The sequence below is a fragment of the Paenibacillus taihuensis genome (assembly GCF_003386535.1).
Classification (GTDB): domain Bacteria; phylum Bacillota; class Bacilli; order Paenibacillales; family Paenibacillaceae; genus Paenibacillus_Z; species Paenibacillus_Z taihuensis.
On record NZ_QTTN01000046.1, the window covers coordinates 1 to 48,885 of the forward strand.

Below are 48,885 nucleotides of genomic sequence, written 5' to 3' on the forward strand. Positions count from 1 at the left end.
CAAGAGCTCCTTGTATAGGCTGTTTCCGCCCATTGAGATCAGGAGCTGCATAACCGTTTCAAAGGGTAACTTTTTCTTTCGCGTAAAGTCTTTTTCGGGGTTTTTGACATACAGTGCTGGTGCGGCTGACATTTCTTGAATAAGGGATGTCAGCTTTTGTTTTAGTGAATTCGCGTACGTATTCATGGGCGAAACCTCCTCGTTTTTTCAAGGGGCTTCGCCACACATTTTCAACTGCTTGTCAAGTTCTTTTACTCTTTTTCACGCAAAAAAGGAGCAGGCTATCTTTCGATAACCTGCTCCTTTGCATAGATATTTGGTTCAACACCTTAACTTAATGACATTGCCCACATAGGGCGGCTTTAACTTAAACTTCAACTCAAACTACTTATGCAAACGGTATGGCACCGTCGCGATGACAACGTCCTTCTGCGTGAACAGATACGCTCTTAGCAGCAAGCTCGTTTGGTTATGCAAGATGTTATGCCACCAATGCTTCGCGATAAACTGCGGAATCAAGACGGTAATATGATCGGTCTCTTGCGTCTTCCATTCCACCGTTTCGATGAAGCGAACCAGCGGACGGATAATGCTGCGATAGCTGGAGCGCAGGACGATCAGGCGAACGCCCGGATCCCATTCTTCCCATTTGCGCTCAAGGCGTTCGATCTCTTCCTCGTCAAAGCCGACATAGACGGCCACGACGTTGTCGGTCAGCGATTTCGCATAGCTGATCGACTGGAGAACGACCTTCGTAATGCCGGCAACCGGCACGACGATGGTGCTGCCTTTGATCTCAGGCTTCTGTTTCTCAATGTTCACCCGCAGCTCGTCGGCTGTGTTTTGATAGTGACGGTTGATTTTGAAGAAGCCCATAATAACGAGAGGCAAGAAGATGAAGACCATCCAGATCTGGCTGAATTTCGTGAAAATAAAGATCAGCGTGATGATGAGCGTTGTCAGCATCCCGATCGTGTTGACGCACAGGCCGAGTATCCATTTGGCTGGCTTCAGACGAATCCAGCGGACCATCATGCCTAGCTGGGACAGCGTGAACGGAATGAATACGCCGACCGCGTAGAGCGGGATCAGGTTCTCGGTGTCGCCATGGAACAGAACGACGAGCAGAGCCGAGAAGATGCCGAGAAAAATAATGCCGTTCGAGAAGCCGAGGCGGTCGCCGCGCACTTTGAACGCATTCGGCATGTATTTATCTTTGGCCAGCATGAAGGCTAGCAGCGGGAATGCGGAGTACGCCGTGTTCGCCGCCAGGAACAAGATTAGAGCGGTAATCGCTTGAATCGCGTAATAGATGACGCCGCGTCCGAAGGTCGCATTCGCGATTTGGGAGACGACGGTTTCCTTCTCGTTCGGCTGAATGCCGTACCAGTAGGCAAGCAAGCTGATGCCGATAAACATCGCGCCGAGAATGGCGCCCATCATGATGAGCGTCACTGCCGCGTTGCGTTCTTCCGGCTTCTTGAAGTTCGGGATTGCATTCGACACGGCCTCGACGCCGGTAAGGGCTGAACAGCCGGAGCTGAATGCTTTGAGCAGCATGAACAAGCTTATATTGGACACGGCGGTTCCGATCTCCGGAATGTCCGAGTGTACGCCATGAATCATAACTTTGATGACGCCTGCAACAATAAGAACGAAGACGGCGAATACGAATAGATAGACGGGATAAGCCAGTACGGAAGCCGATTCCCCGATTCCTCGTAAGTTCATGATCGTCAGGAACACAATCATCGTTAGTGCAATAAGCACCCTGTGATCATGCAACGATGGGAACGCCGATGTGATCGCGTCAGTACCCGCCGAGGAGCTAACGGCAACGGTCAGAATGTAGTCGACGAGCAGAGAGCCGCCCGCGAGCAGACCGGTCGATACGCCTAAGTTATCTTTGGCGACAATGTAGGCGCCGCCGCCCTTCGGGTAGGCGTAAATCGTTTGGCGGTACGATATGATAAGTACGAGCAGCAGCCCGAGAACCGCGATCGAGATCGGAATGGAGTACCAAACGGCAGCGAAGCCTGCTGCTATCAAGACGAGCAGGATTTGCTCGGTACCGTACGCAACCGACGACAATGCGTCTGACGACAATACGGCAAGCGCCTTCAGCTTGCTTAGCCTTTCTCCTTCCAATTCTGCGCTTTTCATCGGACGCCCGATTAAAAACCGTTTAAATCGGCTAATCATGGAGTAGATCTCATCCTCTTTTCTTCACCATATAAGGTAAAAGTTAACATTCATCTCAAGGATAATTTTAGAATATCCGAAACGAACAGATTTCATTATATCAAAAATATGGTTGCTTGAAAGATACAGTTTCGTGAAGCTGAAAATTTATGCAGGTAAGGGCCGCTGTGCACAGCACGGTGGTATACTTGGGATAAAGTTTGAACCCTGCAGATATTGGTTTACAGAGAAAAAAGGAGACGAAGAAGATGCTGCCGATGAAATGGGATGGACACACGCATACGAAATTTTGCTATCACGGGAATGATGCCGAAGAGGAGCTGTATGTCGATCGCGCCATCGAGCTCGGCTTTCAGCGCTATTCCATTACGGAGCACCCTCCGCTGCCGGCGAGCTGGGTCCCCGATGAGAAGCTGATGGGAGAGCTAGCGATGCCTAGCGAAGAGCTGCCTCTGTACATGGACTATGCAAAATCTATCAAGCAGAAATACGAGGGCCGTATCGATATCGGGATTGGCCTGGAGCTCGATTATTTGCATGGCAATCTCTCTTTCACAGAGGCGATTGTTGACCGCTATCAGAAGGAGCTCGAGGATGTCGTCTACTCCGTTCACTATTTGCAAGGCAAGGGCGGCATGCGTTGCATCGACTTCACTGCGGATGATTTTGCGGACAATTTGCTCTCGTATTACGGTTCGATGGAGAAGGTCGTCGACGAATATTATAACCACGTGGAGCTGGCAATCGAATTTGCTTCGAAGCTGCCGATGCGCAAGCGGATCGGACATATTAATTTGATCGAGAAGTTCTGGATGAAGCTGCCGCCTATCGATGAGGCGCAGATCAAGAACAGACTGACGGCGATTCTGCCGAAGCTTCAGCAAGGCGGTGTTGGCATTGATGTGAACACGGCCGGGCTGCGCGTGGCGACATGCGGCAAGCCGTATGTGCCGGAGTGGTTCATGGCGGCATGTACGGCACGAGGAATCCAGCTCGTCTACGGATCGGATTCGCATCGTCCTGATCATGTCGGCTTCGGCTATGACTATTTTGAAGCGAATAGCCAGTCCAAGTGAAGTGAGAGTGACGCCAATCTTATAACAGAGGGATTGAAGTGACATGGCACAAACCGCGGCGCAAGTGTTTGATCCGAGTATATGGCATATCAGCAATCTGGAATTGACGCTTCGGCTCGTGCTTGCGCTCGTGCTCGGCGGGCTTATTGGTCTAGAACGCGAGCTCGGCGGCCATTCGGCGGGATTTCGGACACATATTCTCGTTTGTGTAGGTTCAGCGGCCATTGTGCTGCTGTCCATGTATGGCTTCTCGGAGTTCGCTGCCGATCCGAATGTTCGGCTGGATCCTTCGCGCCTTGCGGCGCAAGTCGTTAGCGGGATCGGCTTTCTAGGAGCGGGAACGATTCTGCGAACGGGGATTACGGTGTCGGGCCTGACGACTGCGGCATCGTTGTGGGTTGTGGCGGCGATCGGGCTGACGGTCGGCGCGGGATTCTACTATGGATCAGCCGTGCTTACGATTCTCGTCGTCGTCAGTTTATTCGTGCTCAACAAATTTGAGAAGAAGTTCTCGCAGGCGAAGCGCAAGCGGGATGTTGTCATGAAGATGACGAAGGAATCAGCAAGCTTGAGCAAGGTCGTTACGCAGCTGCACCGTCTTGGCATTCAGATCAGCAAAATCGTGGTAGAGAATGAGGAAGCGGCCGCAAGCGATATCGCAGAGATGCTCATTGTAAGGCTGCAGTTGAAGCTGGGCTATAAGAAGCGGTTCGAGGAAGTCATCGTTTCGCTTGCTTCCATCGAAGGCGTCGTCGGCGTCGAGTCCGGCGGGGAATCGCTCTAGCGGTATAGACGGTCATGGGGGATGAGAGAATTGGGAATCGAAGCGGAAGCGGCAAAATCATTGCCAAAGTCACTGCATTATCGCGAGGATGGCACGTTCACGATCGTACAGTTTACGGATTTGCACTGGCAGAACGGGGAGCCAGACGATATGCTGACGAAGCTGCTGATGGAGCGCGTGCTGGAGCAGACGTCTCCGGATCTTGTTGTTTTTACCGGCGATGTCATCTACAGCGAAGACTGCGTCGATCCGAAGCAGTCGTTTCGTGATGCGGTTCGCTCTGCAGAGGTGCGCGGCATTCCATGGGCGGCTGTATACGGCAACCATGACACGGAGCATCTTGTGACGCGGGATGAACTGATGCAGGTGCAGCTGGAGCATAAACATTGTTTAAGCAGCGCTGGACCTGAGGAGATTCATGGTGTCGGCAATTATGTGCTGTTATTAAAAGCGCATGGCAGCGATAAGCCTCTGAATGCGCTCTATATGCTAGACAGCGGCAGCTATTCCACGCTACCGCAGCTTGAAGGCTACGAATGGATTCACCGCGACCAAATTGATTGGTATGTGTCGCAGTCTGCGCGGCTTCGCGAGGAAAACGGCGGGGAGCCGCTGCCAGCGCTCTCGTTCTTCCATATTCCGCTTCCGGAGTACGATGAAGTGTGGCAGAAAGAGCTGTGCTTCGGCAGCAGGCACGAAGGCGTTGCGAGTCCGCGGATCAACTCCGGTCTATTTACGGCGATGATGGAAATGGGCGATATCGTTGGCACCTTCTGCGGGCATGATCATGTGAATGATTATTGGGGCGAGCTGTTCGGCATTCGGCTCTGTTACGGCAGGGCGACCGGTTACCAGACGTATGGGCGCGAGGGCTTCCCGCGCGGTGCGCGTGTCATTCGGCTGCGTCAAGGCGAGCGGGACTTTGTGACCGAGCTTCGGCTGGACGACGGCAGCGTTGTGCATGAGCAGGAGGAGCATTACCCGAAAGGGATCCAATTGTAGCTTGTGGAGCATACAGGAGGGCATCGTATTCTCTGCTGAATGGGGCAGGGAGCACGGTGCTCTTTTTTAGTTAAACAGTAATGAAGTGAATTTTCGCTTGGCGTATGCTACCCTTAACATATCCGTCTATTGGGAGTTCGAAGTGTGATGAAAACATTATTGGTAACGGGCTATCGGGCGACCGAGCTGGGCATCTTCTCAGCGAAGCACCCTGGTGTCGCGATTATAAAGAAAGCGCTCATGAAGCAGATTTCCGCACTGGTCGAGGACGGGCTCGAATGGGTCATCGTCAGCGGCGGCTGGGGCGTCGAGCTGTGGGCAGCTGAAGTGACGATCGAGCTGAAGAAGAGCTACGAAAGCCTGCGGCTCGCGATTATTACGCCTTTTCTCGATCAGGAAGAGAATTGGAATGAGCAGAAGAAGACGACATACAGCGAGATCCTCTCCGGAGCGGACTACGTGAACGCCGTCTCCAAGCAAAAGTATGCGGGGCCGTGGCAGTTCAAGGCGAGGGACCGGTTTCTGCTGGACAACTCCGATGGGCTGCTGCTCATCTATGACGAGGAACAAGACGGCTCGCCGCGATACTTGCTGGAGCTCGCGCGTGCGCATGCCGAGGTGACGCCGGACTACCACATCATGACGATATCCGGCCATGATTTGCAGAATATCGCTGAAGAAGAGCAGTACCAGGATTACGAATAATGGAGGATGCTGCATGCCGCAATTGACAGTTCGGGGAGTTAACAGTGAAACGCTTGTGCAAGTAAGCCGTGAGCTTATTGAGGAGCTGGCGCAAATTTGCGAGTGCGGAACGGATAATTTTACGCTGGACGATCTGCCAGTCGTATCGGTATTCGGCGGCGAGGTCGTGCAGACGTATCCATTCGTGGAGGTCGCTTGGTTCGACCGCGGGCAGGACGTGCAGGACAAGCTCGCCGCAGCGCTGACGCGCCATCTGCAACAAGCGGGTGTTGCTGAAGTGGAAGTCGCGTTCAAGGTGTACAAGGAGACGGCTTACTATATTAATGGACGGCCTTGTGGGACTGCGGAGTAGAGGCTGCGTTTGCTGAGATCCATATACGGTCTCTCACGCTCGAAAATGGGCAGTTTTAGAGTTGAGAGTGCTAAAATGGGACTCTCAGAGAAGTGAATAGCCGGATTTTTTTGGTTCCAGCTAGAGCGAGGCGGAAGTGGTTGCAAAAACAACGTTCCCTTTTTCAATTGTTCATCCCTCTCCAATTCATGCAAACATATAGCCGAAACGTGCAATTACACGCCGAAACGTTCGTTGTACAATAGGGTTGTTCAAGTTCGCAGCATTCATTTTCGGGGAGGATTGGAACGGTATATGAGCACATTTCCTGTTTTGTCTCAGCAGAAGCTGCTGCAGCGCTTAGCCCATCCGCAGCGCAAAATTCGTATGGTACTCGATACGGATACGTACAACGAAATTGACGACCAATTCGCGGTTATCTATGCGATGAAATCGCCGGAAAATATGACGGTTGAAGCATTTTATGCTGCACCGTTCTTTAACGACCTGTCGACGGGACCGAAGGACGGCATGGAGAAAAGCTACAACGAGCTGAAGCGCATCTCGTCGCTTCTGCCGGAGATGGCGGACGTTCCGATTTACCGCGGCTCGGAGAGCTACCTGCCTGAAGCGGGTGCGCCTGTCGAGAGCGAAGCGGCAAGAGATCTCGTGCAGCGAGCATTGGCCGCGCCGGACGATGATCCGCTGTACGTTGTCGCGATTGGTGCGATTACGAATGTCGCATCCGCAATCCTCATGGAGCCGAGCATCATCGAGAAAATCGTCGTCGTTTGGCTGGGCGGCCATGCGCTGCACTGGCGGGATACAACCGAGTTCAACCTCGCGCAGGACTTGCACGCATCCCGCACCGTGTTGGACAGCGGCGTGCCGCTCGTCCTCATTCCTTGCGGCGGTGTCGCTTCGCACTTAGCGACAACGCTCTCCGAGATCAACGATTACGTACGCGAGAAAGGACCGATCGGCGAGTACTTGTACGAGACGTTCAAGAACTGCAGCCCGGATCACTTCGGCTACTCCCGCGTCATCTGGGATATCTCGACGATTGCATTCCTGAACAACGAAGAGTGGACGCCGAGCACGCTCGTGCACAGCCCGGTGTTGTCGTCCGACTTCCGCTGGAGCGTCGACCGCAACCGCCACTTCATCCGCTGCGTTGAATACATCCACCGCGACAGCGTGTTCAAAGACTTGTTCAGCAAGCTGGGCAACTAATTAGCTGCTCTAGTTAAAATCGCTTGCGTAATCTCAATGTTAATTTTGAATAGCTGGATATTTCCATTTATTCGCCGTAGACACAGCGAAATCGCCTCAAATAAATGGATATCTCCATTTATTCGTAGTTCGCGCCATGGTTGGCGCCCGGTTTTAGTACGATCCAATAGAATTCATCTCATTAGAAAAAGCTAACCGTCCCGCTGCCGGAGCAGAGGGGGGTTAGCTTTTTTCGAATCCCGCTGCCATGACAGTTGGAGGGTTAGCTTTTTCGTTCTTTCGCCTATTACAGTTCCAATATTAATACTTCGCCAGAAACTGCTCCAGCGTCTCATTGTCCTTCTTGATCTGCTGCGCCACGGCTACGCCGACATAACGGATATGCCACGGCTCATACGTGTAGCCGGTCAGGTTCTCTTTGCCCTTCTGGTAGCGGATGATGAAGCCATAATCCGCAGCATGCTCCGCCAGCCACTTGCCTTCCTTGGACTCGCCGAAGCTCTCGTCGAGATCGTAATGCACGCTTGCGCTGGAGACATCCATCGCAAGTCCGGTCTGATGCTCGCTCTGGCCAGGGTGAGCGCTGAACGTGTTCGCTTCTTCCTCGCCGTTCTCGCGGGCGTAGTTGTCGAAGATCGATTTCTGCGACACATACGACCGATACCCGGATACGGCCGCAAGTTCAATGCCGTCCTTCTTCGCGCCAGCGAACAATTTCTCCAGCGCTTCCGCAGCGATCGCGCGCAGCTGCTGCTTTGGGCTCGTACCGGAGAAGGAGAACGTAACCTTCGCAACAACGAGATCCTTCGGAATATACGTCGAATCGAGCTCGCGCTTCTTGTTGACAAGAACCAGATTGCTATTCTCGTTCGTTACGATGTCTTTGCCTTCGGCGTTCTTCATCACCGTCAACGCAGGCGAATTCTCGTGCAAATAGTTCTGGAAAGCAGCCTGACTGCTCGACATCGTTGCGGATGCGGCAGTTACTTCTTTGGTATCTGTCTGCGCGGCTGTATCGTTGCCCTTGCCCGCAGTGGAATTTGCCGTATTGGTGCTGTCCGATTTCTCGGGAGCAGCCGGATTGCTGCTGTTCTCGGAAACTTGCGCTTTATGATCCGATTGGCCGAGCAAATCGTCAAAAACTGAGGTTTGAGAGGATAAAATAACGGCTGCGGCGGCTACGCCAAGTACGACCGTACTGATTGCAATTGTTTTTTTCAAAGCCTTGCCTCCTACGAATTGCGCTTCTACAACAATTATAGACGCTGGACACCCTTTTACAACTGGTGACAGGTGCCAAAGTGCGTCAATCTGTTGTCCTGTTTCTTACCTAACGAATATCTGTCACAAATTGTTGCAAGCTGCTGTCGATTCCGGATTCCGAGATGGGTTTAGAGTGAAATTTTGCTAAAATATGTCTTTCCTTGCTGCTGTAAAATGGTGTAAAATCTCTGCTGTACATAAATAGCTATCATCATGGAGGAACGAGAGAGTGGAGACCAACAGAAGAATACCGACTTTCGCAAGAAAACTTATACTCGCAATGTTTGCCATTATTGTCGCTTTCACAACTTTTCACACGTATGAAGCGAACGCAGCGACCAAATGGGCGAATTACAACGATGCGCTTGCGCTCGAGAAGAAAGGAAAATATGCCGAAGCGATTGCCAAGTATAAGCTGGTGATCCCGGAGTTTGAGAAAGCGAAGGAATACAGCAATGTCGCAACCGTGTACCGCAATATCGGCAGCGACTACTCGAAGCTGAAGCAGTATGATGATGCGGTGGCAGCGTGGGATAAGGAAGCAGAATACGCCGCCAAAGTGAATCAGACGCAAATTAGCCTTGCCGCGAAGCGCAAAGCCGATATGATGCGCAGCTCCGCGAAGCTGTTCGTAGAGACGACTGCTTCGGAAGTGGGCACATCCTATACGCACGGCGCGAAGTTTGAGCCGAAGAATGGCGCTTACATCGGGGCATACGCGGAGCTTGATCCGGCGGTTCATAATCCGGCCAACAGTAAGCCATTCTATACAGAGCAGTTCCCTGTAATGACAGGGAAGAAGCACGCTGCGTACTTGCTTTATTTTAAATACGGTCAGCCGTTGTCTACGCTCAAAACTCATCTGGACCGTGCGCGCACTGCCGGTACGGCGATTGAGCTTGGTCTTCAGCCGATGAAAGGGCTCGGCGAAGTGCAGGATGACGAATATTTGCACCAGCTGGCACGAGATATTGAAGCTTCGGGCGTGAAAGTGTTCCTTCGTTTCGCGAACGAAATGAACGGTGACTGGGTGCCTTGGCACGAAGAGACGCCGAAGAACTATATCGAGAAATTCAAGCTGGTTGCCAAAGTGTTCCACCAAGAAGCGCCGACAAGTGTCGCGATGGTATGGTCGCCAGACCGTCAGCCAGAGTACAGCATTGAGAGCTACTACCCGGGCGATGAAGCGGTCGATTGGGTTGGCGTCAGCTTGTATTCGATCTTTAACCCGGAGCTGGATCCGCTCAAACAAGGCGAGGATCGCTCCAGCCACCTGGAGAAGTTCGATTTTATTTATAAGAAATACGCGGATCGCAAGCCTGTCTTCATCTCCGAGGGCGGCGTTGCATACATGTATCCGGAGAAGCAGCAGGACAAGACGAGCTGGGCTGTGTACAAAATCAATGAGTTCTACTCGACGCTGCCGATGCTCTATCCGAAGGTGAAAGCCGTATTCTGGTTCGACAGCAACCATGACCAAACGGAGCTTTCGACACGGATGAAATATTATATGCTCTCCGCGAATGAGAAGCTATTGGATGTCTACAAGAAGTCGGTGGCGAATCCGTTCTACTTGAGCAGCATCGGCGATGAATCTCCGGTTGCTTACAAGCCGGTGAACACGGCTTCGGCTGTTACCGCGACTACGCAGAAGATTTCCGCTTATATGAAGACCTGGTCGCCGACGCTTAGCAAGGTGACGTATGAGATCGGCGGCAAGCTTATTGCTGCGGTTACAACAGCGCCATGGACAGCGAACATCGACTTCGCGCCGTACAAGGGCAAGAAGATTGACGTTGTGCTGAAAGCTTACAGCGGGACCGCGCTCATTACGACGCAGAAGGTCGCTGTCAGCGTCAAATAAGTTCGTTTCTTTAACGTCGGAGTGCCAGTCGGTGCTCCGGCGTTTTATTTTGCAAGCGATTCGCGCTACAATAGATCCAGTCGACCGGAAGGCATGGGAGGATTAATTCGGGTGGAGAATATAACAGCATTACAGGAGCAGCTCCGGCTGGCGAACGAGGAAATTGAGGCGCTGCGTAAGGATAAGCTGCGCTTGACGCAGGAGCTGGCGAAGGCGCGCGGCATGCTGCGTGCAGGCGGTGCGGACAACATGTCCACGAAGCTGAAGGAAGCGCTGCGGGAGTAGCATTCATGCGGAAGATTATAGCTGAAATTTGCCTCCTCAAGCTACTGGAAAGAAAGCGGAAAAAGCGCTACAATACAAATTAGTACACACGTAACGAGGTGATCTTATGTCAGAGAAAGAGACGTCGCCGGAAGTGCAGGAGCCGAAGAAGGTTTCCCTTGCAGAAGCAGTGAAGCAGAAGCTGGCTCAGAAGAAGCAGGAGCAGGCGAATGGTGCTGGTAAACAGAAGCATGGCCCAGGCGGTAACCAACAAACAATGAAAAGCCAAAATCATAAAAAAGTGAACAACCAGCGCAAGAAGATGGGCGTATAGCACAAACAAGAAACTGAAGGTGATCATGCCTTCAGTTTTTTTGATAGTAAAGGAGTGCGTGAGACTTGGAGAGGCTGGGAAATGGTGCATCGGAGCGCCATGCGAAAATAATTCTCGACAGCTACAATAGATTGCTGGGCAAGCCGCTCGTGGACAGTGAGGGAGCTGGCGGGACTTCAGAGGCAGAGCTGCTGTTCGAAGCGCCGATCGTTGTGCTTTCTCATGGGACGCAGGCTGACCCTGTGCTGAACTTCGGCAATCGTGCGGCGCTTGGGCTGTGGGAGATGGATTGGGATGCTTTTACACAGATCGAGTCTCGTCATACGGCGGAGCCGATGATTCAAGCCGAGCGGCAGCGGTTCCTCGAAGCGGTTGAGAAGCAGGGCTACATAGATGATTATAACGGCATTCGTATCTCAAGCAGCGGACGTCGGTTTCGCATCGAGCAGGCGGTTGTATGGAACTTGCACGATGAGGACGGCAATTATTACGGGCAAGCCGCGACTTTCAAAAACTATACTTTCGTGCAGGAAGGGGAAAGCTAGCAGATGGAAGCATTACTCGGACATTGCTTGTCCATGCCAGGCGCAGTGAAGGAATACCCGTTTGGTCCAGACCCGATCGTCATGAAGACTGGGGGCAAAATGTTTGCGCTTATTCCAGGCGACGGATCGAGCATTTCGCTGAAATGCGATCCGATCATCGCGGAAAATTTGCGCCAGCAATATGAGGCGATAACGCCGGGGTACCACCTGAACAAGAAGCATTGGAACTCGATCGCGCTGGACGGGTCTGTCCCTGTCGCCGAGCTGCTTGATATGATCGACCATTCCTATGAGCTCGTGTTGAAGGGAATGACGAAGGCGGAGCGTGCGCGAATTGCAGAAGCTGCTTCTGCTGCTCAGGCTTGAGATTTGTATTTATAAAAGAAAAAAATTTAAAAGAATAAAATTTAAAAGAATAAATCGATGTATAAAGCCGCCGGGATCGGCGGCTTTGCTTATTTTTGCGGGCACCAGCCTGGAGGACCGGAACACATGGAATAGGTGAAGCCAGGCGCATCCTGCGCCAAATCGTTGAAGTAGCTGCTGATGACGTGGTTGCCTCCGAGCGAGCCGTTGTGAAACCTCCGTTTGACCTCTTCTTTGACATGCATGTAGTAGTAGGTTTTATCGGTTTTCGGCGATTGGTACACGAGCGGCGGCAAATGGGGCACGACGTCGAATTCGTTCTGGATCCGGAACGAGATCGGCACGGCAGCATTGTAGGCGCGAACGAACGCAGGGTCGCCTGATCTTGGCGCACCGTAGGTATACGTAATGATTGTGTCCGGCTTCCGGTTCACGGCAATATCAAGCGATGCCAGCGTCGCCAGCGCTCCGCCCAAGCTGTGGCCGGTGACGAACAGCGGCTTATCACTCGGCACCTGATCCAGCAGTCTGAAGATCTGATCACGTGCGGACATATAGACCTCCGTGAAGCCGCGATGGGTCATGACGCTCTTCTTGCTGAGCGGCTTGAATGCCGTCTGCTGCGCTATCATGTCCGTGACCCAGTCCGTTGTCGAGCTTGTGCCGCGAAACGCAAGGACGACAGCCTGCGGCGATTCGATGACGAAGCCGAACGGTTCTTCATTGCCGGCGAACGAGGCTGCGCTAAAAGAACCGACGACACGATAGGATTCCGGCACGAGGAAGTAGCCGTTATTGCTGTATTGCATATATGCTTGCCCGCAGACTGCAGCCAAAAAGATGGCTGTGCGAATATCGACCGTACTGCCGCTGCTCATGGTTGCACCCACTCTCCTTGCTCCCATTGTATGTGCGGATAGGCCAATGTGCGTTAGGCTGCTATCCCCGTCAACTGCCGATTCAAACCGAGATGGTACGGGTAACGATTAACATGAAGAAGTGAATTTGAACTCGAAAAAAAGCAGGGCTAGGAGATGGAAAATGCGAATTGCCGTCGTTGACGATAATCCGATGAACATAACGGTGGTCAGAGAAATATTGAAACGTGCGGGATACACCGATATTTTGTCGGCTGGATCGGCAGGAGAGATGTTCTTGCTCCTTGGATTGACCGTGAAGGGCGACGAGCCTGCCGGCGGGCCGGGGGATGACCGGCACGGTGTCGATTTGATTTTGCTCGATATGATGATGCCTGGTATCGATGGAATAACGGCGTGCGAGAAGCTGCAGCAGTCCGCGCGTCTGAAGGATATCCCGGTCATTATGGTGACGGCAATCGGCGACTCGAAGAAGCTCGCAGAGGCGCTTGATGCTGGGGCGATTGATTATGTGACGAAGCCGATCAACCGTATCGAGCTGCTTGCCCGCATCCGGGTGGCGCTCCGGCTGAAGGAGCAGAAGGATTGGCACAAGGATCGGGACCGCCGCGTGCGGGAGGAGCTGCAGCTGGCGCGGGAAGTGCAGCTTGCGGCGCTGCCGCAAAAGGTCGATGACGAAGGCGTCGCTATCGATGCGATCTTCCGCCCGTCGGAGGAGCTGTCCGGCGACTTGTATGCGTGGAATCGGATCGACGATCATCGCTACGGCATCGCCGTGATGGATGCGATGGGGCACGGCATATCGTCATCGCTTGCCTGCATGTTCATCGCTTCCGTGCTGAAGGAAGCGATGTCGAAGCAGGTGGATCCGAAGCGGGTCATCCGCGAGCTGAATCGCCGATCGCTGCAGCTGCAGTTTGCGGATCAGCTGATCCAGTACTATTTCACGGGGCTGTACATGGTCGTGGACCTTGTGGAAGGCGTCGTGGAGTACGTCAACGCGGGTCATCCGCCGGGAATGATTATTCGCAAAGGCGGCGCAGTGGAGATGTTCAAACAAGGCGGCGTGGCGATCGGCATGTTCGGCGACATTGTCGTCGAGAAGCACACGCTGCCGATCAGCTCGGGCGATCGGATCGTGCTGTTGACCGACGGCATCTACGACCTCGTCGGCAACGACAGCGAGGAGGATCGGCCGGCGAACCTGACCGCGCTGCTGCAGCCGCACGGCAGCACGACCTCGCTCGCGGAGCTCGAGGCGGCGCTGTTCCAGGCGGGGCAGCGGGAGGGGCTGCAGTCGGACGACCGGTGCTTGGTCGTCGTGGATATCAAGTAATGTGGAGCAAATGAAAGCTCCTGCCTCGGCTTCGGCAGGGGCTTTTTCGTTGTTTGGGCGTTGGTAGCACCCAGCAACCTCAACCTCAACCTCAACCTCAACCTCAACCCCAACCTTCAGAACTCGATCATAGTGGCAGGTAGCCTTTTACTGCACGTCTAGCTTGTCCATATTGGATTTATCCAATATACAGAGCGGATTTTGGGCGATTTGGCGGGCTATGTTGGAAAAATCCACTCATTTTATGCGAAAAGTGGCTATTTCCTCGGATATTGCTCTAAATGAGTGGAAAAATCCAATATAGCCACTCAAAATCGCTCAAACTAGTGAAATTGAGTGGGAAAATCCAATATAGCTCAGATGGCGAGGTAGCGTATGGGGAATTTAGTGGTAGATGGAGTGGGGCGAAGCAGGCAGGGGGGAATTTAGCGGTAAATGGATTTGGGCGAGGCAGGTATGGGGATTTAGCGGTAGATGGAGTGGGGGCGAGGCAGGCAAGCGGAGTTAATCTACTGATGGAACTAACTGGGAGGACATTGCACGACGGGGCTCCGTGCGGCCCTGTGTAAGCACAAAAAAACCGAGAGCCGTCCGGCCGGGCAACAGCCCCGTCCTTCCAACTCTCGGTTCCCAAACCACTACCGGCTCGAGCGCGACGGCAGCGGCGCGTCTTGCTCATCGCGGGCGCCGCCGCTGCTCGCGCTGCCAGCGCCGCGCGGCGCTGATCCGCGGCTGCTGCGGCTTGGCAGCGGCCGCGGCAGATCAAGATCATCGGCGCCCGCGGCATCGATGCGCGTGCCAGCGCCGACAATTTCGCCCCGGCGACGGCCGGTCAGCAGGTCGCCGGTCCAGCCCTTGTGCCAGAGCCACCAGTAGATCAGCATGGTGACGACGACGATGATCGAGCAGACCGCGATGAAGCCCCACGGTTCGCCGGCCCAAGGGATGCGCTTGAAATTCATGCCCCATACCGCGCCGATAACCGTTGCCGGCATGAACAGGGCGGTGAAGATCGTCAGCGTCTTCATAATATCGTTACCGCGGAAGTTGGAGATGGCGTCGTCCATCATTAACAACGTATCGATCTCCATCGCATAATGGCTGAGCAGCGCCTCGATACGCTCAAGCTTGAGCTCCATCCGCTTATATTCTTCCTGCTCAAGCAGCGTGTCCATGAAGGCTTCCTTCGCTGCGCCTTGAATTTCCTTAATCGGAATGAACAGATGGCTCCAGTGCAGCAGCTCATACCGCCGCTCGAAGATATTGTTCATAAGGCCCGTACGGTTCTGCAGGCGCATCTTCTGCTCCAGGTCGCCAAGCCGTGTCTCGAAACGGTCGAGTCCGGAATGGAATGTCTCCAGAATGGAGCCGAGAACGACGAAGAAGCCCTCCGGCGCACTCTGGCAGCGGTTCAGCTTGTCCTGCCACGGATCGAGCTGCAGCCGGATCGACAGGCGCATATCGGCAGCGAGCGTCACGAGCATGCTCTGCGTCACGCGAAAATGCAGCGGATGCACGTCGGTCTCATCCTCCGAAACCTGAAACATAAGCGTCCCCTGCAGCACCGACTCGCCGCCGGCCAGCTCGCTGACGATGATTTGGTTGTGGGTGTTGCCTTCAATGTCGCTTAGCCAGCCGCTAAGTTCAGGGTAAGCCTGCTTCATGGCTGCGGCGCTGGCCTGCTTCGCGGAAGCCGGCTCCTCGGCATGATCGGCGAGCCCGGCTTCGGCAATGCCGCCGCCTGCAGCCCGGCTGCTGCTGCGGCTGAGGCCGGAAGTTTCCGGCCGCTGCTCGTTAAGCACGAGCCATTCCCATTTGGAAGGAAACTGCAGCAAACGATGCGTCATGGTTTAGAAGCCTCCTGCGTGTCCGTTCATACGTATTGCTACCATCATAACGCGAACAATGCACCGAGTACAACTGTAGCGCCGACAATTTTATCCAAAAAGCTGCCATGAACAAAAGAAGCGCGCCTCCGCGGTTCACAGTTTTCGTGTCACCCCGGTCGCGCGCTTCTATACATCGTGTTCATCTTGTTCGGTTAACAGCTTCTTCAGCTTGGTCGTCGCTCTCCGCTGAATGCGGGAGATGCTCATCTGCGAGATGCCGAGCATGTCGGCGATTTGCCGCTGCGGAAGCCCATCCTGATACGCAAGCAGCAGCACGCGCTGCTCTGCGGGCTCTAGCTGCGCCATGGCGGCCTGCAGATCGAGCCGCTTATCGACGCTGTCGAAATCATCGAGCGGCGAGCCGAGCAGATCGCCGAGCGTCGAGGTGCTGTCTTCTTCGGATATCGGCGTATCGAGCGAGACGTAGTGGTACAGCTCGCGTCCGGCCAATATTTCGGTCGTTTCTTCGACAGTGAGCCCCATGCGCCCCGCAATCTCGTCGATTCTCGGAGAGCGTTCAAGCGATACGGTCAGATCGTCAATCGCTTGCTGAAGCGCAATGCCTTTCTCCTTAATGCGGCGGGGGACCTGGACATACCACGACTTGTCGCGGAGGAAGTTCTTCATATGGCCGATGATGCTCTTCATGGCATAGGGCTCGAATTGAACCCCAAGCGTGCTGTCGAATTGACTGAACAGACGAAGCAGCGCCATCTGGCCAATTTGAATCAAATCCTCGTACAGGTCAGGACGGTTACGTGATATTTTACCGGCAGCCATTCGAACCATTGGCTCATAATGAATGATCAGTAGCTCAGCGGTCTCATTGGTCGGGTCGTTCTGATAGGCCGTAATGAGTTCGATGCTGGTGGCGTTCCGATGATTAGCCGGCTGCGTGCTCATTAGTGATCACCGCTCCGGATGAGCCGTTTCGTCAGCACAACCTCGGTTCCCATCTCGCTGCTCACGACCACATCGTCCATGAGCGCCTGCATCAAGTAGAGACCGAGCCCGCCGGCTTGCAGCTCATCAATCGTTTTCCCGTCCACTGGCTGAGCCAGCTTCGCTGCCGCCGCCGCATCGAAGCTAGTTCCCTCGTCCTTCACGATGATGGAGAGGGCGTCGTATCTCTTCACAAATCGGACCTCAATATGAGGCGCCTCCGCCAAAGTTCCAGTAAGGGCAGCATGGCTGCGTATATCGCCGTACGCATGAAGCACCGCATTGTTGCATGCCTCGGACACCGCTACCTTCATATCTTCGATTTCCTCGTAGGAGAAACCGATTTTGACCGCAAGGCCATAGAGCGTCAACCGAACCAAGTCGATATATTCCGCTGCTGCCGGCACTTTGAGCGTGATTAAATCTTCATTCTCGTTCATAGTTGTGAGTTCCTTTCTGAAGGTTGGCTGGCTTAGGGAAAGCCTTAGGCCTGTTTCAGTAAAAATGGCGTAATGCCTGTCATATCAAACAGCTTGCGAATATGCGGAGGGACGGCAGTGACAGTGAATGGCGCTTCTTTGGCATGGCGGGCTTTCAGGACAGAGACAAGAATCCCGATGCCCGTGCTGTCTACATAGCGCAGCTCTTGCAGGTTCAGTACCAATTCGCGATCGGTCAGCTCGATGAGCGGAGACATCGCCGCACGCATCTGTACCGCTGATTCCAGGTCAAGCTCGCCGCCAACGTAGACGGTGCACTTGCCCTCCTGATTTTCCGTTCGCAGCACTAATTTATCGTTGTGTTTCATCGCGCAACGCTCCTAAATCGATAATTTCTACAAGCGTATTACCCGTGAAGAGCTCTTATGAATCAAAAATATCTTCCAAGTTATGTAATATCGGCAGGCGCCGCCGTCGTTCCGCCTGCGACAAGCCTTGGCGGCAGCACAATCTTCTTGCGTTCCTGCTCCGGATTCTCGGCGAGCGAGAGAAGCAGCTTCGTGGCCTGGATGCCGATCTCCTCCTCCTGCTGAAGGATGCAGCTCGGACGCTTCGCCCAGCGCGAGGAATGCTCCAGATCATCGAAGAAAATAACGGACAGCTGCTCCGGAATCGCGAACTCTAGCCGTTCCGCAGCCGCCATCACTTTCAGGCCAAGCGACGAATTGAGTGCGAAGACAGCCGTGACGTCGGTGCTTTCTCTCAGAAACCTCTCGATCTGAATCGGGTCCGTGTTCGTGAATACGAGTCTCGGATCACTCGGAATGCCGTGATCAGCCAGCGCTCTGCGATACCCGTCGAGCCTGTCCTCCATGCTCGATGTGCCTTTGGCCGGGGCGGTCAGGAATGCGATACGCGTGTGGCCGGATTGAATGAGATGGTTCGTTGCTTCATAGGCGCCGCCAAAATGATCCGAGCAGACGCAGTTTGTCTCCAGCCCCTTCAAGTAGCGGTCAATGACGACGATCGGATAACCGCGAAGCGACATTCGCAATATATCCTCGTTATAGCTTTCTCCTTCTACCGGGTAAACAATCACGCCATCGACGCCAAATTCGTCAGCTTCAGCCAGAAGCATGCACTCGGTCTCCACAGACTCATGCGTCATCGATACGATGACCCGATAGCCTCCCAGCGCAGCCGCTTCCTCGACGCCTTTTACGAGATTGACCATATAGGCGGTTTTGAGGCTCGGGATGAGAAGGGAGATCAGCTTCATCTTGCGGGGCTTCACAAGAGGGGCGCCAGTAGGATAAAGGGCCGGCTCCTTGCTCTGCGGACCATCGGCGACGAAGGATCCTTTCCCTTGAATGCGATAGACGGCACCTTCTTCAACGAGGGTGGACAGCGCGCCTTTCACCGTGATCCGGCTGACGCCAAAATGCTCCGCCAGCTCGTTCTCCGAGGGCAGACGCTCGCCTGGTTTCAATTTGCCTTGGGCAATTTGATCGGAGATGAAGGTGCGGATCTGCGTATATAAGGGCACTCGCTTCATGGGAACTGACATCGGCCTCACGCTCTTTCTTTTAACTTGTTATATTGAATATACAACTTTTGGCAGCGATTTCAAATGTTTTTCTTTACAGCTTGGAGGGGATGGGAGTATGATGCAGTTATCCAGGAACATGCTGCTGAACATAGTTGTATATTCGATATAAGCAGCTCCTTCACCCCTTCTAAGTTGTCTAAACATGTCTAATTTTCACCTGCCTCAGACGTGCATGTCGACCCCACGAGCACAACATTTTCCGACCCATTTCAGCACTTCACAACCACTCTCCGACAACCAGTTTCTTTCACAATCCATCTCTCGAACATCGTCGTTTTTTATTGCGAAATGTAAGCGCTCTATTTGCGAATCAGTCTCCATGATCATACTGCTTGTTTGCCGATTCAGATGAATCATACGCGAATTAGACAGGGGGAGTAATGATGGAAATGGATGCAAAGCTGCAGGGAAGACCGAAGACGTATTTTCTGCAGGAGGCGATTGAAAGAGGGTTCAGCGCCATCGCGAACCGGCTGGATAGAGAACAGAATTACCGGCCGTATTTTCTGCTTCGCCTTAAGCCGCAGCCGCAGCTGGAGCATCATATCTGGGACCTAGGCGATATGTGCAGCCGGTTCACGGATGCGTACTTGCTGGGCCGTCCGGTGACGGGATCAGCAGCGTTCAAGGAGGAAGAAGAAGCACTTCGCGCCATGCTGGACACATGCGATCCGTTCTTGAATCCGTTCATGGCAGGCAGAATGCTGCTCGCCTATGTCGATCTGTATCTGGATTCGCCAAGCACTGAGCGCAGGGAAGCGGTCGAGAAGCTTGCAGCCTCGATCCGCGACAATGTGCAGCACGAAGAAGACTACAGCTATTGGTTCAAAAATGCCGACGGCTGGAACACGATGGAGCATGCGGTGTTCGGCGATTTCAACGGCTATCCGACATTCCCGCTCGGCGGCATCATGCTGGCTCTTGCGCGTTTCACGGAGAGTGCCGAAGCACCGGATTGCGAGGATTTGCTCGACCGGATGTGCCGATTCGTGCTGAATGTAAGCGGCACGTTCGAAGCTGACGGCCGCTATCAAGGGCATACGCACTCGGGCGGCATTCTGACGGCAGCGGTAGCAATCATGCGCCGTGCGCTGCGGAAGAACGATACCGCAATCATAGATCAGATGAAGAACGTATTCGATTGGACGCTTCGGTTCTCCAGCAAATGGGGCTGGGTGCCGGACGGAGTCGGTCCGGACGATGCTTCCTGCGAATCGTGCACCATTACAGATGCGATTCACCTTGGCTTGCTTATTGCGCGCCATATTGATGAAAGCTACTACGCGATTCTGGAGCGGTTCGCACGCAACCAACTGCTCGAGAACCAATTCGTACATACCGATCCGATGCTGCCTCAAGGCGAATTCCCCGAGAAGCCAATCTTCGAGCGTGCCCTCTATGGCAGCTGGGCGTCCTGGTCGAAGCCGGGGTCGCTCGACAATTGCATCGAGAGCGTCGAAGGCTGCTGCTTGGGCGCAGGTATTCGCGCCTGCTATCTGCTCTGGGACGACATCGTGACGAAGCGTGATGGCGTCGTTAGCGTGAACATGGCGCTGAGCCGCAACAGCCAGTGGGTGGAGGTCGTCAGCTATCAGCCATACGAAGGCAAGCTGGAGCTGCATGTTCACGAGGCCGCCGAAGCGCTCCGCGTTCGGATGCCGGATTGGGTCGTCCGCGAAGACGCGGTGTTGACCGTTGACGGTGAAGCGAGACCGATTGTAACCGATGAGACCGCAAATGGTTACATCCGACTCGAAGGCTTGCAAGCAGGACAGCTCGTGCAGCTGCTGTACCCGCTCACGACCGTGGAAGCGATCGAGCGCGTATCCGGCCGAGATTACAAGGTTCGCTGGCGCGGCGATACCGTGCTGTCGGTGACGCCATCCGGTCAGATTTATCCGCTCTACCAGCGGAAATGGATGGAGCAGGATAGCGCGCCGATGACGCAGGGCATTCCTTATGCGGAGCAGCGCGGGGGGAATGTGCATTGGTAGAGCCGATTCTGGAGCTAGGCAATGATCATGTGCTCATTGAATATGACTGCTCACTTGGCACATTCGATGTGAAGGACGTGGCTGCGGGAGCTTTTGTCATGGGCGGTGTGCATTCGGGATTTACTGAAGCTGGCAGCGACGGTGGCGGAATTGCATGGGCGACAGGCTCGGACACGTACATCTCATCCGAGCTGGACGACGCCACTATGTCGCTCCGAATCAAGCACCTTGTAAAGCCAGGCATTACGCTGACGCAGCATTTCACGCTTGGCGAAGCGAGCGAAGACGGCTATCTGCTGCTTCAGCTAACAGTGGAGAACGAGAGCGTCGAGCCGCTGCGAATCGAGGAGCTGCGCAGCATGCAGCTCGGCGAACAAGGCTACCTGCAGATCGGCAGCGATCCGATGCGCTGTCTTGTCTACACGGATCCGTATTACAAAATTCCGGCTGCCGTCCGGGAAGTATTCGACGGCTTCGACAGCCGGATGTTTCATAAAGCGCATTCCCAAGGGATTCAGTACTTGGAACGCGATTACGAGACGCCGTGGCATTCCACCTTCGACGGCGTGATCAAGGACCCGCTCACCGGTTACGGCGCGGTGTTCGGCTACACGACCTGCCGCAGGTTCCTTCCGCAGATCGCGTTCACCTACAACAAGGAGATCGATCGCGACGTATTCCGCGATTTCACGCTACTAACGCGCTGCGAAGGGCGCGGCTGCGAACCCGGCGAGACGCTAGAAGCCGAGACGTGCTACCTCTATCTCGGCTACGACATTGAACGCGCGCAGGAGCAGTACGCGGATCTCATCGCAAGCAGCATGGGCGCGGTGAAGCTGGATCGCCCCGTCTCCGGCTGGTGCTCCTGGCATTACGCTTTCTTCCAGGTGACGGAGGACGACGTCGAGCGCAACCTGCGCTTCGCAGCGGAGCATCCGGAGGTGTTCACGCCGGAACCCGGCGGCTTCGAGTACATTCTGATCGACTATGGCTGGCAGCAGACAATAGGGTCGCCAGCAGTGAATAAAGAACAGTTCCCGCGAGGCATGAAGCGGATGGCGGATATGATCCGCGAGGCAGGCTTCCGGCCCGGCATATGGATCGCGCCGTTCTGGATCGAGGCGGACGCGGAGATAGTCACGACGCATCCGGAGTACCTGCTGCATCACGCAGATGGCAGCCTCGCGCTCGGCCCGCGAACATTCAAACATCCGTATGCATACCGGCTCGACCTGTCGCATCCGGGTGCACAGCAATACGTGCTAGACCAGCTCACGCAGCTGATTCATGAATGGGGCTATGCGCTCATTAAGATGGATTTTCTCGAAGTGGCCACGGTGAGCCTGACGGAGAACAGGTCGCAGTTCCGCTACCACTCCGATGATCGCACGAGCATCGAGATTCTTCGCGACATGTGCAAGAAGATGCAGGCGCTCGCGGATGCCGCGAATAACGACATTTGGCTGTCGCCATGCGGCAGTCCGGTGATGGCGCTGTGCGGTATTTTCAAGACCAACTTCGTCGCAGAGGATGCGATTATCCGGTTCATCCCGGATCGGATCCACATGCATGGCGGGGTCAAAGCTTTCGCGCAGACGCTCGCGCTGCGCCGTTATTATCAGGACCGAATCTGGACCAATAACTACGAATCGGTCATTCTCCGAGCCCGAGACCATACAAGGAAGCACGCATTAACGTCACCTCTGCAGGGCTGGCCGGCGGCGTCATGTTCAATGGCGACGAGCTTCCGGCGCTGACGCAGGATCGACTCGACCTTCTCGCCAAGATGCTGCCGCTCTACCCGAAGCAAGCGAGACCGCTCGATCTGTACGAGTCGAACTTCTCATCGAAGTGGCTGCTGCGAGTGGACACCAGCTTCGATACATGGTGGGTTGCCGCCCTGTTCAACTGGGAAGAGGAAGCGCGCAGCTTCAGCATTCGCTTCGATAGCGACGGTCTGAAGCCGGATCGCCGCTACCGTATCTATGATTTCTGGAACCAGCGGCCGCTTGGCATCGCCAGAGGCAGCATCACCATTCCGGGCGTTGCGTCGCATGATTGCAAAGTCATTGCCATTCGGGAGAACCGGCCGCATCCGTGGCTGTTATCTACAGATTATCATTTGACGCAAGGGGGAGTAGAACTCGGTCAATTGAGTTGGGACGAGGAGAGCTTGACGCTGTCAGGCGTGTTCATAGGCCGAAGAGCAGGGAATGCCGTATTGACGTTCACTGTGCCGGAGACTTATGCAATACGCGCAATCGATTGCCCCGGAGCAGCGCACCAAGTTACAGAAGAAGGCGTGCGGCTCGAGCTGACGGGGCTTGGCGGGGAAGACAGAAGCTTCAAACTGATGTTTGCATGAACCTATCACTCATATTCAGGGGGAATAACGTGTGAGAATCCGTCAAAATGTAGGCATTTTGCTAACTGCAGCTTTAACGGTAGGTTTGGTCGGATGCGGCGGCAACGGCAACAACGGCGGCAATACGTCTAACAATGCATCGAATTCAGCAAATTCATCTAGCTCTAACTCCAGCTCCAATTCATCAAACAGCTCAAACAGCTCCAATACAAGCTCTAATTCGAACTCGTCCAACACCTCTTCGAACACATCCAGCGGGGAAATCGGCACTGTCGATAACTTGAAAATCACCGCGTTCAACTGGGGCTGGGATAACGCAGACCCGGCGAAGGACGTCGTCCTGCCGGAGCTGACGAAGCGCCTCGGCATGAAGAACCTGACGTATGACGTCATCAAGACTGGCGGCTACGACGACGTTGTCCAGAAGCTGCAGCTGTGGGCTTCCACGGGCGGCTCCGACTGGCCGGATATCGTCACGACCGGCTCCGACTCCAGGACGAAGCTGATTCTGAACAACCTCGGCGAAACGGGCAAGCTTGAAGATTTGACGCCTTGGCTCGAGAAATATCCGAACGTGAAGAAGGCCGTCGAGAAGCTGCTTCCGTTCACGTCCGACCCGCATGACGGCAAGATCTACAGCATCGCGCAAAACTTCTCCAACATGCAGGCGTACGCCATCGACCAACCGACGATCTGGATTCGCAAGGATTGGCTCGACAAGCTGAACCTGCCGCTGCCGAAGACGGTGGACGATCTGTACAACGATCTGAAGGCGTTCAAGGAGCAGATCAAGGATGTTAACGGTCAGCCGGTCATTCCATATGCGGCATTCGGAGAAAACTTCCGCAATATGATCAAGCTGTTCTTCCCGCCGGACCAGAACGACGGCACGGGCGTATGGTACACCGACGCAGACGGCAAGCCGGCTCGCTCCGACGTCAGCCAGCCGGAGAACCTGATCCGCGCGCTTACGTTCTATAACAAGCTGTATAACGAAGGCTTGATCGAGAAAGAAGCGTTCACGCTGAAGCAAGGCCAGATCGACGAGAAAGGCAACCAAGGACGTTACGGTGCCGTGCACGGCGCGTACTGGGAGCAAGCGAATCCGTTCACGGACAGCATCAAGAAGACGGATCCGAAGGCAGAATTCGTAGGCGTTCAGCTGTACGATCCATCGATCGCCTCCGGACCAAGCCTGCCGAAGTTCAGACTGGAGGCATGGAGCCTCTGGGCGGTGAAAGCCGGCTTGCCGAAGGAAGAAGTGAATACGTTCTTCAAGACGCTGGACTACGTTCTCTCCGAGGAAGGCACGATCCTGACGAAGTACGGTCTCGAAGGTCAGCAGTGGGAGCGCAACGCGGGCGGCAAGATTGTCGATACGAAGGCGTTCTTCGATGAAACACAAGGCGACTGGAACAAACGCGCGCACTTCGGTATCGACGTGTACTCCTTCATTCCTAACTATGACGCGCTCATCAAGAACCAAGCTCCATCCGGCTATGAGCTGCGCCAAGATATGATCGAGACGTGGCAGAACCTCGGCTCCAAGTTCCCGACCGAGTACGTGACAGATCCGCAGCGTTACGTTGAGCCGGGCGATGCGGAGAACAAAGCGACAGTCGGTCAAAGCGAGCGCTATAAGCAAATGGTGGCGAAGGCCGTTACTGCGAAGAACCCGGACGACATCAAGAAGCTCGTCCTGGATTGGGGCAAGAACGTCAAAGCGCTAGGCTATGACAAAATCGTTGCAGAGCGCGAGGAATCAGCGAAGTCGATCCATCTGGAGAACTTGAAGTAACAGTAACCGTTATAGTTTCCGCAGCAATAGTGGTTGACGAGGGAGAGTGCCGGCGCAATAAGGCGCTCTCCTCAAATCATTCCTTGGCATGAAGGAGGGGCACCTACCGATGACGACGCTCGCAGAAGCCCAGACAAGCAGCGTAACGAATACGAAGCCGACGCTCGCGAGGCGCATCATGCGCAAAGTTTGGGAGCAGCGCTGGCTGTACATTTTCACCATCCCGGGCATTATCTTCTTCCTCTTGTTCTCGTACTACCCGATGGTCGGTATCGTTATCGCCTTCCAGGACTACAATCCGGTCAAAGGCTATTCCGGCAGCGAATTCGTCGGCCTCGAGAATTTCAAGACGATCTTCAACCTGCCTGACTTCACGAATGCGCTTCGCAATACGGTCATTATCAGCGGACTCAAGCTTCTGATCGGCTTCCCGGCTACCATTCTGTTCGCGCTTCTCATTAACGAGATTCATCAGACGGTATTCAAGCGGGTCGTGCAGACGATCAGCTACTTGCCGTACTTCATCTCTTGGGTTATCGCTGCAGGATTGTGGTACAAGATGCTGTCCCCGGATGGCGGACTGATCAACGAGATGCTGACGCGCATCGGCATCCTGAACGAGCCGTTCTACTTCATGGGCAGCACGCAGGCTTTCCTGCCGATCGTCATCTTCACCGAACTATGGAAAAATATCGGCTTCAACGCCATTATCTATTTGGCCGCGCTGTCGGGCATCGATCCGCATCTGTACGAGGTGTCCAGCATTGACGGGGCTAGCCGGATTCGCCAAATTTGGCATATTGCGCTGCCGGGCATCCGCGGCACGATGGTGCTGCTGTTCATTCTGAGTGCATCGGGCCTGATGAGCGCGGGCTTCGACCAGCTGTGGACGATGGGCAACCTGCAGGTGCAGGAGGTTGGGCAAATTCTCGATACGCTTATTCTCAGCTATCTGCGCAACTCGGGCGGTTTCATGGGTCTCTCGCTCGGCGCGACGATGGGCGTGTTCCAAGCGACGGTCGGACTGATTCTGTTCCTCGTCTGCAACTTTGTAGCCAAGTTAATCAAGCAAGAGTCACTCATATAGGAGAGGAGCATCGGCATGCAGAGATCTCGGGGAGAACGTTGGTTCAACGTCGTCAATATGCTGTTCATGCTCGTCTTTGCCTTCCTATGCATGTATCCGTTTATTTATATCCTGGCGATCTCTTTCAACGACGCGATGGATGCGCAGAAGGGCGGCATTTATATTTGGCCCCGCATGTTCAGCATGAAGAACTACAGTGTCATCTTCAGCGATCAAAATATTTTCCTCGCCTACGGGGTCACCATCGGACGGGTTGTCGTCGGCGTCATTACGCAGGTGCTGCTCGTGGCGATGTTTGCGTACGTGCTTACGAAGAAGAACTTCCCGCTGCGCAGGTTTCTGAACTGGTGGATCGTCATCCCGATGTTCCTGAGCGGCGGCCTCATCCCGTTCTATATCACGCTGCAGCAGCTGCATCTGCTCAACAGCTTCTGGACGTACATCATTCCGGGTTTGTACGGCGCATTCAACATCATGCTCGTGCGCACGTTCATGAGCGAGCTGCCGGAAGCGCTGGAGGAGTCGGCGAAGATGGACGGCGCGTCGGATGCGCGAATCTTCTTCAGCATTATTTTCCCGCTGTCGAAGCCGGTGCTGGCGACCATTGCGCTGTTCGTCGGCGTCAGCCATTGGAATGACTGGTTTACAGGGTTCACATTCATCTCGAACACGAAGCTGTGGACGGCGCAGAACCTGCTGCTCTTCCTCATTCAGTCCAACGAGGCATCCAATCTTGCAGTGCTCAGCAAAATGCATCAAGGCGCGGTGACCGTTACGGCGGAATCGATCAAGATGGCGATGCTGATCGTGACGACAGCGCCGATTCTTTGCATATATCCGTTCTTGCAGAAGTATTTTGTCAAAGGCATCATGCTAGGTTCATTGAAAGGATGATCGTGCGATGGTGGAACACGGCAAGCTTGGGAAGACAGGCAATTTAGGCAAGGCGGTTGATTATCGGGAATTGGCCGCACTTGCGATTAATCATTACGAGCAGATGCTCGATCCGGACTATCACTATTTGCCGTATTTCTTCGCGAAGATCGGCAGCGACGAGTCGTTCGCATGGCATAGCGAATGGGATTTCGGCGATGCTGTTGGACGGTTTCTGGATGCCTCGATCCTGTGCGGCGAGATCATCGGCAAGCGTATTGGCCGTGAGGCAGAGGAGCATATGAAGGAGGCGCTCCGCTGGATGCAGAGCGATTCCGACGGGCTGTTCTACCGGATGAGCAACGAGTGGGGAGTGCCAGCGGGAGCGAATATGTTCGACCAGCGGAGCGTCTTTCTTGGGCTGCTCAGCTGGCATAAGTTCGATCAGGATGTAGAGGCGCTGGTGCGAATGGAGCGCATGCTGAAAGGGATGCGGGCGATTGCGGTGGAGCGGGACGATTACATCTGCTATCCGTTTGAGACGTATGTGCCGGGGATGAAGGTGCCGGAGCAGATCTATACGGAACATGGTTTTATCGTCGAGCCGACCCATTACGGGGGCGGTGTGTTCATCCTGCCGTTGGCGATCTACTACGAACGCACAGGCGATCCTCTAGCCGAGGAAATGCTGGAGAAGCTCACGAATTTCGTCGTGTACCACTCGAAGGTTTTTGCTGAGGACGGCAGCTTCTGGTCGCAGGGGCGCTACCCGGATGACGGTCATTTCCATTCGAAAATGGGCGCAGTTGCGGGCATCCTCCGCTATGCGAATTTGAAGCAGGAGCGCACGCTGATCGACTGGTGCCAGAAGGTGTACAACTGGGCTTGCTCGATGGGCAGTACATACGGCTGGTTTCCGGAAGGTACCGGCTTGAACGGCGAAGAGCCTGTCGATGAGAAGTATCGCTGGCTGCCGGGCGTCATTCAGCACAGCGAGACATGCTGTACGACGGATATGATTCATGCCGCGATCTATCTCGCGAAGAACGGCAATGCGGCATGCTGGGACGATGCCGATCGGTTCGCCAATACGCTCGTCGCTTCGCAGGTGCGGGATATTTCATGGGCGAAGACGGTGACGGACAAGGAAGATACGAAGACGAGAACGTATCGCGATGTGCCTGAGCGGTACCGCGGCGGGTTTACGGGCCGCATGAATCCGAACGACTTCTCGAACGCTGGCAAAGTCGATACGATGGCTTGCTGCTGCGCGGCGGGCGGGCGCGGCTTGCACCTCGTATGGGATAATGCGACGACATGGGAAGGGGACCGTCTGTACGTCAACATTTGGCTGAACAAGACGAGCGAGGACGTGCGGATGGAGTATGGTGTACCGGAGGAAGGCGTGCTCTGCGTGACGCCGCTGCGTGCCGGGGATATTTGGATTAGGCTGCCTGGGTGGTTGACCGCCGATGAAGTGAAATGCCGTGCGCCACGCGGACTTGCGGCATCGGTGAAGGAGAATTATCTCGTCGTGCAGGGGCTTAGCGCTGGCGAAACCGTGGCGCTTACGTTCGCGCCGAAGCTCGTTTGGCGGAACGAGTCTGTTGCTGGCAAGCCATACGAGGGCGCATGGATCGGCAATCGCCTGTTCGATGTGAAGCCGCATGGCGTGATGCCGATGTATAAAGCGCTCGTGATCGAGCCGGAGGAGGAACTGTAAACGATGGGCCTGACGTTGGAGGAACAAGTCGCGCAATTTGAGCGCGATGGTTATTTGGTCGTGAAACAAGCGTTGAGCAAGGAGCAGGTCGCGCATCTGGTCGAGCGCGTCATCGCCATTTCCGAAGGGTTCACGACGCGGGAAATTCCGGACATTATCGACCGGGATGAGGCGTTCGTTCCGCTGCTCGTGCATCCGCCTGTCTGGGGCGTGATGCGCGCGCTGATGGGACCGAAGCTGCAGATGGAGAGCGTCAATGCGACGCGGATCAAGCCAGGCAAAGGGATGCCGGTCGGCTGGCATATGGATTCGCATGTGTATCCGGAGCCGCTGCCGCCATATTGGTACTTCCCGGTTTCGATCAACTGCGCGTATTATCTCGATGACATTACGCAGGAGAAAGGTCCCCTGGTCGTAGTGCCTGGCTCACATCGGAGCGGGAAAAATCCGCCTGAAGGCCTCGATCACATCGAAGGCCAAGTGGAGGTGCTTGTGGACGCGGGCGACGCGGTTATTTTCCATGGCGCGCTGTGGCATGCGGCACTGCCGAATGTGCATCCGACCGAGGAGCGGCGAGCGTTGTACTACAACCACCTGCAGTCGTTCTGCAAGCATCGCGTCGACAATTTCAAGGGCGAGCGGTCCCGCGAGCTTCGCGAGAGCGGTCCGTTCTACATCCAGCAGCTGCTCGGCAAATTCGACGGCTGGCATGACATCCCTGCAGATGCAGAAGAGCAACTAGCGAACCTGTAAGAGGTTCGAAGCGAGGAGCTGTCGCATGCATGGCACAATTGCAAATTAGAGACGTACGCGTCATTCTGACCGCGCCGGACGGCGTCAATCTGGTCATTGTGAAAATCGAAACGAATGAGCCTGGTCTCTACGGCCTTGGCTGTGCAACGTTCACGCAGCGCCACTTGGCTGTGGCGACTGCGGTGGAGCAGTACTTGAAGCCGTTCCTGATTGGCAAAGACCCGCGCCGGATCGAGGATATCTGGCAGACGGCGATGGTAAGCGGCTATTGGCGCAACGGGCCGATATTGAACAACGCCGTCTCCGGCGTCGATATGGCGCTGTGGGACATTAAGGGCAAAATGTCTAACCAGCCTGGGTATGAGCTGCTCGGCGGCAAAGTGCGCGAGGCGGCGGCGATCTACCGCCATGCGGATGGTCGCGATCCGCAAGAGGTCGAAGATAATGTGCGCGCCTTCATGGAGCAAGGCTGCCGCTATGTCCGCTGCCAGCTTGGCGGCTACGGCGGCCAGGGGCATAAGCTGCATCAGCCGGACCATGTGCTGCCCGGCGCTTATTTCGATCCGGACGCTTACGTCCGCAGCGTACCTCGTATGTTCGACCATCTGCGCGACAAGCTCGGCTTCGAGGTCGAATTGCTGCACGATATCCACGAGCGGATCGTGCCGATTGAAGCGGTTCGGCTGGCGAAACAGCTCGAGGAGCACCGGCTGTTCTTCCTCGAGGACGCGCTGCCGCCGGAGCAGCTGGACTGGTTCCGCCACATCCGCGGGCAATGCGCGACGCCGCTTGCGATGGGCGAGCTGTTCGTCCATTCCGCGGAATGGATGCCGCTGGTGACCGAGCGGCTGATCGATTTCATCCGCTGCCATATTAGTGCCATCGGCGGACTGACGCCTGCGGAGAAGCTCGGCACCGTCTGCGAAGCGTTCGGCATACGCACCGCATGGCATGGCCCGCCGGACCTATCGCCGGTCGGTCAGGCTGCGAACATTCACCTTGACCTGACGAGCCCGAACTTCGGCGTGCAGGAGTGGAGCTCGTACTCGGAGCGGATGCACGACGTATTCCCGGGCAGCCCGACGATTCGCTACGGCTATGCGTATGTGAACGACAAGCCGGGGTTAGGTGTGGACATCGATGAGCAGAAGGCAGCGCTGTATCCGTGCCATGATGTGCTGCCGGCGTGGACGCTGTCGCGGATTCCGGACGGCTCGCCGGCACGGCCATAAAAGAGCGGGTGAAAGTCGTCGTCCGAAGTCGTTTGTAGTAGACGCGGGCTGCCAGGTCGATCGAGAGTCGGGTAATCCAACTCTCGAAGCCGAGCGCGCCGGAATCCGCGCTGCCGGAGAGATCGAGAGTAGGGAAATCCGACTCTCAGCGGCAAAAAGCCGCCAATTCAGGCCTGAGAGTCGCGTAATCCGACTCTCGATCCACAAACCGACGAGCAAACCGTCCAAGTCGTCATGTGAGAGAGGGTTCCCCTCTCTCAGCTCGATTTCCGCCGATTCTCCATGCTGAGAGTGGCTTTTCCCGCTCTCAGGCCACAGAGCGACGTCAACCGTCTCTTTTGCCGATAACTATTCCGGTTATTTCCTCCGCAAACAGGGCATACCAAGTGTAAAGTTCTAGCGGTATGTGGAGGCGAGGAAATTGACTTACAGAATTGGCATTTTCAATACGGAGAACGAAGCGATTGAGGCCGTGCAGGCGCTCGAGAATGCTGGCTTTACGCAGCATGAGCTGAAGATAATTACGAAGGATCGGGACCACTCGAGACGCATCGAGAGGGAGACGAATGTGCACGCCGATGAGATGACTGATCTCATGCTGACTCGTGCTGCTGCCGACGACCATGATAATAACGATCTTGGCGTTGCTGCGCCTGTTCCGGTCAGCGGCCTCAATATGGGCGTATTCGGCGGGGTGGCGTTCCCAAGCATCGGCATATGGACGGCGGCAGCTGCCGCTTATGACAGCGACAGCACGATTGAAAGCGCCTTGGTCGACATCGGCCTTGACGCTGGCGATGCCTCGGCATGCCGCGATGCGCTTGCTCGCGGAGCGATTCTCATTGCCGCGGATATGGGCGATAATCAGCTCGCCGACGGACCGGATTTGTCGGTTGGCGGCACGGCGGAAGCGGTATTCCGGGACAACGGCGCTGCGCGGATTTTGTAGGATTTTGCAGCGATATAAGGAAATGGTCATGTCGAATGGCGGCGAACCGTCTGATTCGATGTGACCTTTTTTATGGACCGAGCTGAAAATTAGGTCATTTACAACTTGCAAATCACTCTGCTATGCTAGTGAAAACTGTCGCCTCAGACAGATCAAGCCAGAAGGGTGAGCGATCATGAAACCGGTTACTGTTTATGACATTGCCAGAGAAGCCAACGTCTCCGTTGCCACGGTATCCCGCGTTCTGAACAACACGGCACCTGTGAAAGCTTCGACGCGCGAGAAAATCATGGGACTCATCAATAAACATCAGTTTCAACCGAATGCGCTTGCGAGAAGCCTGATCAAGAAGGAGACCGGGATGATCGGCATTATTTTGCCTGACATTACGAATCCGTTCTTTCCTGAGGTGTTGGCTGGCCTTGAGCAGGAAGCGCGCAACAACGGCTACACGTTCTTCCTCTGCGACACCGGCTCGCACAATCAGGACTCGAAGGCGCAGTATAGCCGGGAATCGCAATATTTGCGCATTTTGGCGGAGAAGCAGGTCGACGGGATCATTATGATCGGCGGCCGCATTGACCTTGCAAAGTGCAGCAGAGAAATGGCCAAGGAAGTGCAGGAAGTGAACAACCGTCTGCCTGTTGTGCTTATTAACGGCAACCTGCCAGGGGGTAAATTTCATCGCGTCATGACGGACCAGACGATCGGCGCCATGCAAGTTACCGATCACCTCATCGAGCTCGGACATACCGATATTGCGTTTATTGGCGGCTACAACCAGATGTCGAACACCGTGCAGCGTTTGTCCGGATTTCGAAGCGCGATGGAGCAGGCAGGCATTGCCATGCGCGAAGATTGGATTATAACGGGCGGTTTCAAGGTGCATACCGGAAAAGCGCTCATGAGCGAGCTGTTCAGCAGGGATGGACGCAAGCCGACTGCGGTTGTTTGCGCCAATGATCTGGTTGCGATCGGCGCTATTAAATATGCGGTTACCGCAGGTCTCAGCATCCCCGGCGACATCTCGATCACGGGCTTTGACGATATTCCGCTTGCTGAAAGCATGATTCCGGAGCTGACAACACTTTCGCTCCGATGCCTTGAGCTTGGTCGAACAGCTGCGAGCATAATGCACCAGCTTATTACGCGCAATAATCAAGTTAGCGAGCTCACGACTTTGCAGCCGAAGCTTATGATTCGCGAGACCACTGCACCGCCTGCCAATCGTTGATTGGAAAATAAAGGGCAAAAAATTTTTAAAAATCATCCTTGACAGCGCTATCATTTTGCGGGTAAACTTCAAATCAAGATGACCCTTGCCCATGAGGGTTTCATTTTAACCCAATGATGAAATGGGTTTCATAACATGCATAACGGCAGCACAATAAGCTAATGCTCCTGTGTTGTTCATACGGAAATACACTTGTAAGAACGGTACCTGTGACGTTTACGAACATCGCTTAAACCCGCAAAAACAAAGTGTATTTTTATTTTCGAGGTGAATGAAACGGGTTTCATAAAAACAAGCTGCACACCTGGGGGAGGTCAACAATCATGAACATGGAAGTGAAAGCAGAACCGGCGTTGCAGCTTTCAGCATCAACGCTCCGCATCGGCGGAAACGCCGAAATCATCCTTTGCGCCTCGCTGTTCTACTTCCGCAATCCTCGCGCTCATTGGCGAGAACGGATGGAACAGCTCAAGGCATACGGCTACAACGCCATCGACGTCTACTTTCCGTGGAACTTTCACGAAAGCGGCGAAGGCATCTGGGATTTCTCGGGTGAGAAGGACGTCGAAGCGTTCCTCCAGCTTGCCGCCGAAGTCGGCTTATGGGTCGTAGCAAGACCTGGACCGTACATCTGCTCCGAATGGGATGGCGGAGCACTTCCGGGGTACTTGTTCGCCAAGCCTGGCATCGTGATTCGCAGTACGGAAGCCGCGTACTTGAAATCGGTGGAGAACTGGTTCGACCGCATCCTCCCGATTCTCGCCAAATACGAGCAGCAGCGCGGAGGCTCCATCATCTGCGTGCAGCTGGAGAACGAGCTTGACTTCTACGACTGCCCGGACCCGAACGCTTACATAACCGCGCTTCGCGATATGGCGGTCAGCCGGGGCATTACCGCCAAGCTCATTGCCTGCGCGGGGCAAGGCGGATTGTACGAAGCATCCGGACTTGTCGACGGTGTCGCACCAACCTGTAACTTCTATCCGAACGATATGGACCCTGAGTTTGAAGCAAAAGTATCCGCATACGAATCACGGCTCGCTGAGCTGGATCTTCCGCTTCTCGTTACAGAAACGAACCGCTCACACTTCCTTCTTCGCCGATTGCTCTCCTGTGGGGCGAAGCTGTTAGGACCTTACCTGCAAGTATCCGGCACGAATTTTGGTTTTACGAATGGCACGAACAACTGGGGCAAGCCGCTTGCATTCATGACAAGCGACTATGACTTCTACGGCATGATTTCTCCCGAAGGGCATGTACGGAGCGAAGCGTACGAAGGACGCTTAATGCGCAGAGTCATTAACGCTTACAGCAGCTCGCTTGCCGAGGCGGTAACAGCACCGGCATCTGAGCTCGCGACAGTAGTAAGAAGCGATCGCGCTGCAACTGGCACAATCGCCGCGCGGCAGCTGCGGTTGAAGCAAGGCGGACAGCTTCTGTTTTCGGTTAATGTGGGTAAACAGGAAGAAGCTGTACAGTTTGAGCTTAGCGGCGAGGGCTTAAGAGTGCCGCAAGCATCACGGCTGACAACCGTGCCTGGACGCTGCGAGATATTGCCGATTGCAGTTCCGCTGAGCGCATGGGGGCTCGAAGGTACGCTCAATTATGCAACAGCTGAACTATCGGATGTGCTCGTGGCTGATGATGGCAAGAAAACGATCATCGTCTTCCATAGCGAGCACGAAGGTGAAATTTCATTAACGCTGAAGCAGCCGATTGCCGCTGCCGAGGTAGAGGGCATGCAGAAGCACGAGCAGCAAGCGGAAGGAACTCATCTCTTCACCTTCGCGGCAGCTGCTGGACAGATCGCCACCTCGCGGCTTGAACTCGCTGATGGTCATGTGATCGAACTCGTCGGGCTGGCAAGAGCCGATGCGCTCCTCATGGATTCGCACATTCATGAAGGCGGTTACATTACGATCGGCAGCCAGATTGCTTACGATGACGCGCCTCGCGATGTCGCGGTCAACTGGTCGCTGAAGCAGGTGGATGCAGCCGCACCGCTGGCTGCCGGATCCGTGTACACGCCGCTAGCGGATGGAGCGGACTACCTGGAGAAGAACGGCATTAATCGCGGCTATGCTTGGTATGAAGCGGTTGACCAGACCCTGGCAGGCGAGCAGGTGCAAGGCGTTCTGGTTCAACAAGGAAGCGACGTTGTATCGATTTACTCGGATCAAGCTTATCTCGGCAGCTGCGTGCCAGGCGGCGGCAGCCGGCTGATTCGCACAAGCGAGGTTCAGACTGGCAGCAAGCTGACGGCGCGGGTTGAAATTTGGGGTCATACCAATTTCGACGATGCAAGGCTTCCGGCGCTAAGACTGGATTCGATGAAAGGAATTAAAGGACTGACATCCGTTACTAAAGTACAGCCGCTCTTGCACTGGCGCGTACTTCGGACGAAGCCGGGAACGCAGCCCGATCTCGAATTTGCTGCACCAGATTTCAACGACAGCGAATGGGCAATCGTCACCTTCGGCAACTGGTTATCGCCGGATCATCCATCTGCGGAATATTTCCGCAAGACATTCACCGCATCAGAGTCTGCGGATTCATGGACGCTCCACTTCGGAGGCATTCAAGCGTTCGCGCAAGTGTTCGTGAACGGCTCGGCAATCGGCTCGGTTCATCCGTTCGATCCGTACATCAATATCTCCGCATACGTGAGACCGGGCGAGGATGTCCAAGTGACGGTATTCCTGGAACGGGTACTCGGCCTCGGCGCAGGCGAAGTCATTCTATATGAAGGCAACGCAGCTCGGGAATGGCGTCTGGCAGCAAGCGAGGAAGCTGAATTGCTGGGGCACGCGGCGCAGGAGCGCACAGCAGCAGAATCGCATGAGCTTCCTGTTCGTCTGGAAGCAGGCGCGGTCGCTTGGCTTTACGGCAAGCTGGATCAGCCGGGCGAAGGCAACGGCTGGCGCGTCAAAGTGAATGGAAGCAACATGAAGCTTACGGTATTCCTGGGCGAGACCATCGTCGGCCGGTTATGGACGGCGAGCGGCGCAACAAGGCCTAGCTTCAGCGGCGGAGATCAAGAATCGTTCTACCTGCCGGGACCTTGGCTGAATAATGGCGACCAGAACGAATTAACCATTTTACTCGAAGCGGTGGAAGCAGGCGAACCTGCCCTGCTGGAGAGCTTCACCTTCTTGCCAGTAGGCATTTTGAAAGGGTAACCACAAAGCTTCGAAGCTTCGATTGAAAGGGGAGAACACGGATGAAAACAATTGCGCAGTCGGCTCCGCCGGCTCCGGCGGCGGTAGAGACGTCGAAACGTGCGCTTCGCGCGCGCACCAAACGATTTTGGAACAACCGTACATTGATTCTCATGTGCGTGCCCGCGATACTCTTTTTCCTCATCTTCGCGTATTTGCCGATGCCGGGCCTGTACCTTGCCTTCATTAAATACAACTATACCGATGGTATCTTCAAGAGTAAGTTCATCGGAATGGAGAATTTCCGGTTCCTCGTGATGACCGGTGACCTATGGAGGCTGACGTTTAATACGATCGCTTACAACATTGGCTTTATCATCTTCGGGAACTTCCTGCAAATCTTCGTTGCGATTCTGCTGAACGAGCTGCGCAAGAAGTGGTTCAAGAAGGTCTCGCAGACGCTCATGTTCCTGCCGTTCTTTATCTCGTTCGTCATTATCGGTCTCATCGCGTACAACATCCTGAGCTACGATTACGGCATCCTGAACAACATCTTGAAGTCGTTCGGGGCAGAACCGGTGAAGACGTACTCGAATTCGCACATTTGGCCGTTCATCATTCTTCTTACTTACTTGTGGCAGTCCACCGGCTATGGGTCGATCGTGTACTTCGCGGCGATCATGGGTCTGGATTCCGAAGTCGTGGAAGCTTCCGAGATTGACGGGGCTAATGCGCTGCAGCGGATCCGCTACATCGTACTCCCTTGGCTGAAGCCGACTTTCATCATACTGCTGCTGTTCTCGCTCGGGGGCGTGCTTCGAGGCAACTTCGGTCTCTTCTATAACCTCGTCGGTGCAAACAATACTTCGCTCTATGCGACGACCGACATTATTGAGACGTATGTCTTCCGCTCGCTCATGAACAACTTCAACTTCTCCATGGGCAGCGCGGTTAGCTTGTATCAATCCGTATTCGGCTTCATCGTTGTTATTACAGCGAACTGGCTGGTCAAGAAGGCATCGCCTGATAATTCATTGTTCTAGGAGGGACTCACATGGAAGTTGTCCAGAAACGCATTCGGACGGATGGGACGTCCTTGTTCGTAAGATGTTTTGGTTATCTATTTATCGGCTTGTTCGCACTTTGCTGCTTGCTTCCATTCCTGGTCGTTGTCGGTACCTCGTTTACGAAGGAAGCGTCTATTGCGAAGCATGGCTTTAATATCTGGCCGCGGGAGTTTTCAACCTTCGCGTACAAGATCGTGTTCGAGAATCCGGATCTTATCATCGGCTCCTATGTCGTATCGATCTGTCTTACCGTTGTCGGCACGCTCGTCGGACTATTCCTCGTTGCGATGACCGGCTACGCGCTGCAGCGGCCGGACTTCGAGCAGAGAAACGGCATATCGTTCTTCATCTACTTCACAACACTATTCTCCGGCGGTATTGTCCCGTTCTACTTGCTCATTAATCAGTATTTGGGTCTTCGGGATAATTACTTAGCCGTTCTTCTACCGGGACTTATGAGTCCGTTTCTCATCATTATGATGAAAAGCTTCACGAGATCGATTCCTCATGCGATTACGGAATCGGCGAAGATTGACGGCGCTGGCGACTTTACCATCTTCATGCGGCTCATTCTGCCGATGACGACGCCGGCACTTGCAACGATCGGTCTATTCATCGCCCTTGGTTATTGGAATGAATGGTATAATGCCATGCTCTTCCTGTCTGCGGACATGAAGTACCGCCCGTTGCAGCTGTTCTTGTACAATGTCATCACGAGCGCGGATTTCATCCGCAACTCGTCGGCCGCTTCGAACGTTCCGCTGCGCGATATGCCGCTGGAATCGATGAAGATGGCGACCGCGGTCGTTGCGACCGGTCCGGTGGTGCTGTTCTACCCGTTTGTACAGCGTTATTTTATCCAAGGCATCACGGTTGGCGCGGTAAAAGGATAATGCAAGTCACGTGCTCTGGGTACACGAGAGACCTGGTCTAGTCTCTCTTACCATAGCCGCTCGAACTGGGCGGAGAACAACAAAGCGGGTTTATCCAAAAATGGGGAGGCTACAAAGAATGGGAAACATGAGAAAGATGGCAATAACGGCATGTTCGCTTTTCCTTGCTTTCGGCTTGGCTGCTTGCGGCAGCGACAACAACAGTTCCTCGGATAATAAGACAAACAATTCATCCGGCGACACAGCTTCAAACAATGCATCCAGCAATACGTCCAGCAATACGTCTAGCAATGCAAATGCGTCGGCTGACAAAATCGACACCAGTGATTTTGAGACCATTACTTATGTCATGCTCGGCGACAAGCCGAAGAATGGCCAGCTGGAGAAAGTTATGGACAAAATCAACGCCATCATGAAACAAAAAATCAATGCCGAGCTGCAAATTAAATGGGTAGAGTGGGCAGACTGGCAAACGAAATATAACCTGCTGCTTGCATCCGGCGAGCCGATTGACCTGATCACAATCGGTACGGACTGGCTCGATACATGGGGCAATGCTCAGCGTGGCGCGTTCCTGCCTCTGAACGATCTGCTCGAGAAGTATGCACCAGAGACATATTCTGAAATTCCGCAAGAAGACTGGGAACAAAGTAAATTCGGCAAAGATATCGTTCTGATCCCGGAAGATCACTATACACAATGGGTTAACCACGGTTTGTACTACCGCGGCGACTGGGCGAAGGAGTTCGGCATTACGGAGCCGATCAAAGACTTCGCTACGTTCGGCAAGTACCTCCAAGGTATCAAAGACAACAAGAAAGACGTTATTCCTTGGGATGCAGCCGGCGCGGCTACTACGCTCTACACAGGCTTCGCTGCATCGGAAACCGATAATATCGAGCTTCCAATTTCCACAGGCTATGTAAACGCATTCTATGGCAAATCCTATGATGATCGCTATACAGTTGACAGCCCGATCTTCAACGATCAATTCATTGATTTCGCGAAGATGACGAAATCATGGGGCGACGCTGGCTACTGGCGTGAAGACGTTCTCAACTACAAGGGCGATACTCGCTCTGAGCTGAGAGCAGGTCAAACAGGTGTAGATGCTCACCATACACAAACATACAAGAACCTTCGCGTTCTGATGGATAAGGATCAACCGGGCTCCGAGTTGCAAATGTTCTCGTACTCCGATACACGCAACAACCTGATTTCGATGCCAATTACGCACGGCGGTACTTCGGTCGGCGCACACAGCAAACACCCAGAGCGCGCTCTGATGGCTTACGAGCTGATCCGCCAAGACAAAGAAATTTATCAACTGATGAACTACGGTATTGAAGGCGTTCAATACGAAATCAAAGACGGCGTTCGCGTTCGTCCGGCTGGCTACGACGAGGCTAAAGACGGCTTCTACACAGACTTCTGGGGCGGCCGTGTTGACAAGTTCGAAATCCCGACTGACCAAGACTGGAGCGGCATTGGCGACATCTACAAGAAATACGATGCGATCAAGAAGCCATTCCCTTACGGCAAGTTCGTATTCGACAAGTCCAATGTAGACCCAGAGATGACTGCAATTTCTCAAGTTCTCGGCGAGCAAATGCCAGCTATCCTTGCCGGTAAAGCAGGCGACCCTGAGAAAGCAGTAGCAGCACTTCGCGACAAGCTGAAAGCAGCTGGCTACGACAAAGTAAAAGACGAAATCCAGAAGCAATTGGATGCTTTCAAAGCATCTGAGCAAGGCTAATTCGAGGGTTTTGGCAAATGATCAACCGGGCAGTGCGCAGGCACTGCTCGGTTGATTTTTTTGTGCGAGTGTAGGTGGGTGAGGCGGAATGCCGGCGTTCGTGGCGGCGTGATTTTGTATCTGAGAGAACGTATGTGATCTCTCAGAGGTGGAAAGCTGCCGCGTCGGCGTGATTTTGTATTTGAGAGAACGTATGTGGTCTCTCGGCGCCAGATCGAGGCTGATTTCAGTCTGGGAGAACATATGCGATCTCTCAGCTCCGCGCTGCCTGCGATTCGCGCTCGTTTCCTCGCTGAGAGATCCGAAATGGATCTCTCAGCTTCAATTTTGCGGGATTTCCTCGCTGAGAGTCCGTATTAGGATCTCTCGGCTCCGCGCTGCCCGCAATTCGCGCTCGTTTCCTCGCTGAGAGATCCGAAATGGGTCTCTCAGCTTCAATTCGCGGGATTTCCTCGCTGAGAGAACCAATTTGGATCTCTCGGAGGCGGTTCTCCCTCTCCAAGCAGGGAAATGGGCATTATAATTGAAGAAGTGAGTGGGGAAACCTGAAAAGTTCGTCATAGCGCGCGGAAATGGCGGTGATTTGCGCTCGGTATCACGGATTTTTCTATGTGGGTGGTTTTGGAAGAAAAAACTTTCGTGCAACTCGCAAATAAATTAGTCCGCTAAGCGTTCAAATTTATTTCGTGCAACGTGCTATATATCACCCACACCCAGCGTCTTACTCTATGAAGGAGGCGAGAGCATGCCAAATGATCAAATGCCGGCCCGATTTCAATTGATATTTCGGGAGCATTATCCATCCGTTCTACGCAAAATAACGAGTCTTATCGGAGACCGTGCCGCGGCGGAGGACTTGGCGCAAGAAGTTTTTATAAGGCTGTACCGCAATCCGCCGGAGGATCTGGCGAGAACGGGACCGTGGCTGCACCGCGTGCTTACGCGTATCGTATATGACCATTACCGCAAGGCAGGAAGAATGAACGACTTAACCGAGAAGCAGCAGCATGAAGCGCTCACCGATGAGCAGGCATATCCGTCCAACGAGGCGGTCGTCATTCAGAGCTGGGAACGCGATGTCGTTCGCGGCGTGCTGAACAAGCTGTCCGATCGGGACAGGCAAGCGCTGCTCTTGAAGGAGCAAGGCTACAGCCATGCTGAAATCGCCGAGGCGCTGCAAGTGAATCCGAAGATCGTCGGGACGCTGCTCATGAGAGCGCAAAGCCGATTTAAGAAAAATATGCTTTCCGAGGAGGCTATGGAGCAATGAAACAACCGAAACGTCCGGAAGAAGAGAACCGTGATTTATTGAACGTGACAGAAGACGATGTGGAGCTCGCCCTGAATCGATTGTTTATGTCCGTGAAAGAGGAAGGAGTACCGGCTGTGTGGCTGGAAGAGGAAAAGCCAGCGCCGCTGAAAGTGATACATGAAGAGCAAGCCGAGGAAGCGCCAACACCATCGCCAACAGAAAGACCTCAAGCTGCTCCAACAACACCTGCACCAATTTCTACTATTAATGAAGAAAAAATTTCTCGCAAGCCGCGCCGCCGGGTTCAGCGGAGATGGGTATCTCTCATATCGGCTGCAGCAGTTGCCGGCGTGCTCATGTTCTCGTCATGGGGGCAGGATGTCATGGCGTCGGTGATGAACACGTTCCGCGTACAGCATTTCCAGACGGTATCGATCAGCCAGGCCGATATGGAAAGCTTCCAAGCTGCATTGCAGTCTGGTACAGTGGGTACACGTCAGCTCGATCTGAAGCGTTACGGGGAAATTGAGCAAACAGGCGGCGGCCAAGAGCGCGTCGTTAATGAGTCGGAAGCAATGACTCTTGCTGGTGACCGTCAGCTGAAGCAGTTCCCAGGCGGAGAAAACGTCATCCAATACATGCCCGAGCAGCAAATTACGTTCAAGCTGCATCCGAAAGCAATTAACCAGATGATCGCGCTGCTTGGCGGCAAAACAGAGTTTCCGAAATCCGTCGAGGATTCGCCGATTAAGCTGACCATTCCAGGCACATTTGTGGTGAAGAGCGCAGGCGATTCGTCGAAGCGTCTCACACAGCTGCCGAATCCGTCGCTTGATGTATCGGATGACGTAGATGTCGAACAGATTCGTCAAGCTGTCCTTGACCTGCCGATGCTTCCGGACGATATGCGGACGAAGCTTGCGGGCATTGGCGACTGGCGTCACACGCTTCCGGTTCCGTCGTTCTCTACGGATAACGTCCATACGACGAAGATCGATGGCAATGAAGCGATTGTAACCGATTCGGGTTCCAGCCGTTCGATCATTTGGCTGCAGGATGAATGGGTTTACCAGCTCAGCGGCTCGGTCGGTGATTATCCGACAGAAGATTCGATTATTAATGAAGCTCGAGGAATGATGAAATGATCATTTTGCAGACTGACCGTCTGTCCAAAACATATGCGTCCGGCACGGGCTGCTCGAATATTTCGCTGACCATCAAGCAAGGGCAAATATTCGGACTGCTCGGACCGAACGGGGCAGGCAAAAGCACGTTTGTAAAAATGGTCGTCGGCCTCCTTCGTCCGGACAGCGGCAGCGGTACGCTATTCGGCAAGCCGATCGGCGACCCAGAATCGCGGGTGAAGCTCGGGTATTTGCCTGAGCTGTTCCGCTTTCAAGATTGGCTGACCGGAGCGGAGGTGCTCCGGTACCATGCCGGTCTGTGCGGCATGACGCGCGCGCAGACGAAGTCGGCTTCTTTCGCCGCGCGGATCAAGGAAGTGTTCCGCACTTGCGGACTGAATGAGCGCGGCTATGACCGGGTCCGGCAATATTCCAAAGGCATGCAGCAGCGGCTTGGTCTCGCGTGCGCCCTGCTTATGGACCCGGATTTTATTATTCTCGACGAACCGTCGTCGGCGCTAGATCCGATCGGCCGTTATGAGGTTCGGCAGCTGCTCGAGCGACTGCGTTCGGAAGGGAAGACGGTGTTCCTGAACACGCATCTGCTCGAGGACGTCGAAGCCGTATGCGATGAAGTTGCTTTCTTGCATAAGGGACAGCTTCGTGCGAGCGGACCGATGCAGGAAATGCTGCGAACCGACTCGAGCTGGGAGCTGACCGTTAGCGGATGGCTGCCTGAGCTGCAAGAGGAGCTGAGCGAGCAGCTGCTGCCAGGGATGGCGGTTGAAGTTACGAAGAAGGCCGCCGATGGCAGTGCCGTCTTGAAAGTATCTGCGCACAATCGCGAACAGATCGGCTATCTGATTCGCTTATTAGTAGAAGAAGGCGTAACCGTCTATGAAGTGGTGCCGGTCCAAGGCAGCTTGGAAGCATGGTTCTTATCGATGTCAGGCGGAGAAGCGGCAGGAGGTGCACGTTCATGAGCTGGATCGCTTTTGCCGGGAAAGAGCTGTTTCGCAAACGGATTTTTCCGGTAACGTTCGTCCTTTCACTGCTGTTCGTCTCGCTGTTTACCTTCGGCGTGTATAAGATATCGACCAATTTTGAGGGACATGTGGAAACTCTGGCCGGTAACGTCTCCGACAGCATCGTGCTGATGACGCTCGGACTGCTGTTTTCCCAAATGATTATTGCGTTCTTTATCCTCTTCACGACGATGGGAGCGATCTCCGGAGAGATTGAGAACGGGCTGATGTTAGCCATCCTGTCGAGGCCGATCCCAAGATGGAAAGTGTATCTCGGCAAGTATGCCGGCTATGCGTTCTGGCTGGTGCTGTACGCGGCGATTATGTATTTTGCGATCATGATGCCGGTCCATTATTTGCTGCATTTTCCGATGCTGCCGCTGACGCTGCTGAAGACCTTCCTGCTGTTTATATGGACTCCGCTGCTGCTGCTTGCGGTTTGTATGCTCGGCTCGACTTTCCTGCCGATGCTTGGCAATGGCGTTGCCTGCGCGATGCTGTATGGACTAAGCATGTTCAGCGGCTTTGCCGAAAATATTTTCAATAAAGTCGGCGAGAACGAGATGGTCAGCCGCTTCGCATTTCTGCTGAAGCTGCTCATGCCGGCCAATTCGATGCTGAATCGGATTACGTTCGAATTGCTGGATGGGTTGGAGCTTCCGCTGCCGACGCAGGCTGTCGAAAGTATGGGGCCGTTCGCCACGTTTAACGTGCCTAGCAACGCATTTGTAGGCTACACGATTGTATATCTGATCATCATTCTTGCGCTTGGCTGCTTCGGCTTCCGCAAGAAAGATATTGCTTAGCTTAAAGGGGAGTATGACGACAATGAACGATGTGATTTTGAAGATCCGCGGACTTCGCAAGCATTATAAAGGGGTCAATGCGGTAGACGGCATTGATATGGCTTTGCAGAGAGGCGATATTTACGGCTTTCTCGGGCAGAACGGCGCGGGCAAGACGACGACAATTCGGATGCTGATGGGGCTTATTCAGCCAACGACCGGTACGGTGGAGCTGTTCGGCGAGAAAATCGGAAAGGGCAAGAATCCGGTGCTGCGCAAAGTCGGTTCCGTCATTGAATATCCGGGCTTCTACCCAAACCTGACGGCCATCGAGAACTTGGAGCTTCATGGCAAAATGATGGGTGTAAAGCAGTCGGATGCATTCGAGGATGCCCTTCAAACGACGGGACTATGGGAGGCGCGCAATCGCAAAGCGTCCAACTTCTCGCTTGGCATGAAGCAGCGCCTCGGTATTGCCCGGGCAATTCTTCATAACCCGGAGCTGCTCATTCTGGACGAGCCGACGAACGGACTTGACCCGATGGGGATTAAAGAGATTCGTCATCTGATCCAAGAGCTGGCGCAGAAGCGGAAGATTACGATTCTCGTCTCCAGCCATATCCTGAGCGAAGTGGAGCAGTTGGCGACGAAAGTCGGCATTATCCACCGCGGCCGGATGCTGGAAGAGACGTCGATGCAGCAGCTCAAGGAGCGGAATCGTCAATATATTAGCTTGCAAGTCGATGACCTGGAGCGCTCGAAGGAGCTGCTCGTGAAAGAAATGGGCATCCGAGATTGCCGTGTCGATGAGGATGGCTGGCTGCGTATCTATGACGACGGCCACGTGCCGGGCGAGATGAACAAGTTGCTCGTTCGTGAAGGCATTCTTGTGAACAGCCTTCATGCGATGAAGGATTCGCTTGAAGATTACTTTGTGCGTTTGGTGGAAGGCGGTGCTGTTGGGCATGCTTGATTTGATTGCTTGCGAATGGCTGAAATGGCGCAGATCGCGCATGCTCTGGCTGATCCTGCTCGGAGCGCTGCTCCCTGCTGTGCTTAACTTCTTCGTTGAGGTGCACAATTCCAGCGATGCGGCGTTTCAATGGAAAGGTTATTTTGGCGATAATTTAATGATGATGATGATGCTCATGTGTCCGGCCTTATACGCGTTACTCGTTGGTTATTTATTCGCAAGAGAGTTTCAAGAGCGTACGGTCAACAACATGCTGACAGGTCCGTATTCGCGCAATATGGTGCTGGCAGCGAAGTTTATCATTGCGATCCCGGTACTTGGTTCCGTACTGCTTCTCGCATTCTTGCTTACATTCGGCTCTGCATTCGTGTTCACGTCGGATCTGCCATCTGCCTCTGTTTTCTGGCATGCGCTTGGCAAATACGGCTTGCTGCTCGCCTTGGAATATGCGCTCGTACCGATCGCGGCTGCGGTTGCGCTGCTCTGGCGCAGCTACATCCCGGCGATGGGACTTGGCGTATTCGCGGTGATCTCGGAGCTGACGATCATGCAGTCCAAGTACATTATGTACTACCCGTGGAGCGCGCCGCTGAACATACTCGATACGATGAACGAACACTACAAGTCGACTTCGACCGGTGTAATCACGATGGTCGTGACATTCATCGTTCCGCTTCTCTTTATCGTGACGTACTTCCGCAGAGCGGACGTGCACAGCGGCTAAAATCGGGATAACGGATATAACAAAAACTCACTGACCTAAGGTTAGTGAGTTTTTTTGTTGTCCGCCATATACATGGTTAGCTCTCGGACCCTCGAAACGACTGCGGCGATTTGCCGGCATATTTGCGGAACATTCGTGAGAAGTAGTGGACGGAGCTGAAATGGTACTTGTCCGCGATTTGCATAATGCTGAGGTTAGAAGAACGGAGGTCCTCCTTCGCTCTGCTGATGCGAAACTGATTGACGTATTGAATCGGAGAGAGTCCGGTTGTCCGCTTGAATAAATCGAAGAAGTAGCCCCTGCTGACACCCAGCGAGTCGGCGTAGTCTTCAATAACAATCTCGGCGCCGCTGAGCAGATCGGCCTCGATTCTCTCCAGCAGCTTGCTGATGCGAGGGTCCGGGATATGCGATTCTTGCAGCGAGAACGTTAAGAAGTGATGGATGAATTCGGCAAAATGGCTCTGGGCGGTCATGCTCCGCAGAAACGTCCGCTCATTCGTATGCTCATTGGATATAAAGCTTCGGGCCAGCAGGTCCGTCCAGTTCAGCAGCGAAGTGCTTACATTCTTAATTTCGGGCAGCGGGAACGGGAATTTCTCGCCGAGCAACTCCGGACGGAGCAAGTCGCGGTCATAGCAGATCGGGGCTGCTGTATCCTTGTACAGCTCGGTTCGATCGATATAGTGCCAATCGAAATAGCAGCACACTTTCGTCATAGGCTCGTTCTCATCTGCGATCAAATCGTGAGGTTGCCCTGGTTCCACATAGACCATCATGCCAGGGTAGACGTCGTAATCGACGCCTCGCAGCCGGATAAGGCCTCTGCCCTCCGTGAAGAAGTAGATCGAGCTTGTATACACATACCGATTCATGCTGGTCTGCCCGCGATAGAACGGATATTTGGTGGCGTAATAGACGTAAGGGTGGAATTTCGAGAAATCCATCGCAGTCATCATAGACCTTCTCCCTCGCTAGCTTGTGTAATTCACCTGACTATTGTGCAACTGTCTGACTGTAAGCTAAATACAACGCAGGTCGCCCTCAGGTACATTAAATATAACACATCACTTATTAATGAAGGGGCTGCATAGGATGGCAAGCGAGTTGAAATTGCTTAATGACGAGCAGATGATTCAGTTTATTACGAAGGGTTATGTCGTTCTTCAAAATGAATTGCCGGAGGATTTGCACCGGAGCGTGATGAATCAAATCGACTTCGCCTTTCAGAACGAAGGGAATCCCGGCAATAATATTTTGCCTCGCGTACCGGACATTCAGAAATTTTTCGATACGCCGGTATCGAGAGGCGCGCTGACGAGCGTTCTGGGACCTGACTATTATATGCATCCGCATCGCCATATGCATTACAATCAGCCGGGAAACGGGAAGCCAGGCGGCGGTGAGTGGCACAAGGACGGATTCTGGTCATCCATGCGCAGCCATCGTCCATGGTGGGTCATGATGTTCTACTACACGCAGGACATTACGGAAGATATGGGCCCGACGGCGATTATGCCGGGCTCCCAATATAATGAGAAGTTTCCGAATCAATCGCAGGTTCTGCCGACAGGCAAAGCGGGGACAATCGCGCTCGTGCACTTCGATCTGTGGCACAAAGCATCGCTGAACACGTCGAATATTGACCGTTACATGCTCAAGTTCCAATTCGTTCGCCTCTCGGAGCCGTCGTCGCCGAGCTGGAATCATACGCATGCCGTTCCGGCATTCCCTTCGAACGCACCGGATGCACATTTGAACCTGTGGCATGATGTGTGGAACTGGCTTAGAGGAGAGAGCCAGCCGGCAGAGTCAGCAGAGTCAGCAGAGTCAGCAGAGTCGACCGAGGTTGCAAATGCAGACGTACCTACATTAATCGGGGCGTTATCGAGTGAAGATGGAATTATTCGAAGTCAAGCTGCCGACAAGCTCGGCTTGATCGGGCAGGCCGCTGAAGCAGCTGTTCCGAAGCTGGCGGAGCTCATCCGTGATTCGTCCGAGGATGCGGCGCTGAATGCTGTCTATGCGATGGGGCATATCGGGGGATCCGGTACGTCAGCATTGCTGAAGGAGCTGGCGGAAGGCTCCAAGCTAACGGCGCAGCGCGCGGCTTACGGGCTCCAAGCTGCTGGCATAGACGCTGTTCCAGGTCTTATTCATGTGCTGGATCAAGGGGAAGAGAACAGCAGAGCGCTCGCTGCATTCGTGCTCGGGATGATTGGCTCGAAGGCATCCTCCGCAGTTCCTTCATTAATCGTCGCATTGAACGATGCAAGCGATTGGGTTCGTCGTAATGTAGTGGAAGCGCTCGGAATGATCATGGAGCCGGCGGATGAGACCGTTCCGGCGATCGTGCAGACGCTCGTAGAAGCGGTGGCGAAAGAGTCAGCGACGGGTACGGAAAGTGTGAGCACGGGCTCTTACGTGTACAACCAGGAATATATAACGAACAAAATCGCCTATACAGCCGCATTATCCCTGCTGCGAATCGGCAGGCACGGTGATCCGGAGCTGGTCATTGATGGGCTTGAAGCGGGTCTGCAAAGTAGAGATCGCTATACGAGAGCTTACGCATTCGAAGCGCTGACAGCCATTCGCACACCGAGAGCGGTAGACGTGCTGATCAAGCATTACCGTGCTGCGCGTTGGTGTCCGGATACGCATAAAGAGAGCACGTTCTAACTCCGCGAAGATGAATAAAGAAGAAAGAAAAGAAAAGACCTTCACCAGGCAATGTCATTAAGTTAACTCAATGACATTGACCGAGAATAGAAATGGAATCCAAAATGGCATGAGGGAAACCCCTGTGCCGTTTGTTTTTTTGGTGCAGTCTGAAAAAAGTGTACAGCAAACAAGCGGATAGACAATCCGCTTAAAAAATGTTCATTCGAACCGATTTATGCTACTCTGTAGACGAAGCTTACAGATGATTTATAGCGTGTTTTGCGCGTATTCTGCTGCCCTGGTCGAATCGGGCGAATCGGCAAAACGTTTCTTCGAATCAGTCTCTTGAGCGCAGGAAATGTCTACAAACATGAACGGCAACCGTGAAGTTGAC

The 48,885-nt window shown here is 54.1% G+C and carries 43 protein-coding genes and 1 pseudogene; 34 read left to right on the forward strand and 10 right to left on the reverse strand.

Annotated features, from left to right (window positions below; all coding sequences use genetic code 11):
• Positions 1-186, reverse strand: a pseudogene (locus A8990_RS26575) (IS4 family transposase); the annotation flags it as partial.
• Between the two features lie 198 nt (positions 187-384).
• Positions 385-2,202 carry an APC family permease gene (locus A8990_RS26580; RefSeq protein WP_116192060.1) on the reverse strand — a complete coding sequence of 606 codons (1,818 nt, stop codon included), beginning with the start codon at positions 2,200-2,202 and terminating at the stop codon, positions 385-387.
• A 248-nt stretch (positions 2,203-2,450) separates the two neighbouring features.
• On the opposite strand from A8990_RS26580, the gene hisJ reads away from it, so the two are divergent.
• The 6 genes from hisJ (at position 2,451) to A8990_RS26610 (ending at position 7,333) form a co-directional block, all read left to right on the forward strand.
• On the forward strand, positions 2,451-3,278 hold the full coding sequence (gene hisJ / locus A8990_RS26585) for a histidinol-phosphatase HisJ (protein WP_245996236.1): 828 nt from the start codon (positions 2,451-2,453) through the stop codon (positions 3,276-3,278).
• A 43-nt stretch (positions 3,279-3,321) separates the two neighbouring features.
• Entirely contained in the window at positions 3,322-4,062 is a 741-nt protein-coding gene (locus A8990_RS26590; protein WP_116192061.1) for an MgtC/SapB family protein, read from the forward strand.
• A gap of 30 nt (positions 4,063-4,092) precedes the next feature.
• Complete coding sequence (locus tag A8990_RS26595; protein ID WP_245996237.1) at positions 4,093-5,064, forward strand: metallophosphoesterase family protein; 972 nt, start codon at positions 4,093-4,095, stop codon at positions 5,062-5,064.
• A 147-nt stretch (positions 5,065-5,211) separates the two neighbouring features.
• Complete coding sequence (locus tag A8990_RS26600) at positions 5,212-5,769, forward strand: SLOG family protein (RefSeq protein ID WP_116192062.1); 558 nt, start codon at positions 5,212-5,214, stop codon at positions 5,767-5,769.
• 13 nt (positions 5,770-5,782) lie between these two features.
• Entirely contained in the window at positions 5,783-6,121 is a 339-nt protein-coding gene (locus A8990_RS26605; RefSeq protein ID WP_116192063.1) for a DUF1904 family protein, read from the forward strand.
• Positions 6,122-6,415: 294 nt separating this feature from the next.
• On the forward strand, positions 6,416-7,333 hold the full coding sequence (locus A8990_RS26610; protein WP_116192064.1) for a nucleoside hydrolase: 918 nt from the start codon (positions 6,416-6,418) through the stop codon (positions 7,331-7,333).
• Positions 7,334-7,633: 300 nt separating this feature from the next.
• On the opposite strand, the gene A8990_RS26615 is transcribed toward A8990_RS26610, so the two are convergent.
• Entirely contained in the window at positions 7,634-8,554 is a 921-nt protein-coding gene (locus A8990_RS26615; protein ID WP_245996238.1) for a M15 family metallopeptidase, read from the reverse strand.
• 271 nt (positions 8,555-8,825) lie between these two features.
• On the opposite strand from A8990_RS26615, the gene A8990_RS26620 reads away from it, so the two are divergent.
• From A8990_RS26620 to A8990_RS26635, 5 genes are all read left to right on the forward strand, one after another.
• Positions 8,826-10,460, forward strand: a complete 1,635-nt coding sequence (locus tag A8990_RS26620; RefSeq protein WP_245996239.1) for a glycosyl hydrolase — start codon at positions 8,826-8,828, stop codon at positions 10,458-10,460.
• A gap of 111 nt (positions 10,461-10,571) precedes the next feature.
• The gene (locus tag A8990_RS31720; protein WP_181909793.1) at positions 10,572-10,745 is read left to right on the forward strand and encodes a hypothetical protein; all 174 of its coding nucleotides are present in this window, start codon (positions 10,572-10,574) and stop codon (positions 10,743-10,745) included.
• A gap of 106 nt (positions 10,746-10,851) precedes the next feature.
• Complete coding sequence (locus A8990_RS26625; RefSeq protein ID WP_116192066.1) at positions 10,852-11,058, forward strand: hypothetical protein; 207 nt, start codon at positions 10,852-10,854, stop codon at positions 11,056-11,058.
• Between the two features lie 65 nt (positions 11,059-11,123).
• Positions 11,124-11,603, forward strand: a complete 480-nt coding sequence (locus A8990_RS26630) for an MEKHLA domain-containing protein (RefSeq protein WP_116192067.1) — start codon at positions 11,124-11,126, stop codon at positions 11,601-11,603.
• A 3-nt stretch (positions 11,604-11,606) separates the two neighbouring features.
• Positions 11,607-11,969, forward strand: coding sequence for an MmcQ/YjbR family DNA-binding protein (locus tag A8990_RS26635; protein ID WP_116192068.1), 363 nt, complete (start codon positions 11,607-11,609; stop codon positions 11,967-11,969).
• An 89-nt stretch (positions 11,970-12,058) separates the two neighbouring features.
• Here the strand turns inward: A8990_RS26635 and A8990_RS26640 are convergent, their stop codons facing one another.
• Positions 12,059-12,859, reverse strand: coding sequence for a lipase family protein (locus A8990_RS26640; protein WP_245996240.1), 801 nt, complete (start codon positions 12,857-12,859; stop codon positions 12,059-12,061).
• A 151-nt stretch (positions 12,860-13,010) separates the two neighbouring features.
• On the opposite strand from A8990_RS26640, the gene A8990_RS26645 reads away from it, so the two are divergent.
• Positions 13,011-14,183: a PP2C family protein-serine/threonine phosphatase gene (locus A8990_RS26645; RefSeq protein WP_116192070.1), complete on the forward strand. Its 1,173-nt coding sequence runs from the start codon at positions 13,011-13,013 to the stop codon at positions 14,181-14,183.
• Positions 14,184-14,821: 638 nt separating this feature from the next.
• On the opposite strand, the gene A8990_RS26655 is transcribed toward A8990_RS26645, so the two are convergent.
• From A8990_RS26655 to A8990_RS26675, 5 genes are all read right to left on the reverse strand, one after another.
• Complete coding sequence (locus A8990_RS26655; RefSeq protein ID WP_116192072.1) at positions 14,822-16,030, reverse strand: magnesium transporter CorA family protein; 1,209 nt, start codon at positions 16,028-16,030, stop codon at positions 14,822-14,824.
• 168 nt (positions 16,031-16,198) lie between these two features.
• Positions 16,199-16,975, reverse strand: a complete 777-nt coding sequence (locus tag A8990_RS26660) for a sigma-70 family RNA polymerase sigma factor (protein WP_116192073.1) — start codon at positions 16,973-16,975, stop codon at positions 16,199-16,201.
• Positions 16,975-17,454, reverse strand: a complete 480-nt coding sequence (gene rsbW / locus A8990_RS26665) for an anti-sigma B factor RsbW (RefSeq protein ID WP_116192074.1) — start codon at positions 17,452-17,454, stop codon at positions 16,975-16,977. Before rsbW ends, A8990_RS26660 begins: the two co-directional genes overlap by 1 nt.
• 44 nt (positions 17,455-17,498) lie before the next feature.
• On the reverse strand, positions 17,499-17,822 hold the full coding sequence (locus A8990_RS26670; protein WP_116192075.1) for an STAS domain-containing protein: 324 nt from the start codon (positions 17,820-17,822) through the stop codon (positions 17,499-17,501).
• 80 nt (positions 17,823-17,902) lie between these two features.
• Positions 17,903-19,021 (reverse strand): GntR family transcriptional regulator, encoded by a 1,119-nt coding sequence (locus A8990_RS26675; RefSeq protein ID WP_116192076.1) that lies wholly within the window; start codon positions 19,019-19,021, stop codon positions 17,903-17,905.
• A gap of 425 nt (positions 19,022-19,446) precedes the next feature.
• On the opposite strand from A8990_RS26675, the gene A8990_RS26680 reads away from it, so the two are divergent.
• From A8990_RS26680 to A8990_RS26785, 21 genes are all read left to right on the forward strand, one after another.
• The gene (locus A8990_RS26680; protein ID WP_116192077.1) at positions 19,447-21,057 is read left to right on the forward strand and encodes a hypothetical protein; all 1,611 of its coding nucleotides are present in this window, start codon (positions 19,447-19,449) and stop codon (positions 21,055-21,057) included.
• On the forward strand, positions 21,051-22,814 hold the full coding sequence (locus A8990_RS26685; RefSeq protein ID WP_116192078.1) for a glycoside hydrolase family 36 protein: 1,764 nt from the start codon (positions 21,051-21,053) through the stop codon (positions 22,812-22,814). Before A8990_RS26680 ends, A8990_RS26685 begins: the two co-directional genes overlap by 7 nt.
• Entirely contained in the window at positions 22,784-23,422 is a 639-nt protein-coding gene (locus A8990_RS26690; protein WP_116192079.1) for a hypothetical protein, read from the forward strand. Before A8990_RS26685 ends, A8990_RS26690 begins: the two co-directional genes overlap by 31 nt.
• A 31-nt stretch (positions 23,423-23,453) precedes the next feature.
• Positions 23,454-25,220 (forward strand): type 2 periplasmic-binding domain-containing protein, encoded by a 1,767-nt coding sequence (locus A8990_RS26700; protein WP_147306877.1) that lies wholly within the window; start codon positions 23,454-23,456, stop codon positions 25,218-25,220.
• A 109-nt stretch (positions 25,221-25,329) separates the two neighbouring features.
• Positions 25,330-26,307 carry an ABC transporter permease gene (locus A8990_RS26705; RefSeq protein WP_181909794.1) on the forward strand — a complete coding sequence of 326 codons (978 nt, stop codon included), beginning with the start codon at positions 25,330-25,332 and terminating at the stop codon, positions 26,305-26,307.
• Positions 26,308-26,322: 15 nt separating this feature from the next.
• The gene (locus A8990_RS26710) at positions 26,323-27,201 is read left to right on the forward strand and encodes a carbohydrate ABC transporter permease (RefSeq protein WP_116192083.1); all 879 of its coding nucleotides are present in this window, start codon (positions 26,323-26,325) and stop codon (positions 27,199-27,201) included.
• A gap of 7 nt (positions 27,202-27,208) precedes the next feature.
• On the forward strand, positions 27,209-28,903 hold the full coding sequence (locus A8990_RS26715; RefSeq protein ID WP_116192084.1) for a hypothetical protein: 1,695 nt from the start codon (positions 27,209-27,211) through the stop codon (positions 28,901-28,903).
• A 3-nt stretch (positions 28,904-28,906) separates the two neighbouring features.
• Positions 28,907-29,656 (forward strand): phytanoyl-CoA dioxygenase family protein, encoded by a 750-nt coding sequence (locus A8990_RS26720; protein ID WP_116192085.1) that lies wholly within the window; start codon positions 28,907-28,909, stop codon positions 29,654-29,656.
• Positions 29,657-29,685: 29 nt separating this feature from the next.
• Positions 29,686-30,888, forward strand: a complete 1,203-nt coding sequence (locus A8990_RS26725; RefSeq protein WP_116192086.1) for an enolase C-terminal domain-like protein — start codon at positions 29,686-29,688, stop codon at positions 30,886-30,888.
• 421 nt (positions 30,889-31,309) lie between these two features.
• The gene (locus A8990_RS26730) at positions 31,310-31,837 is read left to right on the forward strand and encodes a general stress protein (RefSeq protein WP_181909795.1); all 528 of its coding nucleotides are present in this window, start codon (positions 31,310-31,312) and stop codon (positions 31,835-31,837) included.
• A gap of 175 nt (positions 31,838-32,012) precedes the next feature.
• Positions 32,013-33,071, forward strand: coding sequence for a LacI family DNA-binding transcriptional regulator (locus A8990_RS26735; protein WP_116192088.1), 1,059 nt, complete (start codon positions 32,013-32,015; stop codon positions 33,069-33,071).
• Positions 33,072-33,394: 323 nt separating this feature from the next.
• A complete protein-coding gene (locus A8990_RS26740) occupies positions 33,395-36,250 on the forward strand; it encodes a beta-galactosidase (RefSeq protein WP_116192089.1) in 2,856 nt (951 codons plus the stop codon).
• 152 nt (positions 36,251-36,402) lie between these two features.
• A complete protein-coding gene (locus A8990_RS26745; protein ID WP_245996244.1) occupies positions 36,403-37,272 on the forward strand; it encodes an ABC transporter permease in 870 nt (289 codons plus the stop codon).
• An 11-nt stretch (positions 37,273-37,283) separates the two neighbouring features.
• A complete protein-coding gene (locus A8990_RS26750) occupies positions 37,284-38,189 on the forward strand; it encodes a carbohydrate ABC transporter permease (protein ID WP_116192091.1) in 906 nt (301 codons plus the stop codon).
• Positions 38,190-38,307: 118 nt separating this feature from the next.
• Positions 38,308-39,945, forward strand: a complete 1,638-nt coding sequence (locus tag A8990_RS26755) for an ABC transporter substrate-binding protein (RefSeq protein WP_245996241.1) — start codon at positions 38,308-38,310, stop codon at positions 39,943-39,945.
• A gap of 745 nt (positions 39,946-40,690) precedes the next feature.
• Entirely contained in the window at positions 40,691-41,215 is a 525-nt protein-coding gene (locus A8990_RS26760) for a sigma-70 family RNA polymerase sigma factor (protein WP_245996242.1), read from the forward strand.
• Positions 41,212-42,342, forward strand: coding sequence for a hypothetical protein (locus tag A8990_RS26765; protein ID WP_116192092.1), 1,131 nt, complete (start codon positions 41,212-41,214; stop codon positions 42,340-42,342). Before A8990_RS26760 ends, A8990_RS26765 begins: the two co-directional genes overlap by 4 nt.
• Positions 42,339-43,304, forward strand: a complete 966-nt coding sequence (locus A8990_RS26770; protein ID WP_116192093.1) for an ABC transporter ATP-binding protein — start codon at positions 42,339-42,341, stop codon at positions 43,302-43,304. Before A8990_RS26765 ends, A8990_RS26770 begins: the two co-directional genes overlap by 4 nt.
• Entirely contained in the window at positions 43,301-44,152 is an 852-nt protein-coding gene (locus A8990_RS26775; protein ID WP_181909796.1) for an ABC transporter permease, read from the forward strand. The genes A8990_RS26770 and A8990_RS26775 overlap by 4 nt, the downstream gene beginning before the upstream one ends.
• Before the next feature lie 22 nt (positions 44,153-44,174).
• Positions 44,175-45,104, forward strand: coding sequence for an ABC transporter ATP-binding protein (locus tag A8990_RS26780; protein WP_116192095.1), 930 nt, complete (start codon positions 44,175-44,177; stop codon positions 45,102-45,104).
• Entirely contained in the window at positions 45,097-45,828 is a 732-nt protein-coding gene (locus A8990_RS26785; RefSeq protein ID WP_147306878.1) for an ABC transporter permease, read from the forward strand. Before A8990_RS26780 ends, A8990_RS26785 begins: the two co-directional genes overlap by 8 nt.
• A 76-nt stretch (positions 45,829-45,904) precedes the next feature.
• On the opposite strand, the gene A8990_RS26790 is transcribed toward A8990_RS26785, so the two are convergent.
• A complete protein-coding gene (locus A8990_RS26790; protein ID WP_245996243.1) occupies positions 45,905-46,786 on the reverse strand; it encodes an AraC family transcriptional regulator in 882 nt (293 codons plus the stop codon).
• Between the two features lie 136 nt (positions 46,787-46,922).
• On the opposite strand from A8990_RS26790, the gene A8990_RS26795 reads away from it, so the two are divergent.
• Positions 46,923-48,509 (forward strand): HEAT repeat domain-containing protein, encoded by a 1,587-nt coding sequence (locus tag A8990_RS26795; protein WP_116192097.1) that lies wholly within the window; start codon positions 46,923-46,925, stop codon positions 48,507-48,509.
• Positions 48,510-48,885: the final 376 nt, after the last annotated feature.

Coding starts and splice junctions, on each gene's coding strand:
- A8990_RS26710 (WP_116192083.1), top strand. CDS start 26,323: ATGCAGAGATCTCGGGGAGAACGTTGGTTCAACGTCGTCAATATGCTG.
- A8990_RS26690 (WP_116192079.1), top strand. CDS start 22,784: ATGTTCAATGGCGACGAGCTTCCGGCGCTGACGCAGGATCGACTCGAC.
- A8990_RS26675 (WP_116192076.1), bottom strand. CDS start 19,021: ATGTCAGTTCCCATGAAGCGAGTGCCCTTATATACGCAGATCCGCACC.
- A8990_RS26580 (WP_116192060.1), bottom strand. CDS start 2,202: ATGATTAGCCGATTTAAACGGTTTTTAATCGGGCGTCCGATGAAAAGC.
- A8990_RS26605 (WP_116192063.1), top strand. CDS start 5,783: ATGCCGCAATTGACAGTTCGGGGAGTTAACAGTGAAACGCTTGTGCAA.
- A8990_RS26760 (WP_245996242.1), top strand. CDS start 40,691: ATGCCAAATGATCAAATGCCGGCCCGATTTCAATTGATATTTCGGGAG.
- A8990_RS26795 (WP_116192097.1), top strand. CDS start 46,923: ATGGCAAGCGAGTTGAAATTGCTTAATGACGAGCAGATGATTCAGTTT.
- A8990_RS26670 (WP_116192075.1), bottom strand. CDS start 17,822: ATGAAACACAACGATAAATTAGTGCTGCGAACGGAAAATCAGGAGGGC.
- A8990_RS26680 (WP_116192077.1), top strand. CDS start 19,447: ATGGAAATGGATGCAAAGCTGCAGGGAAGACCGAAGACGTATTTTCTG.
- A8990_RS26590 (WP_116192061.1), top strand. CDS start 3,322: ATGGCACAAACCGCGGCGCAAGTGTTTGATCCGAGTATATGGCATATC.
- A8990_RS26775 (WP_181909796.1), top strand. CDS start 43,301: ATGAGCTGGATCGCTTTTGCCGGGAAAGAGCTGTTTCGCAAACGGATT.
- A8990_RS26745 (WP_245996244.1), top strand. CDS start 36,403: ATGTGCGTGCCCGCGATACTCTTTTTCCTCATCTTCGCGTATTTGCCG.
- A8990_RS26610 (WP_116192064.1), top strand. CDS start 6,416: ATGAGCACATTTCCTGTTTTGTCTCAGCAGAAGCTGCTGCAGCGCTTA.
- A8990_RS26740 (WP_116192089.1), top strand. CDS start 33,395: ATGAACATGGAAGTGAAAGCAGAACCGGCGTTGCAGCTTTCAGCATCA.
- A8990_RS26705 (WP_181909794.1), top strand. CDS start 25,330: ATGACGACGCTCGCAGAAGCCCAGACAAGCAGCGTAACGAATACGAAG.
- A8990_RS26720 (WP_116192085.1), top strand. CDS start 28,907: ATGGGCCTGACGTTGGAGGAACAAGTCGCGCAATTTGAGCGCGATGGT.
- A8990_RS26655 (WP_116192072.1), bottom strand. CDS start 16,030: ATGACGCATCGTTTGCTGCAGTTTCCTTCCAAATGGGAATGGCTCGTG.
- A8990_RS26625 (WP_116192066.1), top strand. CDS start 10,852: ATGTCAGAGAAAGAGACGTCGCCGGAAGTGCAGGAGCCGAAGAAGGTT.
- A8990_RS26645 (WP_116192070.1), top strand. CDS start 13,011: ATGCGAATTGCCGTCGTTGACGATAATCCGATGAACATAACGGTGGTC.
- A8990_RS26600 (WP_116192062.1), top strand. CDS start 5,212: ATGAAAACATTATTGGTAACGGGCTATCGGGCGACCGAGCTGGGCATC.
- A8990_RS26755 (WP_245996241.1), top strand. CDS start 38,308: ATGGGAAACATGAGAAAGATGGCAATAACGGCATGTTCGCTTTTCCTT.
- A8990_RS26785 (WP_147306878.1), top strand. CDS start 45,097: ATGCTTGATTTGATTGCTTGCGAATGGCTGAAATGGCGCAGATCGCGC.
- A8990_RS26790 (WP_245996243.1), bottom strand. CDS start 46,786: ATGATGACTGCGATGGATTTCTCGAAATTCCACCCTTACGTCTATTAC.
- A8990_RS26765 (WP_116192092.1), top strand. CDS start 41,212: ATGAAACAACCGAAACGTCCGGAAGAAGAGAACCGTGATTTATTGAAC.
- A8990_RS26780 (WP_116192095.1), top strand. CDS start 44,175: ATGAACGATGTGATTTTGAAGATCCGCGGACTTCGCAAGCATTATAAA.
- A8990_RS26770 (WP_116192093.1), top strand. CDS start 42,339: ATGATCATTTTGCAGACTGACCGTCTGTCCAAAACATATGCGTCCGGC.
- A8990_RS26715 (WP_116192084.1), top strand. CDS start 27,209: ATGGTGGAACACGGCAAGCTTGGGAAGACAGGCAATTTAGGCAAGGCG.
- A8990_RS26635 (WP_116192068.1), top strand. CDS start 11,607: ATGGAAGCATTACTCGGACATTGCTTGTCCATGCCAGGCGCAGTGAAG.
- rsbW (WP_116192074.1), bottom strand. CDS start 17,454: ATGAACGAGAATGAAGATTTAATCACGCTCAAAGTGCCGGCAGCAGCG.
- A8990_RS26660 (WP_116192073.1), bottom strand. CDS start 16,975: ATGAGCACGCAGCCGGCTAATCATCGGAACGCCACCAGCATCGAACTC.
- A8990_RS26735 (WP_116192088.1), top strand. CDS start 32,013: ATGAAACCGGTTACTGTTTATGACATTGCCAGAGAAGCCAACGTCTCC.
- hisJ (WP_245996236.1), top strand. CDS start 2,451: ATGCTGCCGATGAAATGGGATGGACACACGCATACGAAATTTTGCTAT.
- A8990_RS26725 (WP_116192086.1), top strand. CDS start 29,686: ATGGCACAATTGCAAATTAGAGACGTACGCGTCATTCTGACCGCGCCG.
- A8990_RS26750 (WP_116192091.1), top strand. CDS start 37,284: ATGGAAGTTGTCCAGAAACGCATTCGGACGGATGGGACGTCCTTGTTC.